This is a genomic window from uncultured Dokdonia sp., assembly GCF_947492535.1.
Taxonomy (GTDB): domain Bacteria; phylum Bacteroidota; class Bacteroidia; order Flavobacteriales; family Flavobacteriaceae; genus Dokdonia.
In genome coordinates this window covers 1-52,561 of record NZ_CANLNH010000022.1, presented here as the reverse complement: position 1 = coordinate 52,561, position 52,561 = coordinate 1, and the positions used below count along the sequence as shown (strand labels likewise).

General features: G+C 34.0%; 50 protein-coding genes. 15 read left to right on the top strand and 35 right to left on the bottom strand.

Annotation, left to right across the window (positions count from 1 at the left end; genetic code table 11):
- Nucleotides 1–91 precede the first annotated feature (91 nt).
- Entirely contained in the window at nt 92–1,174 is a 1,083-nt protein-coding gene (locus Q1A60_RS20215; RefSeq protein WP_299769155.1) for a PD-(D/E)XK nuclease family protein, read from the bottom strand.
- A 130-nt stretch (nt 1,175–1,304) separates the two neighbouring features.
- Between Q1A60_RS20215 and Q1A60_RS20210 the strand changes: the two genes are divergently transcribed.
- Entirely contained in the window at nt 1,305–2,111 is an 807-nt protein-coding gene (locus Q1A60_RS20210) for a tyrosine-type recombinase/integrase (protein WP_363322606.1), read from the top strand.
- 190 nt (nt 2,112–2,301) lie between these two features.
- Here the strand turns inward: Q1A60_RS20210 and Q1A60_RS20205 are convergent, their stop codons facing one another.
- From Q1A60_RS20205 to Q1A60_RS20150, 12 genes are all read right to left on the bottom strand, one after another.
- A complete protein-coding gene (locus Q1A60_RS20205) occupies nt 2,302–4,116 on the bottom strand; it encodes an acyl-CoA dehydrogenase family protein (RefSeq protein ID WP_299769153.1) in 1,815 nt (604 codons plus the stop codon).
- Between the two features lie 299 nt (nt 4,117–4,415).
- Entirely contained in the window at nt 4,416–5,609 is a 1,194-nt protein-coding gene (locus Q1A60_RS20200) for an acetyl-CoA C-acyltransferase (protein WP_299769150.1), read from the bottom strand.
- A 67-nt stretch (nt 5,610–5,676) separates the two neighbouring features.
- Entirely contained in the window at nt 5,677–6,033 is a 357-nt protein-coding gene (locus Q1A60_RS20195; protein WP_299769148.1) for a four helix bundle protein, read from the bottom strand.
- Between the two features lie 91 nt (nt 6,034–6,124).
- Nucleotides 6,125–8,533, bottom strand: coding sequence for a 3-hydroxyacyl-CoA dehydrogenase/enoyl-CoA hydratase family protein (locus Q1A60_RS20190; RefSeq protein ID WP_299769145.1), 2,409 nt, complete (start codon nt 8,531–8,533; stop codon nt 6,125–6,127).
- Nucleotides 8,533–8,988 carry a MarR family transcriptional regulator gene (locus tag Q1A60_RS20185; protein ID WP_299769143.1) on the bottom strand — a complete coding sequence of 152 codons (456 nt, stop codon included), beginning with the start codon at nt 8,986–8,988 and terminating at the stop codon, nt 8,533–8,535. Before Q1A60_RS20185 ends, Q1A60_RS20190 begins: the two co-directional genes overlap by 1 nt.
- A gap of 268 nt (nt 8,989–9,256) precedes the next feature.
- Nucleotides 9,257–10,027 carry a LytTR family transcriptional regulator DNA-binding domain-containing protein gene (locus Q1A60_RS20180; protein ID WP_299769140.1) on the bottom strand — a complete coding sequence of 257 codons (771 nt, stop codon included), beginning with the start codon at nt 10,025–10,027 and terminating at the stop codon, nt 9,257–9,259.
- A gap of 31 nt (nt 10,028–10,058) precedes the next feature.
- Nucleotides 10,059–11,843, bottom strand: a complete 1,785-nt coding sequence (locus Q1A60_RS20175) for a histidine kinase dimerization/phosphoacceptor domain -containing protein (RefSeq protein WP_299769138.1) — start codon at nt 11,841–11,843, stop codon at nt 10,059–10,061.
- Between the two features lie 42 nt (nt 11,844–11,885).
- Nucleotides 11,886–12,440 carry a hypothetical protein gene (locus Q1A60_RS20170; RefSeq protein WP_299769135.1) on the bottom strand — a complete coding sequence of 185 codons (555 nt, stop codon included), beginning with the start codon at nt 12,438–12,440 and terminating at the stop codon, nt 11,886–11,888.
- A 146-nt stretch (nt 12,441–12,586) separates the two neighbouring features.
- Nucleotides 12,587–13,576, bottom strand: a complete 990-nt coding sequence (locus Q1A60_RS20165) for a hypothetical protein (protein ID WP_299769132.1) — start codon at nt 13,574–13,576, stop codon at nt 12,587–12,589.
- Between the two features lie 616 nt (nt 13,577–14,192).
- On the bottom strand, nt 14,193–14,375 hold the full coding sequence (locus tag Q1A60_RS20160; protein ID WP_299769129.1) for a hypothetical protein: 183 nt from the start codon (nt 14,373–14,375) through the stop codon (nt 14,193–14,195).
- 265 nt (nt 14,376–14,640) lie between these two features.
- Nucleotides 14,641–14,820 carry a hypothetical protein gene (locus tag Q1A60_RS20155; RefSeq protein WP_299769126.1) on the bottom strand — a complete coding sequence of 60 codons (180 nt, stop codon included), beginning with the start codon at nt 14,818–14,820 and terminating at the stop codon, nt 14,641–14,643.
- A gap of 219 nt (nt 14,821–15,039) precedes the next feature.
- A complete protein-coding gene (locus Q1A60_RS20150; protein ID WP_299769123.1) occupies nt 15,040–15,711 on the bottom strand; it encodes a DNA alkylation repair protein in 672 nt (223 codons plus the stop codon).
- Nucleotides 15,712–15,809: 98 nt separating this feature from the next.
- On the opposite strand from Q1A60_RS20150, the gene Q1A60_RS20145 reads away from it, so the two are divergent.
- Nucleotides 15,810–16,178: a hypothetical protein gene (locus Q1A60_RS20145; protein WP_300008357.1), complete on the top strand. Its 369-nt coding sequence runs from the start codon at nt 15,810–15,812 to the stop codon at nt 16,176–16,178.
- Nucleotides 16,179–16,180: 2 nt separating this feature from the next.
- Here the strand turns inward: Q1A60_RS20145 and ggt are convergent, their stop codons facing one another.
- The 6 genes from ggt to Q1A60_RS20115 form a co-directional block, all read right to left on the bottom strand.
- Nucleotides 16,181–17,887, bottom strand: coding sequence for a gamma-glutamyltransferase (gene ggt / locus Q1A60_RS20140; protein ID WP_299769117.1), 1,707 nt, complete (start codon nt 17,885–17,887; stop codon nt 16,181–16,183).
- A 201-nt stretch (nt 17,888–18,088) separates the two neighbouring features.
- Complete coding sequence (locus Q1A60_RS20135; protein WP_299769114.1) at nt 18,089–18,928, bottom strand: hypothetical protein; 840 nt, start codon at nt 18,926–18,928, stop codon at nt 18,089–18,091.
- 21 nt (nt 18,929–18,949) lie between these two features.
- Entirely contained in the window at nt 18,950–19,762 is an 813-nt protein-coding gene (locus Q1A60_RS20130) for a hypothetical protein (RefSeq protein ID WP_299769112.1), read from the bottom strand.
- 78 nt (nt 19,763–19,840) lie between these two features.
- Nucleotides 19,841–20,698, bottom strand: a complete 858-nt coding sequence (locus tag Q1A60_RS20125) for a hypothetical protein (RefSeq protein ID WP_299769110.1) — start codon at nt 20,696–20,698, stop codon at nt 19,841–19,843.
- 437 nt (nt 20,699–21,135) lie between these two features.
- Entirely contained in the window at nt 21,136–21,672 is a 537-nt protein-coding gene (locus tag Q1A60_RS20120; protein ID WP_299769107.1) for a metal-dependent hydrolase, read from the bottom strand.
- 1 nt (nt 21,673) lies between these two features.
- On the bottom strand, nt 21,674–22,258 hold the full coding sequence (locus Q1A60_RS20115; RefSeq protein WP_299769104.1) for an acyl carrier protein phosphodiesterase: 585 nt from the start codon (nt 22,256–22,258) through the stop codon (nt 21,674–21,676).
- Between the two features lie 219 nt (nt 22,259–22,477).
- Between Q1A60_RS20115 and Q1A60_RS20110 the strand changes: the two genes are divergently transcribed.
- The 3 genes from Q1A60_RS20110 (at nt 22,478) to Q1A60_RS20100 (ending at nt 25,021) form a co-directional block, all read left to right on the top strand.
- Complete coding sequence (locus tag Q1A60_RS20110) at nt 22,478–22,963, top strand: hypothetical protein (RefSeq protein ID WP_299769102.1); 486 nt, start codon at nt 22,478–22,480, stop codon at nt 22,961–22,963.
- A 162-nt stretch (nt 22,964–23,125) separates the two neighbouring features.
- On the top strand, nt 23,126–24,514 hold the full coding sequence (glmM, locus tag Q1A60_RS20105) for a phosphoglucosamine mutase (RefSeq protein ID WP_299769099.1): 1,389 nt from the start codon (nt 23,126–23,128) through the stop codon (nt 24,512–24,514).
- Between the two features lie 144 nt (nt 24,515–24,658).
- The gene (locus tag Q1A60_RS20100; RefSeq protein ID WP_299769096.1) at nt 24,659–25,021 is read left to right on the top strand and encodes a GldM family protein; all 363 of its coding nucleotides are present in this window, start codon (nt 24,659–24,661) and stop codon (nt 25,019–25,021) included.
- On the opposite strand, the gene Q1A60_RS20095 is transcribed toward Q1A60_RS20100, so the two are convergent.
- Nucleotides 25,018–25,923, bottom strand: a complete 906-nt coding sequence (locus tag Q1A60_RS20095; RefSeq protein WP_299769093.1) for a lysophospholipid acyltransferase family protein — start codon at nt 25,921–25,923, stop codon at nt 25,018–25,020. The genes Q1A60_RS20100 and Q1A60_RS20095 overlap by 4 nt on opposite strands.
- 66 nt (nt 25,924–25,989) lie before the next feature.
- Between Q1A60_RS20095 and Q1A60_RS20090 the strand changes: the two genes are divergently transcribed.
- Genes Q1A60_RS20090 through Q1A60_RS20080 form a run of 3 tightly spaced genes read left to right on the top strand, consistent with a single transcriptional unit; the run spans nt 25,990 to nt 28,508 of the window.
- Nucleotides 25,990–26,637 (top strand): rhomboid family intramembrane serine protease, encoded by a 648-nt coding sequence (locus Q1A60_RS20090; RefSeq protein ID WP_299769090.1) that lies wholly within the window; start codon nt 25,990–25,992, stop codon nt 26,635–26,637.
- 52 nt (nt 26,638–26,689) lie between these two features.
- On the top strand, nt 26,690–27,337 hold the full coding sequence (locus Q1A60_RS20085; protein WP_299769088.1) for an SIMPL domain-containing protein: 648 nt from the start codon (nt 26,690–26,692) through the stop codon (nt 27,335–27,337).
- Between the two features lie 40 nt (nt 27,338–27,377).
- On the top strand, nt 27,378–28,508 hold the full coding sequence (locus tag Q1A60_RS20080; RefSeq protein WP_299769085.1) for a serine hydrolase domain-containing protein: 1,131 nt from the start codon (nt 27,378–27,380) through the stop codon (nt 28,506–28,508).
- Nucleotides 28,509–28,653: 145 nt separating this feature from the next.
- Here Q1A60_RS20080 and Q1A60_RS20075 read toward each other — a convergent pair whose 3' ends face one another.
- Genes Q1A60_RS20075 through rluF form a run of 3 tightly spaced genes read right to left on the bottom strand, consistent with a single transcriptional unit; the run spans nt 28,654 to nt 30,816 of the window.
- The gene (locus Q1A60_RS20075) at nt 28,654–29,268 is read right to left on the bottom strand and encodes a hypothetical protein (RefSeq protein WP_299769082.1); all 615 of its coding nucleotides are present in this window, start codon (nt 29,266–29,268) and stop codon (nt 28,654–28,656) included.
- A 41-nt stretch (nt 29,269–29,309) separates the two neighbouring features.
- The gene (locus Q1A60_RS20070; protein ID WP_299769079.1) at nt 29,310–30,080 is read right to left on the bottom strand and encodes a hypothetical protein; all 771 of its coding nucleotides are present in this window, start codon (nt 30,078–30,080) and stop codon (nt 29,310–29,312) included.
- 1 nt (nt 30,081) lies between these two features.
- Nucleotides 30,082–30,816, bottom strand: a complete 735-nt coding sequence (gene rluF / locus Q1A60_RS20065; RefSeq protein ID WP_299769076.1) for a 23S rRNA pseudouridine(2604) synthase RluF — start codon at nt 30,814–30,816, stop codon at nt 30,082–30,084.
- 283 nt (nt 30,817–31,099) lie between these two features.
- On the opposite strand from rluF, the gene Q1A60_RS20060 reads away from it, so the two are divergent.
- Together Q1A60_RS20060 and Q1A60_RS20055 are read left to right on the top strand one after the other, a co-directional pair.
- Entirely contained in the window at nt 31,100–31,354 is a 255-nt protein-coding gene (locus Q1A60_RS20060; protein WP_299769074.1) for a DUF1456 family protein, read from the top strand.
- Between the two features lie 5 nt (nt 31,355–31,359).
- Entirely contained in the window at nt 31,360–31,692 is a 333-nt protein-coding gene (locus tag Q1A60_RS20055; RefSeq protein WP_299769071.1) for a hypothetical protein, read from the top strand.
- A gap of 64 nt (nt 31,693–31,756) precedes the next feature.
- Here Q1A60_RS20055 and Q1A60_RS20050 read toward each other — a convergent pair whose 3' ends face one another.
- From Q1A60_RS20050 to Q1A60_RS20035, 4 genes are read right to left on the bottom strand one after another with little or no spacing between them, the layout of a single operon-like run.
- On the bottom strand, nt 31,757–33,067 hold the full coding sequence (locus tag Q1A60_RS20050; protein ID WP_299769069.1) for a DEAD/DEAH box helicase: 1,311 nt from the start codon (nt 33,065–33,067) through the stop codon (nt 31,757–31,759).
- A 52-nt stretch (nt 33,068–33,119) separates the two neighbouring features.
- Nucleotides 33,120–33,758, bottom strand: a complete 639-nt coding sequence (locus tag Q1A60_RS20045) for a hemolysin III family protein (protein WP_299769067.1) — start codon at nt 33,756–33,758, stop codon at nt 33,120–33,122.
- The gene (locus tag Q1A60_RS20040; protein WP_299769065.1) at nt 33,758–34,492 is read right to left on the bottom strand and encodes a TlpA disulfide reductase family protein; all 735 of its coding nucleotides are present in this window, start codon (nt 34,490–34,492) and stop codon (nt 33,758–33,760) included. The genes Q1A60_RS20045 and Q1A60_RS20040 overlap by 1 nt, the downstream gene beginning before the upstream one ends.
- A gap of 22 nt (nt 34,493–34,514) precedes the next feature.
- Nucleotides 34,515–35,309: an alpha/beta hydrolase gene (locus Q1A60_RS20035; protein WP_299769063.1), complete on the bottom strand. Its 795-nt coding sequence runs from the start codon at nt 35,307–35,309 to the stop codon at nt 34,515–34,517.
- A gap of 112 nt (nt 35,310–35,421) precedes the next feature.
- Here Q1A60_RS20035 and Q1A60_RS20030 point away from each other — a divergent pair, with 112 nt between their 5' ends.
- Entirely contained in the window at nt 35,422–36,213 is a 792-nt protein-coding gene (locus Q1A60_RS20030) for an OmpA family protein (RefSeq protein ID WP_299769061.1), read from the top strand.
- 1 nt (nt 36,214) lies between these two features.
- On the opposite strand, the gene Q1A60_RS20025 is transcribed toward Q1A60_RS20030, so the two are convergent.
- Both Q1A60_RS20025 and Q1A60_RS20020 read right to left on the bottom strand, forming a co-directional pair.
- On the bottom strand, nt 36,215–37,339 hold the full coding sequence (locus Q1A60_RS20025; protein WP_299769059.1) for a GTP cyclohydrolase: 1,125 nt from the start codon (nt 37,337–37,339) through the stop codon (nt 36,215–36,217).
- An 18-nt stretch (nt 37,340–37,357) separates the two neighbouring features.
- Entirely contained in the window at nt 37,358–38,380 is a 1,023-nt protein-coding gene (locus tag Q1A60_RS20020) for a transporter (RefSeq protein WP_299769058.1), read from the bottom strand.
- A gap of 204 nt (nt 38,381–38,584) precedes the next feature.
- Here Q1A60_RS20020 and Q1A60_RS20015 point away from each other — a divergent pair, with 204 nt between their 5' ends.
- The 4 genes from Q1A60_RS20015 to Q1A60_RS20000 all read left to right on the top strand — a co-directional run bounded on the left by Q1A60_RS20015 (nt 38,585) and on the right by Q1A60_RS20000 (nt 44,222).
- Nucleotides 38,585–38,845: a DUF4834 domain-containing protein gene (locus tag Q1A60_RS20015; RefSeq protein WP_299769056.1), complete on the top strand. Its 261-nt coding sequence runs from the start codon at nt 38,585–38,587 to the stop codon at nt 38,843–38,845.
- A gap of 141 nt (nt 38,846–38,986) precedes the next feature.
- Entirely contained in the window at nt 38,987–41,422 is a 2,436-nt protein-coding gene (locus Q1A60_RS20010; RefSeq protein ID WP_299769055.1) for a YfhO family protein, read from the top strand.
- 6 nt (nt 41,423–41,428) lie between these two features.
- Nucleotides 41,429–42,736 (top strand): glycosyltransferase family 4 protein, encoded by a 1,308-nt coding sequence (locus tag Q1A60_RS20005; protein WP_299769053.1) that lies wholly within the window; start codon nt 41,429–41,431, stop codon nt 42,734–42,736.
- 1 nt (nt 42,737) lies between these two features.
- Nucleotides 42,738–44,222, top strand: coding sequence for an oligosaccharide flippase family protein (locus Q1A60_RS20000; protein WP_299769051.1), 1,485 nt, complete (start codon nt 42,738–42,740; stop codon nt 44,220–44,222).
- 166 nt (nt 44,223–44,388) lie between these two features.
- On the opposite strand, the gene Q1A60_RS19995 is transcribed toward Q1A60_RS20000, so the two are convergent.
- From Q1A60_RS19995 to Q1A60_RS19970, 6 genes are all read right to left on the bottom strand, one after another.
- A complete protein-coding gene (locus Q1A60_RS19995; RefSeq protein ID WP_299769049.1) occupies nt 44,389–44,973 on the bottom strand; it encodes a DUF1629 domain-containing protein in 585 nt (194 codons plus the stop codon).
- 134 nt (nt 44,974–45,107) lie between these two features.
- The gene (locus tag Q1A60_RS19990) at nt 45,108–45,644 is read right to left on the bottom strand and encodes a DUF1629 domain-containing protein (protein WP_299769048.1); all 537 of its coding nucleotides are present in this window, start codon (nt 45,642–45,644) and stop codon (nt 45,108–45,110) included.
- Between the two features lie 424 nt (nt 45,645–46,068).
- Nucleotides 46,069–46,779: a hypothetical protein gene (locus Q1A60_RS19985; RefSeq protein ID WP_299769047.1), complete on the bottom strand. Its 711-nt coding sequence runs from the start codon at nt 46,777–46,779 to the stop codon at nt 46,069–46,071.
- 11 nt (nt 46,780–46,790) lie between these two features.
- The gene (locus tag Q1A60_RS19980) at nt 46,791–47,537 is read right to left on the bottom strand and encodes an AHH domain-containing protein (protein WP_299769046.1); all 747 of its coding nucleotides are present in this window, start codon (nt 47,535–47,537) and stop codon (nt 46,791–46,793) included.
- Nucleotides 47,538–47,571: 34 nt separating this feature from the next.
- Nucleotides 47,572–48,117, bottom strand: coding sequence for a DUF1629 domain-containing protein (locus Q1A60_RS19975; RefSeq protein WP_299769045.1), 546 nt, complete (start codon nt 48,115–48,117; stop codon nt 47,572–47,574).
- Between the two features lie 5 nt (nt 48,118–48,122).
- Nucleotides 48,123–52,208 (bottom strand): hypothetical protein, encoded by a 4,086-nt coding sequence (locus Q1A60_RS19970; RefSeq protein WP_299769044.1) that lies wholly within the window; start codon nt 52,206–52,208, stop codon nt 48,123–48,125.
- Between the last annotated feature and the right edge of the window lie 353 nt (nt 52,209–52,561).

Below are 52,561 nucleotides of genomic sequence, written 5' to 3'. Positions count from 1 at the left end.
ACTATAAAAAAAGCCTCAGGAAAGAGGCTTAGAATGAGTTGTTTTTATCAGAATTATGGACTTGTGCAACGATTACCGTTGTTGCCCACAGTTAATTTCGCGGTAAATCTGTATTCTTATTCAATATATTTTCAAGTTCATCAAGACCATCTAAGAAAAATGTTTTGATTTTCTCAATCTGACTTCCATCTGCTAAAAACGTTTGAAGGCTTTTACTATATGTAACTCCGCACCAAGCTTTTGGATTTGATAAATTGTAACCTGTCCAATTCGGATTATTTGCTATTATATTTTTAAATGCAAGATTAATTTTGTCTCTCGCAGTTGATTGTGGTGCAACTTCTATAACAATACCAACGTCAGGATATTCTTTATCATTTGATGAATTCATCCAGTAACCAAGACCAATCCAAAGTTTTTCTTTATGATTTTTATAATAGATATATCTGTCGTGTTCTCTTAATTGTGTCATTGCAGTTGACTTTTTTGAAACACCTTTGTTAATCAGTTTGAATTTTTTAGATACTGCACCATAGAGAGATTCATCCATCATTCTTCTAACGTTTGTAAAATTAGTAAGAGTAATTATGTCCGCTGGATTGAATTGATTATTCATAGATAATTTATTTTGGTTCATAAAAACGAGTAACTCGAAAATAATTGGGTCTGATTTATATTTGTTGAAAAACCTATAAATTTTGAACCACCTAATTTGTATAAAGTCAATTTTACTCGTACAATCTTTAAATATTTGTTTTGAGTCTTTAAGGTCAAAGTGTTTTGTAATATAAACTAAGGTTTTCTTTTCATTAGTTATATTCTCTAAATGCTCGGCATATCTTTTTAACTGTTTGTACCCTTCTTTTGAGTTGACTTTGTTCTCGAAAAAAATTATTTTCTTTTCTAAAAAAATCGCCATATCTGGTCGACTATCAGTATTATGGTCTTTCAGTTTTTTAAGAGTTAATTGAGCTGTTATATCAAAATTTTCGACTCGTGAATTGTGTATTTTGAAATGATTTAAAAAGTCATTCATTAAGTCTAAATCACGACTTAAAACGAAATTGATTATTTCAGTCAAGAAATCTTCAAATGGTCGATTGTGAGCTTTTAATCTTAAATCAAATAATGTTTTGAATATTCCCAAGCGTTTTTTTTTAATTGTGGGCAACATTAGTATAAAGCTAATATACAATATTTCATATTTTAACCTACCTATTTAATGAAGTTATCAAAAGTTTTTATATATTGATTGCATAACTATAAAAAGGTGGGTTATCGAAAGGTTTAAAGGATATCAGCGATTGTTACGCATAAAGAGGTATTCAGAAAATACGGTAAATACTTATGTAAGTCTACTTCAGAATTTTCAAAAACATATAGGATTTGAAAGTAACGTTGAATCTCTTTCAGATAGAGAAATCTATAATGAAATAGTAAAACTCGTAGAGAAGACAGGATACTCTTATGGTTCTCAGAAACAATTACTAAGCACTATCAAATTATATCTGGTAGAAATTCATAATCGTGATATTAATTTAAAACCTGTTTATCCTGTTAGGAAACCACAGAAACTACCCATCATATTGTCTACTTTAGATGTAAAAAAAATACTCTTTGCAGTCAAAAATAGTAAACACAAGGCAATGCTTGCTACTGTATATGCATTGGGTTTACGTAGTGGAGAACTTATTAATCTACGATTAGAAGATATTCATAAAGACCAACAACTTATACATATCAAAGCATCTAAAGGAAATAAAGATAGAGTACTACCGTTGCCAGAAAAACTCAGAACAATATGGACGCCTTATTATAAAAAGTATCAACCTAAAGAATTTCTTTTTGAGGGGCAAAAAGGAGGAAAATATACATCTACCAGCCTTTTATTAGTTTTTAAGAATGCATGTAAAAAAGCAAACATACCTAATAATCATACGATACATAGCTTACGTCATGCCTATGCAACACATCTTTTTGATCGTGGTACAGATATTCGAATGATTCAAAAGTTATTAGGCCATAATAACATAAAGACAACGCTTATCTATACACAGGTTTCAAAACGATCGATGCTAGATGTAAAAAGCCCCTTAGAAGATATTATATGATTTTAATTTTAACCTTGTATACGCTTTCGCGAAAGCGGAAAAGGAAAAAATCACGACTCAAGGGAATCTCGAATCATGGCATATTCAAAATGAATATAAATATGTATAGCAATTATAACCAATAAAAAAGCCACTCCTTAAGAAGTGGCTTTTAACTATCTCATAGTTTGTTTAGAAATTAAGTTGGGTATTATCCATCAAAACGATACTGTCCGTTTTCTTCTAGATCGGCAGCAATTTGATTACGTAATGCAATTACATTCGGTTGGTTTTGGTATTTGGTAAAACGCTTTAATCCCATTAACATCATACGTTGCTCATCACCTTCAGCGAAAGAAACAATCGCTTCTTTGGCTTTGGTTTGGATGATATCTACCGCATTAAATAAGTATAACTGAGACATTGCGATTTGTATTGCTTGTGTATCTGCACCAAAACGTTTTGCGTTTTTCTCTGTACGTAAGATGGCACTTTCAGCCATATAGATCTCGATTAAGATATCGGCAGCACTTAGTAATAACTGTTGGTGTTCTTCTAGTTGTGGTCCGTATTTCTGTACGGCAGCTCCAGATACCATTAAGAATACTTTTTTAAGCTTAGCCACTAAGGCTTTTTCTTCCGAAAGTGTTTCAGAGTAATCTGGTGTTTCAAACGAAGGAATTCCTACTAATTCTTCTCCTACAGCGGTTGCAGGACCTAAGAAATCTACATGCCCTTTCATGGCTTTCTTAACCAGCATTCCTACAGAAAGCATACGGTTAATCTCATTGGTCCCTTCATAAATACGAGAGATACGTGCATCACGCCAAGCAGATTCCATTGGGGTATCGGCAGAGAAGCCCATTCCTCCAAAAATCTGGATCCCTTCATCTGTCGTTTGTTGTACATCTTCAGAAACGGCTACTTTTAAGATGGAACACTCAATAGCGTATTCTTCAACACCTTTCAGCTCTGCTTCTTGATGTGTATTTCCTGCCGCTTCACGCATAGCAATACGGTCTTCGATATTTTTTGCCGCACGGTAACAAGCCGACTCATCTACATACACATTGGTTGCCATGAGTGCTAGTTTTGCTTTAATCGCGCCAAAATCAATAATAGGCGTCTTAAACTGAATACGTTCTTTGGCATATTTGATAGACTCATCAATTACACGACGTTGTGCATCTAGACATGCAGCAGCCAACTTGATACGTCCTACGTTTAAGGCGTTCATAGCAATTTTAAATCCGTTACCACGATCAGAAAGCATATTTTCTACCGGTACTACGGTATCACTAAAGAATACCTGACGAGTAGAGGAGGAGTGAATTCCTAATTTCTTTTCTTCATCACCTAACGTAATTCCGTTACTAGGATCATTTTCTACAATAAATCCGGTGATATTTTTATCGTCTTCTATACGAGCGAACACAATAAATACATTACAGAATCCTGCATTGGAAATCCACATTTTCTGTCCAGAAATCTTATAGGTTTTTCCGTCTTCAGATAATACTGCTTTTGTTTTTCCTGAATTGGCATCAGATCCAGCACCAGGTTCTGTTAAACAGTAGGCACCAAACCATTCTCCAGTAGCTAATTTTGGTACATATTTTTGCTTTTGCTCTTCGTTACCGTATAAAGTGATTGGCATGGTACCAATCCCAGTATGTGCTCCAAAAGCGGTACTAAAAGACCCTGTAGCTCCAGAGATATAATCACATACTACCATCGTAGAGACAAAGCCCATTCCAAGACCTCCATATGCTTCTGGTACCGCAACACCTAGTAATCCTAGATCACCTGCTTTACGCATACAGGCTTCTGTAAAGGCATAATCTTTTTGCTCAAAACGTTCCCAGTGTGCCCAAATCTCACGATCTAAAAACTCCTTGGTACTATCACGCATCATTTTTTGTTCTTCACTTAAATCCTCTAGGGTAAATACATCTTCACATGCTGTTTCTTTTACGAGGAATTGTCCCCCGCGTAGAATCTCTTTTTCTGTTGCTTCTGTGCTCATCTTCTCTATTGACTTAGGACGTTAAGACTTAAGACGTAGGACATGTGTCGCTAGCTTAGGTCTTTTGTCTGATTATTAATTTAGTATTGCTTTATATGTTGTCCGCTTTCGCGAAAATTTACTTTGTTTATAGAGTATTACTCTATTTATGTTGTGTATTAGAGTGTTATTCTAATTTTAGAATGTGAATGCACTAGTATTCACACGTTGATTCAATTTCGCGAAAGCGAAAAGTCCTATGTCTTACATCAAGAGTACGCCAGTACTCTTCGTCTTAGGTCAATTTCGCGAAAGCGAAATTATTTCAAGAACTCATATATTCCAGCGGCTCCTTGTCCGGTACCGACACACATGGTCACCATTCCGTACTTTCCAGTCATATCACGCTTACGCATCTCATCAAAGAGTTGTACAGATAGTTTTCCGCCGGTACATCCTAATGGGTGTCCGAGGGCAATGGCTCCTCCATTTACATTGACGATATCAGGGTTCAGATCCAATTCGCGTATAACGGCGAGTGATTGTGAAGCAAAAGCTTCATTTAGTTCAATCAATTCAATATCTTTTTGCTGTAATCCTGCTTGCTTTAATGCTTTTGGAATCGCAGCGACAGGACCAATTCCCATAATACGTGGTGGTACACCTGCTGCAGCATAATTGACCATACGTGCGATAGGCTCAAGGTTTAATTCCTTCACCATTTCTTCACTCATTACGAGTACAAAAGCAGCACCATCACTCATTTGTGAAGAGTTACCTGCGGTTACACTTCCTCCAGCAGCAAATACGGGGCGTAGTTTGTTTAATACTGCCGTATTGGTTCCTGCACGAGGTCCTTCGTCTTTGGTTACGGTATATTTTTTGGTCGCTTTCTTTCCGTTCTCATCTACATATACTTGCTCTACATCTATTGGTACGATCTGGTCTTGAAAACGGTCTTCTGCTTGTGCTTTTAAGGCTTTCATATGTGAGTTGTATGCAAACTCATCTTGATCTTCACGAGATACATTAAACTCATTGGCTACAGCTTCGGCTGTATTTCCCATACCCCAATAGTAATCTTCATGTCCAGATTTTACGATGTCGTAATTTAATTCTGGTTTGAAGCCTGTCATTGGTACAGAACTCATAGATTCGGCACCCCCAGCGATGATACATTCTGCCATTCCTGCTTGGATTTTGGCAACGGCCATTCCGATGGTTTCAATTCCTGAGGAACAAAAACGGTTGACAGTTACGCCTGGTACATCAATAATGTCTAATCCCATTAATGAGATGAGACGTGCCATATTAAGTCCTTGTGATCCTTCTGGCATGGCATTTCCAACGATGACGTCATCAATGCGTTTTTTATCAAAGTTAGGGAGCTCATTCATCATATATTGAATGGTCTCTGCTGCCAACTCATCTGCTCGCTTAAAGCGAAATACTCCTTTTGGTGCCTTTCCTACTGCGGTACGGTAGGCTTTTACGATATATGCGGTCTTTGTCATAATCTAATGTTTATTGAACTGCGTTCAATGATTCAGGAATCAAAGGATTCAAGAGTCAGGACGCTTGTTATTCAAACCTGTTCATAAAATTTGAAATTTTGCTTTGTAAGCGTGTTACTTGCTTTTCCAAATCTGTGAACATTTCTTTTTCAATATAGTTTTGTCTTTTACAGACTATTAATTGTGTTTCCCATTCGAAAGCAGATCCTAAACTATTTTCTAGATATTTTAAAAAATGCTTGTCGGTACTTTTACTAGTTCCTTCAGCAATATTACTTGCAATCGAAACAGCACATCTATTCATTTGACTTACTAATCCAAATTTTTCATAATCAGGAAACGTTTTTGTCATTTTGTATGTAGCATCTATAAGTTCCATACTATCTGACCAAATTTGTAGTTTCTTAAAATTATGTCTCTTCATTTATTTTAGTCTAGCTTCATATTTCGCGAAAGCGAAATCTCAACAATTTAGTCTTGATTCTTGACTCTTTTGAATCCTGATTCCTTCATCCTTAATTACGAAGCGGTTTCCCTCTCTTCAACATATGCTCAATACGTTCTAACGTTTTGCGCTCTGTTGTGAGTGATAAGAAAGCTTCACGTTCCAGATCTAATAAGTATTGTTCTGATACTTTGGTAGGTTCTGAAAGGTCTCCTCCAGCCATGACATAGGCTAGTTTGTTTGCTATTTTCTTATCGTGTTCTGAGATATAGTGACTTGCTTCCATACTGTCTGTTCCTACTAAGAACATTCCTAAGGCTTGCTTTCCTAATACTAAGACGTCGTTACGTTTTACAGGTTGTGTGTATCCTGCATCTGCCATTAATTTTGCATGTGCTTTTGCGGTTGCAATCTGACGGTCTTTATTAACAACAACAATATCTTTTCCTTTTTGAAGGATACCTGTATCAAAGGCTTCATAGGCAGACGTTGATACTTTTGCCATACCAATAGTCAGGAAGTATTCTTGTAATACATTGAGCTCTACATCTCCTTTTTTGAAGGTGTCTGATGCACGTAATGCCATCTCTTTAGAACCTCCACCGCCTGGAATCACACCGACACCAAACTCTACGAGTCCGATATAGGATTCGGCAGCAGCAACTACTTTATCTGCGTGAAGTGATAATTCACATCCACCTCCCAAGGTCATACCGTGTGGGGCAGCAATAGTAGGAATGCCTGAGTAACGCATACGCATCATGGTATCTTGGAAATACTTGATTGCCATATTCAACTCATCATACTCTTGCTCTACGGCCATCATAAAGATCATACCGATGTTTGCTCCTACAGAGAAATTAGCGCCTTGGTTTCCGACAACGAGTCCTGCGAAGTCTTTCTCGGCAATATCAATGGCTTTATTTAATCCAGCAAGTACATCGCCACCAATGGTGTTCATCTTACTACGGAATTCTACATTTAAGATCCCATCGCCTAGATCTTGTACAGAAACACCTGAGTTTTTATAAACCTCGGTTTGTTTTCTGATATTATCTAGGATAATAAAGGCATCTTGTCCCGGTATTTTTGTTTGCTTTTTAGATGGAATGTCATAAAAATGAGTCGCTCCATTGTCTACTGTATAGAAAGAGGTGCTTCCAGAAGCGATCATATCGGTTACCCAAGCGGCAACGTCAAGACCTTCTGCTTTCATGAGCTCGATTCCTTTTTCTACACCAATAGCATCCCAAATTTGGAAAGGTCCGTGTTCCCATCCAAAACCAGCTTTCATGGCATCATCTATCTTATAAAGCTCGTCAGTAATTTCTGGGATACGGTTTTGTACGTATGCAAATAGGTGTGCAAACGACTTGCGGTAAAATTCACCCGCTTTGTCTTTTCCACCAGCCAATACTTTAAAACGATCAACAACATTATCGATGGTTTTTGTGAGTTCCAGCGTTGCAAATTTTGCACGTTTTTTCTCGCGATATTCTAATGTATCTAAATCTAACGAAAGGATTTCTGTTTTCCCTTCGGCATTTTTTGTCTTTTTATAGAAGCCTTGTCCTGTTTTTGATCCTAGCCATTTGTTTTCCATCATGGTATTGATGAAATCTGGTAAGGCAAAAAGCTCTTTACGCTCATCGTCTTTACAGTTTTGAGCGATTCCGTTGGCTACATGAACTAAAGTATCTAAACCTACCACATCTACGGTACGGAAAGTAGCCGACTTCGGGCGTCCAATGACAGGCCCTGTGAGTTTATCTACTTCTTCTATGGTGAGTCCCATTTCTTTTACAGTATGGAATAGACTCATGATAGAGAAAATCCCGATACGGTTTCCGATAAAGGCGGGTGTATCTTTAGCAATCACAGAAGTTTTTCCTAAGTATTGCTCTCCGTAATTATTTAAGAAATCTAATACGTTCTGATCGGTCTTGGGACCTGGAATAATTTCAAATAACTTTAAGTACCGTGCAGGATTAAAGAAATGTGTTCCGCAGAAGTGCTTTTGGAAATCTTCACTACGCCCTTCACTCATAAACTGAATAGGAATACCTGACGTATTTGATGTAATAAGGGTTCCTGGAGTTCTATGTTTTTCTAGGTTTTCAAATACTTGTTGTTTGATATCTAGACGTTCTACAACAACCTCAATAATCCAATCTACATCTTTTACTTTTGCAATATCATCTTCTAGGTTTCCAGTAGTGATACGGCTAGCAAAGGCTTGACTATAAATAGGAGAGGGCTTACTTTTTAGCGCAGCTTTAAGGGCATCGTTTACCATACGGTTACGCACCACTTTATGCTCTAATGTAAGGCCTTTTGCTTTTTCTTTGTCGTTTAATTCGCGTGGTACGATGTCTAGTAGGAGTACATCTACACCGATATTAGCAAAATGACAAGCGATCCCGCTTCCCATAATACCACTACCAATCACAGCGACTTTTCTTATTATACGTTTTGCCATTATTTATGAATCGTTTCTTCTTGATTAAATATTTTCTTATTCTGTACTAAGTCATTTATGGTTTCTATTACTTTATAAAAACCAAGGATTTCTTCTTCTGAAACATTTTCACGTATCGTATCATTAAATTGAAGTACGTGGTCTTTAGAGTATTGACGTTTGCGTTTACCATCGTCTGTAAGATGTATTAAAACACTTCTACCATCGGCAGGATTTGGTTTACGTACAATAAGGTTCTTGTCTTCCATGGTTTTAAGTGTACGCGATAAGGAAGTGGCTTCCATACCCATACGAGGACCTAAGGCTGTAGAAGGAGTTCCTTCTTCAGGGTCTATACTTAATAAAGCAAATGCATGCGCCATGGTAGCATCGTATTTTGATGCCTGCTCATTATACATTTTAATAACGGCTTGCCAAGTATATCGCAAACAAAAATCTATAGTTTTATCTCTCATTAGGGATGATTAGGTTCGAAATCGTTGTAAATATACATAAAAATACTATGCATGCATAGTAAAAATGATATAAATTTTATAAAAAGCTCACTTTGAGTGGAGTGTAAAGTTGCAGTTTTGAAGATAGAATCGTTATATTTCTTGTATAGAAAGTTTTCTAAAGATAAGAAATAGGTAAGGGTAGTACAAAATATATAGAATAGAGGTGTTGTTTTATACGCTTTCGCGAAAGCGGACTTAGAAAGAAAGAAATTGTACCATATACGGTTTATATGGTTTTAAAAAGTTTGAAAACGAGCTCTTTTTGGGATTTACTTACAGGGATTTTATGTTCATCCATAAACAGAAGGTTTCCTTCAAAGCCTGTTACTAAATTAATATTTACCACATAGCTTCTATGTGTCCGGATAAAATTAGCGGGTGGTAGTTGGGATTCGATTTTTTTTAGAACGACTGCATATAAAAACTTTTTTGATTTTGTATAGATCGTACAGTAGTTGTTATCTGCTTGTATAAATAAAATTTCTTTTAAAGGAACACGTTCAAAATGATGATTCTTTTTTAAGAAGAGACTGTCTTTGATTTGAAGGACTTCTGCTTTTTTTTGAGATTCTTTTTCAGAGGTAAATACATCTTTTCCTGGTGTTTTATTTGAAAAATTCATCAATGCTAACTCAATGGCTATATTTACCTGCCTATCATTGAATGGTTTCAATATGTATGCATATGGATTTACTTCTTTGGCTCGTTCTACAAGTGAACTGTCTGCATGTGATGTGAGAAATATAAATGGAATTTGAAAACGCTCATTGATAATTCGGGCGAGTGCAATCCCGTCTCTGTCTCCTTTTAAAATGATATCGATCATAATTATATCTATAGTAGGATGAGTCTCTATAACCGCCACTGCTTTATCTACAGAGGGAGCCGTTGCGATTACTTCATAATTCATATCAGTAAGTCGATCTCTTATATCTTGTGCTACTATAATTTCGTCTTCTACGATAAGTACTTGTACTTTGTTATTGTTAGTATGCATAGGTCATTCTGTTATTGAAAGGAAATGGGTATTATAATTTTATATTCATTTCCCAGTGTGTGCCAGTGGTGTCTAGTTTTTTGATAGTACCTTCTAATTGTTCAATGAGAGAGGTTATTAATTTGATTCCAAAAGAATTGTCTTTTGTGTTTTTATCTGTTTTAAAACCTACCCCATTATCGATAATTTGTAGATGCATACTCTCTTTATCTTCTTGTAGCATAATAATATTGAGTAATGGGTTTTCTATGCCTTCATATGCGTATTTTAAAGCATTAATCACAAGCTCGTTGATAATCAAAGCCAGTGGTATAGCAATGTCTATACTGATACTGATATCTGTTATTGAAAAAGTAGGTTTAAAGGTAGCATTATAGCCTTGGAATAGACCTAATACTAATTCTTCAATGTAGTCTTTTAATACAATCTTTGTATCAACTCCTTCTTGGTATAATTTTCTATGTACTAGTGATAGGGCTTCTACTCTGTGCTTGCCAGAAAGTATAGCTTCTTTTGCAGGATGTCCTGTAAGTTCTCTACTTTGTAGATTAAGTAGACTGGCGATCATTTGTAGGTTATTTTTTACTCGATGATTTAGCTCTTGTAGTAGTAATACTTTTTCTTTTTCTCTTTTACTGATAAGCTCTTTTTGAGTGCGTAGTATTTGGTTTGTATTTTTTATTTTCTTATTTCCTTTATATAATAGGTAGGAAAATAAAAGAAGTAGTAAAACACCAATGATTAGAAAAATCACCCAATATTTCTGATTGGTATTAACCGTATTTAGAAGCGTTATTTCAGATTCTCGTTTTTCTATTTCATAGCCAGCTTTAATTTGTTCTACTTTTTGAATATTTGCCTTATTTACTAGGCTATCTTGGTAGTGTTGATATAATTTTTGAAATTCGAGCGCTTTTTCAAAGCGTTTTTGTGTTTGGTATAGATCTGTAATAGAAGCGCTAAAATCTCTGACTTGTTCTTTCAATCCGGCTTCTTTTGCGATTGAAATCGCTTTAAGTAACAACGCTTCTGCATTTACGAATTGTCCTTCTTTTATGTATATTTTTCCTAAGGCTTCTGTATATACAGACAAAGAATAAGGGTCTCCTAATACAGTTAACATTGTAATTGCATTGTATAAATATTCTTTTGCTATTTCAGGTTTATTTTGTCTAGCATATAACATTCCTAGATTTCCTAACGAATACCCTTCTATAGATTCATCTTTGAGATGCTTATTTAGTTCTAATGCCTTGTGTAACGATTTTTCTGATTCTTCAAAATTACCAGAAAGTCGATAAGTTTCTCCTAAGTTAACATGTGTAAAGGTGATATAGAGTTCATTGTTTACCTCATCATAAATATCCTGTGCTTTTTTTAAATAGGTAATCCCCGTTGGATACTCACCTTCTGTAATGTAATGATCTGCAATTTGCATATAAGATGCCGCTTGGTTTTCTTTTAAGTCTAGCGAATCATATAGTTGTAATGCATTAAATATAGCTTTAAGCGCAGTGCCTTTATTTCCTAATCGTTGCTCAATGGCCCCTATTTCTTCCCAAGCTTGTGCTTGCAATATGGCTGCATTGATTCTCGCAGCCATCTGTAATGATAACTTAGCGTAATAGGAGGCTTTAGATGGTTGGGGATGATTAGAAGCAATTTTTATTAATAAACGAACATGCTCTTTTTCTGATAGATCACTGTTTTCTAGAACATGAAGAAGACTGTCTGTCTTTTGAATATTTTGAGCATATCCAGTTACATCAAAGAACTGAAGAAAAAAGAATAACAATACAATTTTAAGTATTTGCATAGTCGTTAATTTTAAAATTGTATTGTTATGAAATAGCTGTATTTATCCTCTACCACCAGAAGTAACTTTAATTAAAGGATCGATGAGAAAGTAAAATACTTTTACAGTATCTGTAGAGAGCAATACCTTCGATTTTAATAAAATACTGTAGGATACAAATGTTGTTTTTGAAGATTCATTTGGATCTTCAGAGACGGTAATCGAACAAGCATTATTTTCTGGGGTAATGCTCAATGATCCATCTGAGGCTATGACTATATTGTTCGTATTTAAATTAAAAACGCCACTCCAAGGATTTGCCAATGTATTTTCCGAATTATTAAATTCTTGACCTATATTCAAGAGTCTACATGAGACTACTTCTAAGTCTAATCTTGGTGCTTCTGGATTTATAATAGTATCGATGAGTGTTATGGAAATGGTTTCGCCTGGACAAAAATTATATAAGTCAGGATCGTTTATGGTTACAAAATTATTTATGACAATTGGATAGGAAGATGTTCCTAAGCCAATATCTGCTTTTGTAATAGCTTCATGTAATCGTGCAACTTGCACGTTAAATGAAATATTATTTTTATTGGATGTTATAATTTGCATTTTAATTGATTTTTAGTGAGAGTTGGTTGTTAGTTGAATAGTACTATACGAGTATTAGATGTGTTAAATTACTGAAAAATTGAGGGATAGAATAATTATGAGTGTATAAGAACGTCTGTTGTGTAAGTTCTGTGTATAAAATTATGTTATCGAGAACTTGATTTATATCCTTGTAATTCCCATAAAGCAGATCTCCAATTAGGTTGAATAGGGCCTAATTCTAAGGTAGCATTTTCAATATGTAAATACTGATTTGATGTAGCACGATTTTTTATTCTATATGTAGTACCAGAAACTTTTTCAAGTAACCATTGTGAAGATGAAGAATGCTGTCTTGATTTTAAAGGACCCGCTTTTAGAATTCCATTAGCTGTTTGAAGATAAAAATTATTTCTTCCATCTTTTTTCCAGTGGTTTCTAATTCGTATATATTTTGTTCCTGGAACTTCCTCAATATGCCATCTAGACGATAACCAGTTAGGTTGTACGCCTCCTGCATCTACCTTGCTATTTTCAATATGGATTTTATAATCAGTTTTTCCATCTTTTTTCCACAGGTTTTTAATTTGGATATTACTTTGAACATTGTTGATTATTGAACTGAACTGAGGTGTTCTTTTTATAGTTACTGTCCATTGTGCATAGGCTGCATTTGGATTGTTTTCATGTATAGCAACAATGTCTGGGACAGATGACCCTGGAGAACAATTACGACAACGTGCAAGGTATTTTCCATTATCAGATTTGAAAACATATTTTCCGTTGGCTAAAAGGATAGGTTCAAATTGTGCATAGCTAGGATTTGGACTACCTACATGTGCCGTTAAAATATCTGAAGGTGCACCTGTAACACAATTGCGACAACGACCAAGGTACTTCCCATTGTCAGTTTTTAATGCGATTTTTCCATTTGGCATTTTCTTTACGGTAAACTTAGCATACGTTGGAAGTGTTTTGGCATCATTAGAAATATGAGCTGTAATTGTATTTGATGTTGTTGCTTTTTGACAATTATAACAACGAGCCATCCATTTTCCTGTATCAGCACGTAATGAAATGATATCATTATTATTCAATTGAGCAAATAGTGGACTTTGAATAACCATGATGGTTAAAAAAAAGAATACTTTTTTCATGACTTTTAGTTTTAGATTAAAATTTATCTTACTCTATTTAAGGCTTTTCAGATACCGCCATCATTATGATTATATAGTATACTTGTGATAATCAATTCAAATATGATGGATAACTACTTTGAAAGAAAAAGAAATGAGTGAATGGAAGAATTTCTATGGTTAATGATATTTATTTATGAGGGAAGGAGTATGTGTATAAAAAGGGGGTATATGTTTAGAGATAATTGTATAAGATTATAAGAACAGTAGTTATCTATATAATCAATATGTATGGACCTGTTTTTATCCTAATTATTGTTTTATGGCAGATTATACATTTAGTGTGGAATGGATATGAAACGTATGTTATATATATGAGGATGTTTCATCGTATAGTCCTTAACGCTTTACTCTTTCGATGGTCGTGAACCTGCCTACAAACAGACAGATGCGAAAGCGTATACAACATATTTTAGATGTTAAGAAATAACATTGTTTCGTTTGGTAGTGATACTGTTTGATGACAAAAAAGGCACACATTTTTAAACGTGTACCTATTAATCTACTTATTGGTGTAACCAAAAGATTAAATACTCCGAGACTTGTCCCGAGGTAGTTGACTTGATAGTTTAATTAGTTATCTGCAATTGCGACCTCCAGGACCTGCTAATACACAAAAATATGGATTTGAACCACAACAGTACCCAGGAGGACAGTTTTGATTTTGACATAAAGGAGGTCTTTTAGCTAACCCTCCACTAATTAATTTTTGCTCACTAGTCTTTAATGTAACCCCTAAATTTGAAATGTTTTTTAACATACTTGAAAAATTTAATATTATACAATTATTATATTGATATCAGACGTTTATAATTTGTATCTGATATGCTAAAAATGCATACATATATTCATAATTACAATAGGTATTGTAAATGTGTAATTATATATTTCAAATTTGATATTGTTTGTGTTTTAATCGTAGTAAACAGCTAGAGGTGCTGATTTTGAGTTTGATAATGAGGAGTTTTAAAATAAATAGTATCAAAGATAATTATGAATAATCATCTTTGATACTATATTATAAATTAGTAAGCACAGCAAACACAATGTCCATATACAGGATGTGGATAGTATCCTTGATCACAAGGTCCACCCTCATTAATATATGGATTATTGCAAGTAGCTTCTCTTAACATACCTCCATTTACTTCTCTTTGTAGATCTTTAGATAATGATTTTCCGAGGTTTCCAATTTTTTTTAGCATAATATAAAATTTAATGATTAATAATTTAATTTTAAATAATTGACATGTAGTTAATTACCCAATTAAGATACTAAGATTGAATTATAAATAAAATGATTTGATGTTAATATAACGTTTTGATTGTTAATTGCTTATGGTTTATTTGCGAAATGACAAGAAAAACTTATACCTCGTAAGGTAAATTGTTGTAATAAGCTGAATTGTATAATGTTATATGTTTTACTGAAGCTTTCTAATAGCCTCTTGTTCACTTAAAGGTGCAAGACAGTTTTTAGAGACAAATGCAATCACTGCTTGAGGGTTTGTCTTTCCGTATTCTCGTAATGCCCAACCAATGGCTTTATTGATGAAAAATTCACCAGTATCTTTATGCTTAATACATAATTGAAAGAGGAGTTTAGCGTTTGTTTCTTCTTTATACTCTAATTGAAAGAGAATAGCACTTCTATTTAACCATAGGTGATCAGCATTACTAAAGTTTTGAATAATGTTTGTCGTTTCTTCTGGATATAATTTTAAATAACTTCCTAAGTGATGTTTGGAAATCATGTCTACAGTATCCCACCAAGAATGTGTGATGATAAGGTGTTTGATAAAAGCGATGTCTTCTTTGTAGAATTTCTTTTTGAGAAATCGAGTCGTGAGTTCGACAGCACAGTAATGGAGTTCGCGCTCTGGTTGCTTATATAATTCTTTTACAATTTGAATAACTATTAGTCGATCTAATTGAGGTTTGTACGTGTTAATGATTTCTTTTAGAATAGCTTTACGTTCAGGAGCTTTGACACCAAAAAAAGAATACCGATTTCTCATATAAATCTTCATCTCTAGAGCACCTGTTGCATTTGCTATTACTTTGAGTTGTCCTATGAGATCAGGAACGAAATTCATACTGTATTTAATTAAGATGTATATTTATTAAAAATATATAAAAGAAAATAATGTTTATAAAAATTAAAATATTAGTACCAATTTTAGCAATTATATTTGTGTCGTTTGGCCTACCTGATAAGGATAAGTCTCAGACTGTAAAAATTACTAAATGCTCTGTTCCAATAGACACTTCAGAATTTTTGTTGAAAGATGGTGTTACCATGCTTACATCTACTGATGACTATTTATTTTATGTAACTGTAAAGTCAAAAAACATAAAAGGGAAAAAAGAACTTTCTAATCACAAAAAAATAAAACGTAAAGGACAAAAATATAACGTTACTTATACCTATGAATATCGTTCTTCTAAACTAAAAAAAACATATAATCTTTATTATATCGTATGGGAAGATGGAGAGGTTTTTGAAGTAAAACCTACCATTGATATATATGTAGAAAATATACGTTTACTAACCGAGGTCTAAACTTAAAACCCAACAGCAGTATCATCCCCTCGGCGATCGGCGCCTCCTTCTAATGTGCCGTCGGGTAGGACAAGAATACCATCTACCTTTCCAATTACTGGAGAAACTTCTTCATTTGGGAAATACCCTTTGGTTTTTAGATTCTCCAGAAGTGTTTTATCAAAGCTATTAGGTTCAAACATGATCACATCTGGTAACCATTGGTGGTGAAAGCGTGGAGCATTTACCGCTTCTTGCATTCCCATTTCAAATTCGTGAACGTTTAAAATGGTTTGTAATACCGATGTGATGATGGTAGATCCTCCAGGAGTCCCTACAGTCATCCAGAACTCACCATCTTTTTCTACGAGCGTTGGTGTCATACTAGACAACATCCGTTTTCCAGGGGCAATCTCATTGGCTTTGGCTCCCAAAAGGCCAAACATATTGGGTACACCAGGTTTTGAAGAGAAGTCATCCATTTCATTATTTAAAAAGAAACCGAGTTCATCTACATATAATTTAGAGCCAAATGCGCCATTAAGTGTTGTAGTGACTGCAATTGCATTCCCAAATTGATCTACGATAGAGTAGTGGGTGGTTTCCATACTTTCATAACCAGGTAATTCACTATGATTTACTTCACTTGAAGGCGTAGCTTTATCCCAAGAGAAGGTATCCATTCTGTTTTTACTGTATGCATCAGAAATTAAGGTTTCAATGGGAATATCTACAAAATCAGGATCACCTAAATAAAAACTTCGATCGGCATAGGCACGACGTTCTGCTTCAGTAATCACTTGGATGGCTTTTTCTGAATTATGTCCGTATTGGGATACATCATAGGGTTCTATCATTTCCATAATTTGTGCAAGACAAACGCCTCCACTAGACGGCGGACTCATAGAAATAATCTTAAGGTTGTCATATGCAAAGGTGACGGGTGTACGCCATTGTGCTTCGTATGCTTTTAGGTCATCTACGGTCATAATACCTCCTTTGCTTTGTAGGTATTCGACCATTTTCTGTCCCGTTTCACCGCCATAAAACTCAGCTTTACCGTTGGCGATAATGCGTTCTAAAGTTGCTGCTAATGCAGGGTTTTTTACTGTTTCCGCTTTCGCGAAAGCGGTGCTATACAGCATCGTACTATCTTCATTCACACGGTTAAATACTTCGCTATATTTTTCAAAACGTCCTGCTTGTTTTTCTGTAACAACATATCCGTTTCTTGCAAGATCTACGACAGGTTGTAGTAGTGTTGAGATAGGCATGGTACCAAACTTTTCATGGGCTGCAAAAATGCCTGAAATAGTTCCTGGTACGCCTACAGCCATAGCACCTTCAGTGCTAAGGTTTGGTATGACATTTCCTTCTTCATCCAGATACATATCCTTATCGGCTGCACCAGGTGCTTTTTCACGATAGTCGAGGGCTCCTACGGTACCATCATGGGTGCGATATACCATAAAACCACCTCCACCAAGATTTCCAGCATATGGATACGTAACCGCAAGTGCCATTTCGGTAGCAACCATAGCATCAAAAGCGTTACCGCCTTGTTCCATAATCATAGATCCAATCTTAGACGCTTCTTCACGAGCCGAAACCACCATGGCTTTTTGAGTAATGAGTCCGCGTTTGATCTCTCTTTTTTCTTGAGAGGTTTCTGTTTTACAGCTTGTAATAAGGAATAGAAGGGTGTAAAGGGATGCGATGGTGTATTTCATAATTAAAGTGAGCGATTTAGTTTCTTCACTTTTTAAAAATAGGGATTCTTACCAAGATAGAAAAGAGGATTAAAAAAAGAACCCTCTAAAAATGGTTTTTAGAGGGTATACTATTTCATTCATAAACAATTAATGTATATAAAGAATGTTTTAAAAATTATTAAGCACCATTAATAAAATCTTCTATGACAATAGTTTCTCTTAATATTGTCTCACTAAATTAATTGTCATTTTTGTTCTAGAAGCTTCGTCTGTAAGTCCAGGATTTCTTTCATATAATGAGGTATCTAACCCAAAATAGGCAAAAGCGCCTATAGCAGGAGTTACATTTGTCCAATCCCATAAACGACTAATGACATTGAAATTATAACTTTGACCAGCGATTAATTCGATATCTTTTGTGATAACTACTTGTCTAGATAAGGCAAAGAAATTAATAGAGCCATCACCACCGGTAGCAGTATCATCTACAAATTTTGAAAATGCAGGGATTAATTTTTCGTCTATCGTACCTCCATCTACCTCAAGACGTACAGACGCTAATGCAACATTGTCATCAGAGATATTTGGATTTGCTACTGGAGCTAGACCAAAATAAGAAGTAACAATCACTCTGTAAATACCCGAAAATGGAACTTCTATCGTTTGGTTTAATCCGTTGATAGGTACATCACTTGTAGTGTTGATTAAATTTTGCGACTCTTGAATAAATTGTCGACTATATCCTCTTGATAATAAACGACTCCATTGTACACCATTCCAATAATAGAGTCCGGGTGTTATAGAATTTGTCGAATTATTTACTGTCGCTATATTATATATGGTGAGGCCTTCGGCTGGGTTTTCAATAGTAGTAACATCTGTATTAGAGGTCAAACTAATTCTAGGGATTAAAACACCTTTATCATTGCTGTCTACTTGAAATATAGCTCCTGCGTCTAGTTGTGTTGTTCCGATAGCTACTTGTGCTTGTATGGTTGCAGTCTGGAATGCTAAAAAGGATAGTAAAATATAGAGTATTGATTGTTGTAAGTATGTCATCTTATATGGGGTTTAGGATGCTTATTTTTGTTCTACTAAAGTGATTGTCATTTCGCCATATTGTCCTTCTATGATACCATTTGATCCCGTAAATTCATCGGTTTCTTTACCAAAATAACTTATGTTGGTATTATGACAAATCCACTGACTTCCTGCTACCAAAAATCTATAATTTGTATTTGCGTCTAAATCTATATTGTGAATTAGTGTGTATTGATTTCCTAGATTATTAAATTCTCCTACAGCATTTTCCAGGTATTTTGACTCTGAGGTGACATATGCCATTTCTAAAAAGGTGTTTGTGTTATCATTTTCCACACGGTAGAGTCTAAAGTCTCCTTGACATGCTGCATCTGTTTCATTAATGGGATCACCGGCTGTATAATAACTTGTTACTTTTATTTGATAGGTACCTTTAAAAGGGACACTAAAGTCACCGGTATCTAGTCCTGGTATAGGAAGTCCTTCAGAGGTAACTACACCCATCAATTCTGCAGTTTGCTTAAATTCTAATGCAAATCCGTTATTAAAAATACGTTGCCATATGGTTCCGTCAAAGTAGTAAAAACCTGGTGATACAGCTGTTGCAATCGCAGCTTCAGGCACAGAAGTTGCGGTGTTAAAAATAAATAAGCCTGGTGCTGGATTTGTAATAGGGCTGTCTATATTGTCTATAGCTTCTAGGGCTACTCTAGGGGTGAGAATTCCTTTGTCTGTTGCTTTTACTTCAAAAATAGCACTTGGGTCAACTTGGTCTGTATTAATTCCTACTTGGCTATATGTTATTTGAAAAAAAGAGCATAGGAGTAGTACGGATAGTAACAATTTATTCATGATTTGGGGATTTAGAATGATCTTGTTAAAAAATAAGATGTTGTATTATAATATATTAATAGGGATGTTATGCTTGATTTAAAATTGTCTTGTTAATGAGATGATTAGAGAACCTCTATAGGCATCATTTTGTCCATTTGAGCGGGTGAATCCGTCGGTGTCTTTACCAAAGATGCCTTCTTCTTCGGTATTGACTGCATTCCACTCACGGCCTTTTACAATAAATCGATACTCTTCATCGGGGCTAGCTTCAAATGAAAATGAATATGATACTTGTTGACCCACACTATCAAATCGATTATTATTTCCTAGGTCCAATGATAGGGCAGATACAAAACGTTCTTTTACAATAGAAGAAGAACCGTTTACTTCCATTTCTAAGGCTAATGAGGCAATACCTACACCATCTCCATTACTATTTCCGTTTCCATTTCCATTACCATTATTATCTGCTGTATGTGCACCTGGAGAATAAAAACCTGTTCCCGAAACTTTATAAATACCAGCATAGGGTAGTCTTAGTACGCCTGTGTCTAGGCCAGGAATGGCTATGTATGTAGTTGCATTACTAGAAGCTTGAATTTCTTCAGTTTGATCATACTGTAAACTAAAACCTTCATCATGAAGTCGTACCCATGTATCGTTATTGTAATAATAAAACCCAGTAGCAATTCTATCATCTCCTGTTCCTGCGTCCGACAGATTGTATACTAATAATCCTGTAGCAGGTCTTGTTTCATCGGGTTGTAAACGTATGGTAGTGACATCATTTTTTCCTTGTAAAGAGACTCTAGGAATTAAAATTCCTTTATGATCATCAACGATGTCTAAAATAGAACTTGGATCAGGTGTTGTTGTATTTATACCAACTTGGGCTTGTATTGTATAGGTTAGAAGTATATATACTCCTACGAACAATGTCTTTACTTTTCTCATGACTTGGGGTGTCTTTCGAGGGTTAAAAGGAAAACTTTTTTTGGAAGTTATCTTTATCTAAAATCAATAAATAATCAATAGCAATTTTAATTGTAAAAATGGTCGATGCGTAAATGAGTTACTTACAATTTTTTCAAAATGAGAGTTTAAGGTATTGATTGTTAATATTTTATAAATGTGTTGTGAATGCGCTTTTGTAAACGGCATTCGTTCAGAAATGTAATGTAGCTGACAAAAAAATAAATGGAAGGAATATAATGGAAGTATAATTATAAAAGCAGTCTGTATAAGCACCACACTATTCAGACTGCTTTCAATAATATAAGTAGCTATATTAATAAGACTCAAAAGTTATAAAATGGTTGTGTCTTAATATGTTAATTTATTGTTGTAAATTTTATAAAATCTGTATACGCTTTCGCGAAAGCGTATAAAAGCTATTTCTTTTGCCTACGAATGATATATAATATAAGTATATATATCGTCCCAGGAATGAAAATGTAGATGAGTTCGCTGAGAATGACTCGTAAACCCCAAGCACTAAAAAAGTTTTCAATACCGATAGGCGAAACTTGGATAGGTCTCCAATCGAAAAAATGACGAGTATCTTCCCAAGGAGAGAAGAAGGCGACTCCTAAACCTCCTGTAGTCATGGCATCTAATACTGCATGCGAGGCGGTTGCGAGTGTGAAAAAGAGAATAAGTAGTATTCCTTTTCTAGAAAATAAGGTAGTGCTATAAAAAATGAGTGTGATTAGTACACCAATAATAAGTGCCGCAAGTAGCGAATGACTAAAACCGCGATGTCCCCAAAAAGATTCATAGGGAATTCCCAATGAAAATCCTATAACATCTGCATCAGGAAGAATAGAACATATTGTTGCTAGTATCCAGAATTTTACACTTCTGTATGTTTTAGGGACACTTGTCCCTAATGCAATGGCAGCAAATGCGTGACCAAATGCAGATGCCATACTATAATTCTTTCATTTTGATAGCTATAAATGCTTGCAATTCTTCAAAGAAAGCAGTGAACTCTTTTTCAAAAGCTTCATAATGTTCTTTTAAATCCTGAATAGCTTCATCCATAGGGACTCTTTTTTTAATACGAATATTCATATTGTAGAGTACCGTTTCAATTCCTTCTAATGTAGCATAACTTAGGAGCCAGTTTTGCTCCATCATAGGAATCATCATTTTTTGAATCCTTGTAGTAAGGAGATCGTGATTGTCTTTGAGAAGTGTATAGAAGTCATTTACATATTCCTCTAGCGGTTGATTGTGATACTGATGCCAGTTTTTTGCTAGAAAGTGATCATATAAAATATCTACAATCACACCACTGTAGTGACCATATTTAGCATGTAATCGTTTTGTACTTTGTTTTGTGATATGATGGCTATCTGTATAACTATCTATCCATCTATGAATAAGAATTCCTTTCTGAATACCTTCTGGATATTTTAAGTATTTTTTCCCTTTAATACCATCGGCCATAAAGTTGCCAATAGTAACTAAATCATCCTCTCCAGAAAGGTAAATATGTGCTAAAAAATTCATTGTTGTGAAGTTACTGGTTAAATATGAAATGAAAAAGTTTATTAAAGACTATAGCTAGATAATGGAATTATAAATAAGTGGCGCTTTTGAAATCTATATTCACGTTTTTGAAATCGTTCTTTACATGTTTGTATTTACTATTCTGTATGCTAAAAAGTAACGATAGTTTTACTGTATAAATACAAGAAATTTCTTGTGTAAAACTTAAATTAATTACTTATGAAAAAACTATTATTAGCTGTTATAGCTATAACCTTTTTATTCACATCATGTGAAACTGAGAATGAAACTTTTGAAACTTCAACAAGTGATTTAGTATTCAAATTTGAGAATGATTTTACGAATAGTATTATTGGTGAGGGAAATGGAGATTCTTTTCAATTATTAGTATCTGATGCTTCTATTATGAAAGCTGCAAAGACATTTGTAGAAAAGCAAGAGCTTGATCTTGTGCCAGAATCGTACAAAATAGAGATTATTGACGGAAAAGAATATTTACGTATTTATAGTAATGATAGTTTTGTATCTACTATAGCGCTTATCATAGATTCTGAAAGAGGATTTAGAACAACAGGTTCTACTGTTTGTACGTCTAGCTCTTGTGCTTCTGGAGGAGGGTGTGTCCCTAGAGGAGAATATTGTACAAAATGTACAGAGCTAGCCAAAGAGTGTCACAGAACAACTACTGGAGAAATTCCTAGGTAGATAGCTTATATTTAAATAGTATTTATAAAAAGATCGTGTATACCACGATCTTTTTATTTTTTACAAAATGATATCATAATACTAGGCAGTCTAAAAAGTCGGTTGTCTTTTCTTATTTTTGCAGTCCCCAATAAATAATACAACTTAACAAATAACATATCTATGACATTAATAAAATCCATTTCTGGTATACGAGGGACTATAGGCGGAACTACAGGTGATAACTTGACACCTATAGACGCTGTGAAGTTTGCAGCTGCTTATGGCGCTTGGCTTAAAAATGATCGCAATAAAGAAACCTATCGTGTTGTGGTAGGTCGTGATGCTCGTATTTCTGGAGCTATGATTCAGGAATTGGTAATGAATACTTTGATAGGCATGGGTATTCATGTTATAGACTTAGGTCTTTCTACAACACCTACTGTAGAAGTAGCGGTACCTATGGAACATGCCGATGGAGGAATTATTCTAACAGCGTCTCATAATCCAAAACAATGGAATGCACTAAAACTCCTAAATAGCAAAGGAGAATTTTTGAATGGAATAGAAGGAGAGAAAATTTTAAGGTATGCCGAGAATGAAGATTTTACTTTCGCAGAAGTTGATGACCTTGGAAAAATTACTATAAACGATGCCTATATCGATTTACATATCGATGAGATTCTTGATTTAGAATTGGTAGATGTAGATGCGATTAAAGCAGCTAAATTTAAAGTAGTCGTAGATGGTGTGAATTCAACGGGAGGGATTGCAATTCCTCGACTTTTGGATCGATTAGGAGTTATTCCTGTAGAGTTATACTGTGAACCTAATGGACATTTCCCTCATAATCCAGAACCGCTTAAAGAACACTTAGGTGATATCTGTACCCTTGTTGTAAAGGAAAAAGCTGACTTCGGAATTGTAGTAGATCCTGATGTAGATCGTCTTGCATTTATAGATGAAACAGGAGAGATGTTTGGAGAAGAATATACACTGGTCGCTTGTGCAGATTATGTATTGAGTGAGACCAAAGGAAATACGGTATCTAATTTATCGTCTTCTCGTGCACTTAGAGACATTACTCATAAGCATGGAGGTACGTATCATGCTAGTGCGGTAGGAGAGGTGAATGTTGTACAACTTATGAAAGATACTAATGCGGTGATAGGAGGAGAAGGAAACGGTGGTATTATCTATCCTGCTTCTCATTATGGACGTGATAGTCTGGTAGGAACTGCATTATTTTTAACGCATCTTGCTAAAGGAAATATGACAGTAAGCGAACTTAAAGCGAGTTATCCTCCATATTTTATGAGTAAGCAAAAAATTCAACTGACGCCAGAATTAGATGTTGATGGATTATTAGCAACGATGGCTACCAAATATGCTCATGAAGATATTAGTACGATAGATGGTGTAAAAATTGATTTTGAACATCATTGGGTACACCTTCGTAAATCAAATACAGAACCTATCATACGTATCTATACAGAAGCAGGTACTCAAGAAGAGGCTACTCGCGTAGCAGATGCGATGATTGAAGAAATTAAAGAAGTAGCGGGTTTATAAGCTAGCTTGATTTTTTACAAAAACCCTTCTTATTGAGATAAGAAGGGTTTTCTTTTGTGTATTGGTTATAGGATAGACAATATTTTATTGATTTATAGGTTTTTATTGTATAAATCAATGTAATTTCACTAAAACCATCTTATTATGAATCTTAAGAAAATAGTAGTACTTCTCTTAGTTATATGCTTTACAGTTACAAGTTCATATGCACAATCGACAAAAAAGAAATCTAGTGATCCTAGTATTACAGTTTCTAAAGAAGCACTTGCTAACTTTGTTATTAATGAAGATGGAGATAAAGCCACAACAAATTTTAAAATAAAATTTCCAGGATATCCAACGATTTTAGTAAAAGGAAATACACTTAATGATGAAGCCTTAGCGCGATTGAAGTCTTCTAAAAAAGGAACACAAATTCAAGTATTTGATATTAAAGATGCTTCCTCTAAGGAGAAAGGAGCAAAAAGGAATCCACCACTTCTTTTTAGATTAACAACTACACCTTAATCAGTTTTATCTTTACCAGCAGATTGTTGTTTTCTACCAAGAAGTTTAAAACGTTTATGTGTCCATAAGTAATACTGAGGGGCTTCTCGTATTTGAGAATCTAGTGTTTTTGCAAAAGCGTCTGTAATCTCATAATCAGGAATCTCTTTAGGATTTTTGGCTAGTTCTATAAAAGTGCCTTCATAATGGCCACGCTTTGTTTTTCTAACTTTAAGGTAAACGATAGGTAAATCTAGTTCTTTTGAAATACGTTCAACACCTGTAAAAAAAGGAAGATCATGTCCTAAAAAATGTGTCCAATAATGTGATTTTGCTAATCTTGGAGATTGATCTGCCACAAAGCCATACATGCTTACAATGCCATCTTTTTGATTTTTTGTCATACGTTTTGCCGCAAACTTATTGGCTATAAGTTCTGTATTCCATCTCCCTCGTATACGTCTAGCTAAACCATCAAAATATGGGTTTTTAATCTTTTTATAGATTCCATGTCCGGTATTTTTTACGTGCAGCTGTATTGCAAATGACCATTCATAACTAGCAAAATGGCCTAATATAACAATAGCGCTTTGATCTCTTGCTTCATAGTTTTGTACCAATTCTATGTTTGTATACGTCATTCTGGCTCTAAGTTGTTGTTCAGAAATACTAAGGGTTTTAATCATTTCGATAAACAAATCACATAAATGACGATAGAACTTTTTTTCTATTTGTTTTAATTCTTGAGATGATTTTTCTGGAAATGCCGTTATAAGGTTATAACGAACCGTTTTTTTACGATACCCAATAATGCGGTATATAAGAATATACACCATATCAGAAATAACGTATAATACGTTGAATGGTAATTTTGATAACATCCAAAGTAAAGGGTATATTAGCCAGTAGGCGATCGCTTGCATTTAGAAAAAATGTTATAATATGATACCGCAAATATAGGTATCTTTACTACGTAATAAGAATTAATTATGGCGGATTTACATCCTGTAACTATAGCTATTATTGCTATGAATGTACTCTTCTCTATGAAGGGTTTTAATGATTATAGTTTTAAAAATAAATATTTATTTCAAATAGGTGCGATACGTAGAGGTGAGCAAGTACGTATGATAAGTTCTGCTTTCTTACATGCAAATCCTCCACATCTTTTTGTAAATATGCTTACGTTGTATTTCTTTGCAAATCCTGTTATATATAGGTTAGGTGTTTTTCAATTTGTGGTTGTTTACCTAGGAAGTTTACTTATAGGAAACTTGCTGTCTTATTATTTTCATAAAGATGAGTATCATTATTCGGCTTTAGGTGCGAGTGGTGCTGTTTCTGGTGTGTTATATGCTGCTATTTTGCTCAATCCAGATATGATGTTAGGACTCTTTTTTGTGATTCCTATGCCTGCCTATGTTTTTGGTATTGGATACCTTTTATATTCTATTTATGGAATGAGAGCTCAGAATGATAATATTGGTCATGATGCTCATTTTGGAGGAGCAGTAGGCGGATATCTTATTACATTATTAATGGTACCTAGTTTATTACAAACCAATACACTCATGGTGATTTTACTAGCCATTCCTATTGTTATCTTATTTGTAATGATTAAATTAGGTAAAATTTAATTCTAATCGATTCCTTATGAAATTGATATACTTCTTTATACTATTATGCACTATGAGTCTTACAGCACAAACACAAACCATAGAACCCCTTGTTCATGTAACTGGAAAAGGAATCGTTAAGGTAACACCAGATCAGGTTGATATAAAAGTACGTGTTGAAAGTGAAGGGAAAGATGCTGTCGCTGTAAAAAATGAGAATGATGCATCTATCAACACTGTTATCAAATTTTTACGATCTCAAGGATTAAAAGATACAGATGTACAAACAGAGTATATTAATCTGAATAAGAATTACGATTACAATAGCAAGACCTATTCGTATAAAGCAAATCAATCGCTTACAGTACGTCTAAAAGATATTAATCAATACGAGGCTATTATCTCTGGATTATTAAATTCAGGAATTAACCGAATAGATGGTGTACAATTTAAATCTTCTAAAGCAGCGACGTTACGATCTGAAGCTCGCGTAAAAGCGATACTTGATGCTAAACAACGAGCAGAAACATATGCTAAGGCAATAGGACAATCTATAGGGAAGGCGGTACAAATAAGCGAAGCTTCTGCAAATGTGCCAAGGCCACAATTAAGGAATGCTAGCTTTGCCATGGAAGCCTCTTCTGATGGAGGAGGTGAAACTATTGCTCCAGGAGAACTATCTATTGTTGTAAGTATCTCGGCTAGTTTTGAGCTGAAGTAATATTGTTTTCTTATAGTAAGAAATTAAAGAAGAATTTAATATGAAACAAATTTTAGTACTGATTATATGTTTAGTTACAGTTTCTTCTTCTAAGCAATCTACTTCCATTATAGAAACGGAATTAGATAAAATATTTACAGAAGAATTTCCCTCTACAGAAGAACCAGGAGGATCTATCCTTGTGAAAAAAGGAGATGATATTATTTTTTTAAAAAGCTACGGTGTTGCCGATTTAGGTACTAAAGAAAAAATCACAGAAAATACTATTTTTAATACAGGGTCTATTTCAAAAACATTTGTGTCTAATGGAATATTAATCCTTAAGGAAAAAGGATTGCTATCACTGGAAGATAGCTTGTCTATGTATTTTGATGATTTTGAACATCCAGCAATTGTAAACAAAGTTAAAATTAAGCATATGTTATCTCATACTTCAGGACTTCCTGATTTAAGAGATGTTAGGGGAAATTATGATTTCTACTTAACCGCTAAAGACAAAGAAAATTTTGAACCTCTCAAAAAAGCTGATAATTTAAATTTTCAACCAGGTGAAAGATTTGATTATTCAAACCCATCCTATAATGGGTTAGCATTAATTATTGAAAAACTAGCTAATCAACCTTGGCAAGATTTTATTAAAGAAAATATATTCGAACCTTCAGGTATGAAAGATAGTATAATAACCAATGGTTCTTATCCAGAATCTGGAGTAGCGCATGCCTATTATCAAGATAAGGATGGAAAATACGAAGAGTATGATTATGGCGAAACTCCCACATTTGCAGCAGCTGGAAACGGTGGGATTTGGTGCTCTGTATTAGATCTTGCAAAATATAAAAACGCTATTCAAAAAAATATTTTTCTAAGTCAAGGTTTAACTAAAGAATCTCGAACTGTATACACTCCAGAAAACTGGACAGATACTACAAAACCAGTTGTAGGTTATAGCTGGTTTACGGGTGAGCAAGATTTATTTAGAAGTAAAGGTAATTTCAATGATCTTAAATTTGTATATCATACAGGTTCACAAGGTGGTTTTAGAGCATTTTATGTAGAGATTCCTGAAAAAGATATTCTTTTTGTTGGACTTTTTAATAAAGCACCTAAAGACATGAAAAATATTACATTAAGAGCAGTGAAGGTATTTGAAGAAAATAATTGGCTGGAATAAATTTGTGTAAAGTTTCTTCAGACTAAACTTTCCTGCATGCAGGAAGTAAAAGACATTTTCTAATGTGTTTTTTCACTTCAAAGCTAAAAATCGAAAGATGTTTTCTAATTTTTTTCTAAGGTTTCAAAAAATCAATTGATTTAGATTACTCATCCTCTCGTTCTATAGAATAGATTTCCTTATCTACATACATACGTTCTATTTCATCTCTTGAAATGCCATATATATAATCACTAGCATAGTTTTCAGGCTTATCTATTTTATAAATCCCATATGCACGTTCTACTTCATATTCATTTGGAATAACATATAAACTATCACTCGTTATTTCGGCTATTTTAAGTGTAGAATAATACCCGTTTTCGGTTTCGTAAGAATATACATCACCAGTTCTTGGACTTGCGATATACGCATCTTTTTGATCACTTGTTTTTCCACTAGCATAGATTGAATATGCAATGAGTAGTGCAATTAATGCCAAACCAGAAAATTGCCAAATAGGAAGTTTTACCTCTTTTTTTGTTTCCTTATATGCCCTTTTTACATGCTCAGGCATTTGTTTTGGTTTGAGTTCTTCTCCACAATTTGTACAGCTAGAACCTCCTTTACGTCTGTAGGGAAACATAGGAATCCAAAAAACATGAAAGTGACTACTGGAATAATAGAAAGCCATATGGCCTTGTGTGTCACAATTTCCACATTTAACAATGCGGTTTTCAACAGTCTTTAGATGTACTGGTTTTGTTCCGTAAATGATCATATGTTGATGGTTATAGTTGGTCTAAATATATACGAAATATATTAATCTATAATTTTTACGACATTATCTAAGGCATCTACAACTAGTTTTATAATGACTGTTTTTTCTGTGATATAGTTATTCATTTTATCTCTAAGGGATTTGAACTCATCAAGGGTCTCTGGATCATTTGCATATAGTTCTGAAATACCTATATATAAGATATATGAATTACTTTCTTTTTCGGCATATACATATTTTGCTGTATCCAGATCGAAGAATGCGTGTTCAATAAAGCCATCAGCAATACGGTTTATTTCAGTTTCTGTAAAATCTGATGAATTATATTCTATTTCATGCTTTACAGTTAATCCATATTGCTTTGTAGTTAGTTGGCTTTCTTCTATTTCTATCATCGTAAAAATACCAATAGCCATAACAGCTACTGTAATTAATAAACTTAGAATAGATACCCCTATAACTCTTCCCCAACTGTGATATTCTGCTCCGGACTCAATCTTTTCTTGAATTTTTTTTTCTTGAAAGTTTTTGAATAATGCATAGGCTACACCCGTATATATAATGGGAATTAATTGATTAGGGAATTTAGAGTCTAATGGAATCATAAACGCTATTGAAAAAATAGCAATAGTAGCAAGGATTGTAATGACCCATGTTTTAGTTACTTTTTCAGGTTCATTGATCGCTTTAAAATTTTCAGCAAAAAAATATCCAGCAACTAATGGCCCTCCGATAAAAGTTCCAACTCCCAAGGCTTTGTCTTTAAATACCTTGTTTTTCGATTTGCTTTCAGTGACTAAAATGCTATCCATATTACGAGTTATGTGTTTTCTCAGAATTTTCTACAAGTCTATTAATTTCTGCAAGTTCTTCAGCGGTAAGATCTCTCCATTGACCTACCGGAAGATCTAGGGTTACATTCATAATACGATTTCGCTTTAAGCGTACCACATCATAATTTAAGTATTCACACATACGTCTAATCTGACGATTGAGTCCTTGGGTCAAAATAATTTTAAACTTAAATCGGCTCACACGTTCTACTTTACATTTACGCGTTACGGTATCAAGAATAGGCACGCCATTACTCATTTGTTGAATAAAAGAAGGCGTAATTGGTTTATCTACGGTTACTTCGTATTCTTTCTCATGATTATTACGAGCCCGTAATATTTTGTTGACAATATCCCCATCATTTGTCATAAATATGAGCCCTTCACTGGGTTTGTCTAATCGACCGATTGGGAAAATACGCTTAGGGTAATTGATGTATTCTATGATATTATCTTTTTCTACACGAGTATCTGTCGTACACACAATACCAACAGGTTTATGGAATGCGAGATAGACAAAATCTTCTTTAGGTGTAGACACAAGTTCACCGTCTACACGTACCTCATCACCCGATATAATTTTAGTCCCCATCTCTGGAATCTTCCCATTGATAGTGACACGACCTTGGTCTATGAGTTTATCGGCAGCTCTTCTTGAGCAGTATCCCACTTCACTTAGATACTTGTTAATACGTGTAGTCTTCTGTTCTTCCATAGATGGCAAAATTAAGAGAATTAACCCGCATTATACAATAGAAAGTCTATTATACTTAGAAGAAGCTTCAAAATATACTATTGCACTAGTTACCCAGTCAAGCTGAGTACAGGTTTTGAGTTTACCGATAACGATGCTATGCTAAAACTCAGAAAAAACTATATTTTATTGCTTCTTCAAATCTCATCATGAAGTTCTATAGCATAATGTGGGTTTAAATAAGTAGGAGTTCGCTTTCGCGAAAAAATTAAAATCCCGTACTTTGCCATTCTAATTTTATACTATGGGACTTACCAACAATGATATCTTTAAAAAACTACGTGTAGCACATAAACTACGCGATGATGATATCGTAAAGATTTGTGAACTTGTTGATTTTAAAGTTTCAAAAAGTGAGCTAGGTGCTATTTTTCGTAAAGAAGATCATCCAAAATATATGGAATGTGGCGATCAGTTTTTACGTAATTTCTTAAATGGATTGATTATTCATTTACGTGGCCCTATGCCTCCGCCTAAGAAGAAGCCTACTGCTTCATAAATATAATGAGTACCTATACTGTCTTATGGAAAAATGAAGTAATTGGTCAGTTAACGAGTGCAACTCTGGATATGTGGTATTTGGAAGGTACATGGGTGCCAAATACGACACAACTTTCTAAAAACTTTACAACACTAGTATCCTCTTTTGATGCAATGTCTGTTATTACTGATCCTACCATGGGAATTAGAGCATTATTAGAAGATCAAAATTCAAATCAAACTCCTATAGTTGTCATATCACTTGAAGAAAAATGGAAACTATCAGTCAGGCTTGTAATCAATGAGCCTGCTATTGAATGGCTCATTCAAAATGTTCCAGAAGATAAAGAATACTGATAGTAACTTAACTAATGTTTGCTTTTATACGCTTTCGCGAAAGCGTACCAAGCCATTTTAATATTTAAGTTCTCTTAATTCGAATCTTAGCCTTCTTAAGTCGGACATTATTTAATTTTTCAATCAGTTGATCACTTACGGTTTTATGTACAGCGATAAATGCGTCGTGTTGTTTAAGTTCTATAACCCCTAATTGATCTTTGGTAATCTCTCCTTGTTTAAAGAATAACCCTGCAATATCTCCTTTCGAAATTTTGTCTTTGCGTCCTCCCGTAATTTGTAACGTATCCCAGATAGAAGATAGCGGTGTATCTTGATCTAAAAGATATTCTTCTTCCATCGTAGGCATAAAGTCTGGTAAACGCTCATTACGCCAGTGTAAGACATACGCGACACCATCGTTATGCATTCTAGCGGTACGACCATTACGATGCGTAAACTCTTCTTCTCGGATAGGTAAGTGATAATGAATAATAAATTTAATATCTGGAATGTCAATACCACGCGCTGCTAGATCTGTTGCTAGTAATAATTGATGTGTACCGTTTCTAAATTTTAATAAAGATAATTCCCGATCACGTTGTTCCATACCGCCATAAAATGTACCATGTGCAATACCATATTCTGTTAGGTATTCACTGATACGTGCAATCGTATCTTTAAAATTACAGAAAATAATTCCAGGCTGATTTCCTAAATGACGTAAGGCTTTCTCTAGCGTAGCGAGTTTATCTTTTTCAGGAGAAACCATGGCTTTGATTTCTAATTTAGAACTCCCTTGATGTAGGTAGTCTACCGTAACAGGTTTTTCTAATGCTACAAAGGAAGGGATAGAAATCCCTTGTGTAGCAGACGTTAACACCTTTTTTGAAAGTTGAGGTAAATAACTAATAATCTCTGTCATCTCACCCTCAAAACCAACTTCTAACGACTTATCAAATTCATCTAATACAATGGTTGTAAGATGGGCTGTAGAAAAAGTATCTCTGCGTAAGTGATCTGCAAGTCTACCAGGTGTTCCAATAAGGATTGCAGGCCTATGTTTGATAGCTTGTCTATCAGTATTAAATGATTGCCCTCCATACGCAGCATGTATTTTATAACCAGTTCCCATATTACGAGCGACTTGTTCTATTTGTATTGCGAGTTCGCGAGAAGGCACTACAATCAATAATTGTACTTCTTGGATACTAGGATCTAGCTCTGCAATAACAGGTAATAAGAAAGCAAGTGTTTTTCCAGTTCCAGTAGGAGAGAGGAGTACCACTTCTTTTGATGCGTGTATAGCTAATTGAGCAGCTTCCTGCATTTCATTAAGGGAATCTATACCAAGTTTGGCTAATATTTGCTGCTGATTTTTCTGATGGCTTATCATAGCGCAAAGGTAGTGCGAATAACAGAGTTACCATAATAGATTCTAGCGTACTTTAGTGCCCAACATAAAAGTATACAGACATAAAATGACAAAAGCTTCCTATCAATACAAAGACATGAAAAATAGCATGGTTAAATGGTATTCTTTTAATGCTATATAGTATAGCGCCTACTGTATAAGCAATACCCCCTCCAAAGAGCCATTGTACTCCTAAAGGATGTAACTTTTCAACTAATGGGGTATAGGCAAATACAATAAGCCATCCCATAGCTACATATAAAATGGTTGATAAAATATCAAAACGTCCTGTAAAAAATAGCTTTAAAATAACGCCAAAGATGGCAATTCCCCAAGTGATACAAAAAATAATGAGTCCTGTGTTCCCTTCTAAAGTTACGAGTGTAAATGGTGTATAAGTACCCGCAATTAAAATATAAATAGCCGCATGATCAAAGATTTGTAATCTAGCTCTTCGTATTGGGTTTGTAGCATTGTGATAGATCGTAGAGGCAAAGTATAGAATACAAAGGCTTAGACCAAATACAATAGCGCTAATGGTATAGGTTCTTGTTACGCTTTCGCGAAAGCATAAAAAGCCTAACCCAATTAGGCTTGCAACAAAGCCTAGACCGTGGGTATAGATATTCCACTTTTCTTCCAATGGGCTATATGTTGCGACGTCTTTTGGCATTATGATTCTTTCAATAAGAAATCTAATTGTTCTTTCAGACCAGTCACTGCAGCCTCAGGTTGTGACGCAGTATTTCCACTTAAGATCACGCCATTTTCTACAAAACGAACATTTCCTTTTTTATCTATGAGAATAAGTTTAGGAAATGCATTGTTGTTGAGGTCTTTATGGAGATAAGTTGTCGCATCTACTAAATGCTCAAAATGAAAAGGTTTACGTGTTAAAAATCGATCGACTTTATCTTTTGTGTCAAATGTAATGGCGACAAAATTCACTTGCTCTTGATATGTATCTTTAAGATAATTAAGGTATGGAATCTCGGTGATGCAAGGCGGACAGGAGGTAAACCAAAGATTAATCAATGTTACTTTTCCAGTATAGTCTGTATTTGTTTTGAGATGACTCTCAAGGTTTTGTAATTTAAAATCGGGAAGTGGGTTATTAATAAAACGTTGTACCCCAGTATTAATGTCTAAGGGTGCGGTATTAGATTGTGAAAGTACTACTTCTACGTTTTGGATGATAGAGTCTTGACGTACTTGCGTAGAACGCACCTTGTAATTTGCTGTTGTATACTTATAGTTGCCTTGTTCCCCGTAAAGGGTTTCTATGGTTTTTAGCTTTTCGCGAAAGCGTACTTCACTATAGATCTCATCTTGAAACTTATAATAGGTTTCTTGTCCTACTGTCACTTGACAGAGGAAAATTAAAAAGAAAAATATACAGTGCTTCACGGTTTGTTGTATTTATGATAGGTTAGTCCTTTAAAAAATCCATTACAGCGGTTGCGAAAGGTTTTTTTCTATAGGTCGTATTATGATCTCCAGAAACAATTGAGAGTGTTGCATTGGGTAATACTTCAGCTAACCCTTTTGGATGTCCATTATCGGTATCTTGATCTCCAGCAATGACAAGTGTTGTTGTTTTCATTTCTGAAAGCGCTTTTTTAGAAGTAACAGGTTGATAACGTTGTGACCATCCTAATATCTTAAGGCTTGCTTTTCTTGATTTTGCATAGTTTACGGCACCTTCTGTCATGTCGGTGAGTGGATCGAGTCCTAAGAAAGCTCTCTCAAAAATGATACGTCGATCCCAATCTGGATTTGAAAAATCTAATCCCATACCGCCTATGACAGCTTTATGTATTCGCGTATCTTCAGTGAGCCATTTCGCAAGAACAATAGCGCCTCTAGAATACCCTATAGCGATAATAGAGTCTATGTTTAGATGATCTAATAAAGCTTTAAGATCTTTGACCTCTGCATCGTTTTTAAATGCTTTTTCTTCTGTAGGTTTTTCTGAAAACCCATTCCCACGTAAATCGGGTGTTAGTACTCGATATCCTTGATCTAGAAGTTGTTTTTTAATAATAGTACCATTCCAAGAACTTGCGTCATTTATAAAACCGTGTATGAGTATGACAGGCGTTCCTTCTCCTTCATCAAGGTAGGCAATAGTCGTTCCATCAAACGATGAAAACTTTTCTTGTGCTATCGTAGTGGTGAGTATGAATAGACCTATGATAAGGCTATACACAGTGTAATTTCTCATATACATGGGTTATCTAGCTAAGATATAAAAGAGTTTTGGTTTTACTTATTTTTTAAAGGCTTATTACATATACTATGTCTGTCATTATCTCGTTTGTTAAAAAATCATTTTTATGAGATTTCTTCATTTTATATTCTTGTGGTTTCCCTTTGTCGTGTTAGCGCAAACAGAGCATAAAATACGTTTATATTATGAAAATGATATACATACGCTTCATGAAGCTCAGTATAAAAAAATAGATAGTATAAAGCAGCTAGTTATCGCATCTGATTCTTTAGTTATACAGATAGATGGATATGCAAACGCATATGGTACTGATACGTATAATTTGTACTTGTCAAAAAAACGAGCAATGACTGTTGCTACATTATTTGATCAAAATTATGTGATTTATACACAGGGTTTTGGTGAGTTAGAAAGTACTTCTGCAGAGAATAGAAGAGTAGATATTTTGATTTCTAGTTATGTGTTTGAAAAAGAAGATATTTCTAATACTGAAGAGGTAGAGAAAAAAACCACTATTAACGACCTGTCTAATTTAGAAGTAGGTGATAAAGTAGTGCTAAAAGGGATTCTTTTTGTAGGCGGTACAGATCGTATTTTACCAGAAAGCACGATAGCTTTACAAGAATTATTTACGTATTTAAATACACATAAAGAGATACGTATTCATCTGATAGGACATATTTGTTGTCATGGTACTATGGATCCAAAAATAGATGGGATTAATTTAAAAACTGGGAATAAATCTCTTTCTGTAGATAGAGCTAAAGCAATATTCACCTTTTTACTTCGTAGAGGGATAGATGTCTCTAGATTAAGTTATGAAGGTAAAGCCTACTTAGAACCTTTAGGTAAAGGAGATAAATACGATCGTAGGGTTGAGATAGAAATTATAGAATAGTTTATAGATCCTTTCTATACGTTCTCCTACGTTTATGGAGCTCATGTTCGTAGTTTTTCCAAAGCTGTTGTATCGCTTTATTCTCTTCTAGTTCAGGATTGGTTTCTACATCTGTGATCCCTCTATTATTAAATAGATCTTGCATCATTTGAAAGATCACAGCAGTCACCCCTTTATTTTGATACTCAGGATCTATACCAATAAGATAAAATGCCGCCGTACTTGTCTTATTCTTAGCTTTTAATAAATGATAAAAACCAAACGGAAATAACTTCCCATTCGCTTTTTTAAGTGCTTTAGAAAACGAAGGCATTGTGATGGCAAAAGCAACTAAGTTTCCATCTTTATCCTGTACACACTTTATAAAATCAGGATGTACATATTTTAAATACTTTTCTTTGTAATGATCTATTTGATATTGCTGTATGGGTACAAATGTAGAAAGCTTATCATAGGTTTTATTTAATAAACCAAACATCTCATCTACATACGGTTTAATTTCATTTGACGTTTTAAACTGTAAAGGGGTTAGTTCATAACGTTTTGCAATAATGTCAGCAAACTTTTTAACCTTTGGATTTTGCTTGTCTGGCGGATCAATTTTTATTTTGAATTCCACCCATTCAGCTGCTTTTTCAAATCCTAATTGCTCAAAATGATCTTTATAATATGAGAAGTTATACCAAGTAATCATGGTATTTAAGTATTCATATCCTTCAACAAGGAGCCCCGCTTTTTCCATATTTGAAAACCCAACAGGGCCTTCCATATATTCAAGATTGTGTGCTTTTCCTATTTCGTTGACTTTATTAAGAAGCACTTTAGTGACTTCTATATCGTCTATGGCATCAAACCATCCAAAACGCATTTTAGGTTTTCCTTGTTCTTTTACCTCGATGTGATTTATAATAGCACAGATGCGTCCAACGGGTTTACCGTCTTTATATGCTAGAAAGTATTGTGCTTCTGCATTTTTAAATACAGGATTTTTAGTTGGATCCATGCTGTCTAGTTCATCAGCAATGATAGGAGGGACCCAATTTGGTTCATTCTTATATAACAAAAACGGGTACTTAACAAACTGTTTAAGTTCCGCAGAGGTTTTCATTTCTTTAAGGGTAATCATGTAGTCAAATACGTCTGTTTATAAATTATCGCCATCGTCTCCACCATCAGGGTCAACGCTATCTCTTCTCTTCTTTTTATTCTTCTTGTTGATCTTATCTGCTTGTCGCTTAGAAGCCGATTTTTTCTTTTTCTTTCCATCTTCGTCTTCATCTCCACTAGTATCTTCTATTTTTTCATCTTTCTTATGAAGGTCTAAACGCCAAGAAAGCCCCGTAGCGATATTCCATCGTGAAGGCGTGTCTTTAAAATTAATTAAACCACTTACATCTACTTGTAGGTTTTTAGTAATTAGGTAAGCTCCACCACCACGTATTATATTATCTGCATAGAGATCGCCAGTAATTAATTGATATTCTAAGAAAGCAGCAATTTTTGGATTGAATGAATGTGTCATAGTCGTAATCCATGAATATCCAGGAAACTCACTCGTAACTCGATCTGCAATAATATTATTCACCCATACCCAACGGCCCCAATTATTTTGTGTAATAATAGCGATGTTAGGACTGATACCATCTTCTCGTCTCGTATCTAAATCATTTGTAAAATCAAAAACACCTCCTGCATACACTGAAATGGCAGGGATTAATGTTTTCCATTTAAATTTAAAATTATCGTGATAGGAATACAAGTTAGGTTCATCTTCTCCTTTTTTATATGGATCATAAATAAGATACTTTGCGCCTAACTGTAAATTTTCAATACCACTGATTCTTCGTGTATCAGAACTCCCTGAGCTAAAAGCAATATTATTAGATTGGTATCTGAAAAATGCACTGATTTCTAATGCCTCTTTCCAAAAGCCATACCTCAAATCAAGATTAAAACCAGTGATATCAATATCGGTATTTAAAAGACTATGCGTATCATTTCCTAAATCAACACCAGTTTCTGCTTGTATGACTTGCGTTCCTACAGAAAATGCTCCTTGAGATTCTCCAGGACGATTGGAGTTAATGGTCTCAGTATATTGACTATACACAGAAATACTAGCCGTAAGGCATAAAAATGTGAAGAGTCTATGAATCGGTTTGTACATGTTGATTGGAGTTAGCGTTCAAATATATAAGAATTTATCATTTTTTTATGCTTTATTAGGCAGTTGTTATTAATCATAATGCCTAATTTTACTCGATAATCGAGATTTAATGCTCTGAGGTTTGCTCTAAAATTAAAAAATCAGTTTCTTAACAGATGTCTTAATAGGCTTTCCTTAAGCAGTTTTTAACTAAAATTTCAAACAATGCTTTTACTTTCAGCACTAGATGGTTTTTTTAAAACGGTTTTAATCATCGTCTTGGTATATGTAGCACTACGTTTTTTAGCAAAATTGCTATTACCGTATCTTATGCGTTATATAGCAATGAAAGCTGGACAAAAAATGGAGACTGCTTTCAAAGGATTTGGAGGATTTCAAGACCAAAACACACCAGAGCCACAGCCAGTTGAAAAAAAATCTAAAAACGTAGTTGGAGAATATATTGATTTTGAAGAAATTGATTAATTCTTTATACGCTTTCGCGAAAGCGTACCCCATAGTACTCACCATTATTTATTAACACTAATCTTTAAGATGTAGTAGCATACTGTAGTGTATCTTCGTCTTTTTTCTGTTATTTTTGTTTGTATACTTTAAGCCATTTATATGAATTTTCAATTCAAACGTTTCTTACCACATCTTTTTGTTGTTTTTGGATTTATAGTCATTTCATTACTGTATTTCAATCCTGTGTTATCAGGTAAAATGATTTATCAGAATGATATCAAGCTATACGAGGGTATGGCAAAACAGCATAACGAACATAGAGCAGAAACAGGAGAAGAAACTTATTGGACCAATGGTGCGTATGGGGGTATGCCTACCTATCAAATGGGGGCTAAGTTTCCGCATGATTATATGGATAAATTGGATAAGCTGATTCGGTTTTTACCGCGTCCAGCCGATTATCTGTTTTTATATTTACTGAGTTTTTATGTATTGATGCTCGTAATGCGTGTACCTTGGAAGTATGCTGTTATTGGCGCATTGGCTTTTGGACTTTCTACCTATCTCATTATTATTATTGGCGTGGGGCATAATTCCAAAGCGCACGCGATTGCTTATTTTCCTTTAGTATTGTCGGGTATTATACTCACCTTTCAAAAGCGATATCTCTGGGGTTTTATACTCACTGCTGTGGCGATGGGGCTCGAAGTGCAAGCAAATCACTATCAAATGACGTATTACCTAGGACTTGCTGTGGTGATTTTAGGTATTGCGTATCTGGTAGATGCGTATAAGAAAAAAGAAGTACCTCATTTTTTTAAATCAGTAGGGGTATTAATCGCAGCGGTGTTATTAGGACTGGCTACCAATGCGACGACCTTACTTTCTACAGCCGAGTATGCAAAAACCAGTATACGAGGGGAGAAGTTATTACAACCTAAAAATACTCTTGGTGGTGAAAAAAGCGACGGATTATCTTATGACTATATCACAGAGTATAGTTATGGGAAAATGGAATCGTTAAACTTGCTTATTCCTAAATTATTTGGAGCAGGGAGAGCATCCGATTTAGGAAATGAATCCGAGCTTTATAATAAATACTTGCAATTAGGAGCTTCTCCTTCAGAGGCAAAATATTATTCAGGAGTTCCGTTGTATTGGGGAGAACAACCTTTTGTAGAGGCACCTCCGTATCTAGGGATTACAGTCGTTTTTATGGCGTTGCTTGGTTTATTGTTAGTTAAAGGCCGTTTACGATGGTGGTTGGTAGGAGGAATGGTCCTTTCTCTCATGCTAAGTTGGGGAAAAAACTTTGAAGGACTTACACGCTTTTTTATCGATTTTGTTCCGTTTTATAATAAGTTTAGAGCGGTATCGAGTATTCAGGCAATTTTAGAATTACTTGTCCCGATTGCAGCTGTTTTTGGACTCTACCGATTCCTGAATGATAAAGAAGATCAAAAAGAACGTCTTAAAAAATTATACATTGCTTCTGGAATTTTAGGAGGCTTGTGTTTATTGTTTTACTTGTTTGGCGGGAGTTTATTTGACTTACGATCTTCTAGAGAAGCAGGCATGGCCGTAGGAGAGCAGGCACCTATTTTAGAAGCAATTAAGGAAGATAGACTCAATGTATTAAAGAGCGATAGTCTACGCTCTTTTCTATTTATTATTGGTGTTGCGGGAATATTATGGCTCACTTTTAAAAAGAAAGTATCAGAAAATATAGCGATTGTTCTTATTGGACTTTTTGTGGTAGTAGATTTAGTCGCTGTAGATAGACGTAGTGTTAATGAAGAAAACTTTATTTCTGAAAGAGAATACAGAGAATACTTTGTGCCAACACAAGTCGATGAATCTATCTTAAATGACAACGGACATTTTAGAGTATTAGATCAATTTAGAGGCTTTAATAATTCACATACTTCGTATTTCTTTAATTCGTTGAATGGCTATTCTGCGGTGCGACCACAACGTATGGAAGATATGTACGATAAAGTATTGAGAGGTAAAATAGGTGTACTAAATATGCTGAATGTGAAGTATGTCATTCAAGATAATGAAGGCAATATGTATGCACAACGTAATCCATATGCTAATGGTCCTGCATGGTTTGTAGATGAGATTCAGACAGTACCCGATTATAATGCAGTATACGATGCATTAGATAGTATAGATACTAAGAAAACAGCTGTTGTTAGAGAAGCATATCAATCTGAATTAGCTAATTATACACTTAAAAAAGATAGCCTTTCTCGTATCGAATTACTAAAAGCAGCACCTAATGAAATGACCTATAAAGCAACCAATTCGCAAGATGGATTTGCTGTTTTTTCTGAAGCCTATTATAAAAATGGTTGGATCGCTACGATAGATGGGCAAGAAGCCCCTATTATTGAAACCAACTATATGTTACGTGGTCTTAAAGTGCCTAAAGGATCGCATGATATTCAGTTTACATTTGATCCTCCTGTCGTTAAAAAAGGAAGTATGATTACCCTTTCTAGTTCTATCATATTGTTACTGATTGTTTTTGGAGGACTCTATATGAGTTTCAGAAAGAAAAACCAACATGTGACTGAAGAAGAAGCATAAACATTCATGTCAAAAAAAGTACTTATCATTTGTTATTACTGGCCTCCTGCTGGAGGACCAGGTGTACAACGATGGCTTAAGTTTGTAAAGTACTTATCTCATTTTGATATTGAACCTATTGTTTATACACCAGAAAACCCAAATTATCCTATTGTAGACGCTTCGATGCTTGATGAGGTGCCTGATTCGGTAACGATTATTAAACGTCCTATCAAAGAACCGTATCGCTTTGCGAGTATACTTTCGCGTAAGCAAACCAAAACCATTAGTGCTGGCATTGTTCCTAAGAAAGCCAAGCAATCTTTTATACAACGCTTATTATTGTATATACGCGGTAATTTTTTTGTGCCCGATGCGCGTGTAGGTTGGGTACAGCCCTCTGTTGCGTTTCTAACGGAGTATATGTCTAAGCATGCTATAGATACTGTGATTACAACAGGACCGCCACACAGTATGCATTTAATTGGTTTACTGCTTAAAGCGAAAATCACCGCTGGAGGCTCTAAAACAATACAGTGGATTACCGATTTCAGAGATCCTTGGACGACGATAGGGTATCATGATAAGCTGAAGATGACTGCTAAAACGAAGCAGAAGCATAAGAATCTAGAACGAACGGTATTAGAAACCGCCGATCATGTGATTGTGACGAGTCAGACGACAAAGAAAGAGTTTAGTGCGATTACTCATAAACCAATTACAGTAATTACCAATGGTTTTGATACAACACCTACTGAAGAGGTTATCGTAGATACAAATTTTACGATATCTCATATAGGCTCTTTATTATCAGATAGAAATCCTATAGTGCTCTGGAAAGTATTAGCAAAATTGGTAGAAGAGTATGATCAGTTTGAGAAACACTTTGAATTAAAACTTGTTGGAAAAGTAAGCCAAGAAGTGATAGATGCTATTACAAATCACGGACTAGAAAAATACCTTACACTTGTTGGATATGTTTCGCATCAAGAAGCGATCACATTACAGCGACAAGCGGCTGTATTGTTACTTATTGAAATTGATGCCGAAATCACCAAAGGAATTATTCCTGGGAAAATATTTGAATATTTAGCAGCCAAACGTCCTATTTTAGGAATGGGGCCTAAAGATGCAGATGTAGGTGAGATTATTACTTCAACTAAAAGTGGGTATTACCTCAATTACAATCAAGAAGAAACATTAGAGAAGGTTTTAATAGCGTTATTTGAAAACTATAGCGTTTCTAATAATACTCAGAATAATAGAGACATTATTTCAAAATACCATCGTAAAGAATTAACCAAAACGTTAGCAACACTTATACATAGTTTATAATATGGGCATTGTTATTAAGCAATCTTTTAATAATCTACTTACAACCTATCTAGGGTTTGCAATTGGTGCGCTTAATACCTTATACCTGTATATCAATTTTATGTCTGAGACCTATTATGGTTTGGTAAGCTTTATCGTATCTACGGCTATGATTTTAATGCCTTTTATGGCATTTGGGGTTCAAAATACCTTGGTGAAGTTTTATTCGTCTTATAGTGATAGCGAACAAAGTGTATTTTTAAATTGGATGCTTTTATTGCCGCTGGTAGTAGCAATTCCAGGAACATTTATTTGCTTCTTTTTTTATGAGCAGATAGCGTCATTTTTAGCTACAAAAAATGCTATTGTTTATGAATACGTTTGGTATATATTAATTATATCGATTTCTTCTGCCTATTTTGAAGCCTTTTTTGCATGGTCAAAAGTACAGTTTAAGACCATTTTTGGGAACTTTATGAAAGAAGTATTCCATCGGTTAGCAATTACGGTTCTCCTAGTACTATTGGCTTTTAATAGTATAACGATAGACACATTTTTAATATTTCTTGTGTTCGTATATGTATCTCGTATGCTGATTATGTGTTTATATTCCTTTTCTTTAAAAAGACCAAAATACATTCGGCATACGCTACGAAGTATTAGTAATCCTAACAAACGTCCTCAAGGCTTTACTTCTATTGTGAAGTATACCATGCTTATTATTATTGCAGGTTCTGTAGCAAGTCTATTATTGGATTTAGATAAGTTTATGTTAGGCCTGTTTGAAAATATAGAGAATGTTGCTTTCTATTCAGTGGCTATTTATATTGCTACCGTGATTGCTGTTCCCGCGAGAGCGATGCACCAAATTACCTATCCTATGGTAGCTCAAATGCTTAATGAAAAACGCTACGACGATATGCGTAAACTCTATCATAAGAGTTCGCTTACCTTGTTTGTTATAGCTTCCTTATTGTTTCTATTGATTACGTGTAATTTGGCTAGCTTATATGATATGGTGACGGCTAGTTATAGAAGCGGACTTTATGTGGTCTTGTTTATAGGTGCTGCAAAGCTATTAGATAATTGTCTGGGCATTAATAATGCGATATTATACAATAGTGATTATTACAGAATTATTCTTGTATTAGGGGTGGTGTTAGTGGTGATCGCCATTGTATTGAATACCATTTTTATACCCATATACGGTATTAATGGTGCTGCGATTGCTACGTTTGTAGCTTCGGTGCTCTATACGCTATGTAAGATAGTTATCGTTTATAAGAAGTTTGAGATGCAACCGTTTACGAAAGGCTCTTTTAAGACACTATTATTATTAATTGCTTTCTTTTGTGGTTTTTACTTTTGGGACTTTTCGTTCTATCCTTTTGTAAACATTGTTGTCAAATCTGTACTATTAGGTATTGGGTACCTGTTGGCTATTTACTTTTTGAAAGTTTCTGAGGATGTTACGGGAGCGATAGATGGGGTGTTGAGAAAGAAGTAAGTAATTTAATTATTAGTTAGGTGAAAAAAGATCTATAAAAATAAAACGAGCCTAACTATTAAGTCAAACTCGTTTAGTTTTATAGTATTCTATTTATTAAAACCCAACTGTTAAATCCATATTGTCACTGTACTTTACACCAGTAATTCCAGCTTCTTTTAAATTTTTAAAAGGGGTATTTGTATTTTTCTAGTTCTTTAAATTTTATACCAGTTATATTAGCCTCTTCAATTGCTTGTCTTAATTCATCATTGATCACTAATACATGTTCAACTTCTTTTAGTCTAAATGCAATTTGATTTTCTAACTTAGTATAATCTACAACCATCTTATCAATTTCTATTATTTCACCATTTGATATCTGTAAAAAATCTGATTTATCATAATCCATAGCAGATTGTAAGTTAAGGAAATTCATTAAAAAATATTTTTCATCTATTTTTTTATTTCCTTCAAATTCAACTTCAAAAAACTCAACTTCATTATCAATAAATTTCTCAAAAACATTTTTCATTTTTTGGGAAATAACTTTAAATCCAAATTCAGAAGCAGGATAATCTGTAAGATTATTATATTTTGTTTTAAATATTAAATCAGAAGGATTTTTAATTATTGATTTTAAACTGGTTCCAGTTTTAAATGAATCGCTTTCTGGTTTTTCAGGATCTATTTGTTTCGGAACCTTTTGATCAATTAAGATTAAATCTTTTTGATCGTATTTTCTTTTTATAGTATAAAATTTCTGACTCATTATTAATGATTTAGTTATCAAATATACTATCCAAAGGTGTGCCTTTTTCTAATTTTTATGATACTATTTATTAAACACAAAGCTCTACCATTATTAAATGATAGAGCTGTTATTAAAATAAAAATTGAAATTATTTATTCTATATCTATAAGTTTATAACCAGTTATATCATTTTCATTAAATAATGTTGCTATTTTTTCTGACACATATATATCAACTGGAAAATCTTTTAAATAAAAAATATCTTTATTAATAGCACCTTCTTTAAAAACTAATTTATCAATTCTTTTAATTTTTTCGCTATTATTATAAGTTCTGTATTCAGATTTATCAAAATCTACACAATCTAAGATATCTAAAATATTAAGGACCCAATATTCTGTATTACTATTTAAGTTCTCTACATTAGTAGAAATAAATTCGAATTTATTAGATTCAGGTAATGTTAAAAGTAATTCTTTAACTTTTTTTGATATAATGGGTAAAGCAGTTCCTCCCATAATGAAATCTTGAGGTTTGCCAGATTTATTCTCTATTACTATTTTAGGATTTATAGTAGGACTTAATTTCACTCCGCTATAAAAACGCTGCTTTAATTCTTCAGAACATATAAAATCTTTTATCCCTGCATCACCAGTATTTTTATACTTAACTAGCTTATAATGTTTCATTTCAAATTTTATTTATAACAAATCTACTAAATTGTAATATTGTTTATTTTCTGCTTAATAGAAAATTAAATTATCTATTGAATTAATTATAGTTTTGAGACTTACGCTGCTCCCGCCAGTTTGTAACTGGTGGAGACTTGAGTAAGAAAACTAATTTATATAAAAGATTGATATTATAATATGATCTATTATATAGTTTTACTAGTTTGTCTAAAATACAAAAAGCTATGATGTTCAATCATAGCTTTTTATTTATAGTCACTTTTATTTTAAATACTCTTCTTACTACCAGTTGTAAACTGGCGGGAACGGGGGTACTACATGGTGAGCTTCATATTTAGATACGAAATACAAGAATTAATTACATAAAAAAGACTGTCTTTTTAGACAGCCTCTTCTAATATCTTACTCTTTTAGCATAGTTTTAAAAATCTTCATAAAATTCTGTTTTTAATTTAGCCCTTTCAAAATCGAATCCAGTTAATCCTTCATATTCTATTTTATTTTTTAGGCGTTCAGATATTAAAGTGGTATAATCTAATTCAGATTGAAACAAATCAGTAGATCTATTTAGAATAACTCTTATAGGCTCTAATTTAAATTCTCCATTAGTCTCAAAGTAGGTTTCTCGTGTTTTATCTGCTAAATCTCCTAAAGAATTAAATTTGATATTGTTTTCTTTTATAACTGGGTTATAGGCTGTGTCTTCAATAACTCTAAAAGTAGAATTTTCAATATTTATATTTTTCGATGTAGCTATAATGCTTAAAAACTTATAGCTATATTTCTTTTGTTTATTTGTAATTGTGCAATCTAAAAGTTTACTTTCTTCAATATTGAATTCTTTTAATAACTCGGCGAAACGATTACTTATAAAATATCCATTTTGTCTAAAAAAAGAACTACTCATTAAATCAGTCATTATAGCATTATTGTGAGCTTTGAACACAGTCATATCTATATTACTATTTATATGATCTGAATCACCTCCTCTATATAAATCAAATCTTTCCTTATCATTATTTTTATTATCAATAAATTCTTCTATTTGATAATTTAACTCTGTATTATATATATTGCCAACAATCTTTAAATCAATTGAGTATTTTAATTTGTAAAAATTGATTTTATTCATATTTCTGTACACTATAAATTAATATCATTTAATTTTATTTTCTGATCTAAAGGTAATGATTTGTTTATTTCAATCAGTTTATCAATTTCCTTATTTATATTTTTTGCAAAATTATTCATAAATACTTTTGCTTCAATTTCAGTTACGTCTTCAAATTTGGACTTTCTTAATATCTTTTCTCTATATACCTTAAATTGCTCTTCCATTTTTGTTAATACTTTATCTGTATATTTGGGATGACTAGCATGAATACCATCTTTTAATTCATCTATTTTACCACTAAATAGCTTTACCCATTTACCATTAACTAATCCATTAAAATCAAAACCACCATCAACTGCTTTTTGTAATATTTTTGATCTTTTTAGTAGTTCAACAGGCAATAAGTGATGTGCTTGATGAAATTTACTAGGTGCTTTTCCTATAGATTTTGCTAATTGCCCCCTGTTTTTAGTAGCTTTTGCTGCTTCTTCTCCAATTTCTTTTGCTAATTTTTCATAATCAATAGCTTCTGCTCCTTGAATCATTTTTTTCCTAACAGCATCATCCGTTTCATCAAATAGTTTTGCAAATTCTTCTTGATTTTTTGCTAAACCATCTGTGTTTTTTGAACTTTCAAATAAATCATCTACAAAACCACTTTTCTTGTTTACACCACCTATCAATATCCCCTCAATTTCATCTCCACTTTCAGTAACAAACTTTCCTTTATCACCTACTTGTTTACCTCCTTTATTTTTTGCTTTTTCAGAAAGCAATTTTTTAAACCAAAAATCATCTGCTTGTATAAATTTAATATGGAGTTTTATAATCTTCTAATGGTTGGAATGAAAGACCATTATAATCCTCTAAAACAATTTTTACTTCCTCATTTACAATTATTCTAGAACTAATTTCTTTTTCTCTAAAAATACAATGGTTATTAATTTTTTTAGGATCTAAAACTATTTTCTTTATTTTATCTATAATATCCCATTCTTCGAATACGGTAAAATCAGATAAAGTATGGTCCATGGCATCGACTTTATTTAAGATATTTATAGCGTAATAACCTCCTATTTTTTTTCCGTTACTTATTAAATCAATAGGAAAAGCTTCTAAATTTGAATCTAATTCAAAAAGTTTATTTTTTAATTTTTCAGAAACAGTAAAAACCATAGTATCTATTAGATCAGTTAGAACTCCTTTGGTTTTACTATACGATTTAATATATTGAATTTCACTATTAAGGCTTTTACATTCTGTAAGAACATTGGCTAATTCATCAATATTTGATTTATATGAATCTATATAAATAGTATCAATTTCTAAATCTATATTTAAAATATAATAACTCATTATTATTAGTTAGTTATTTTTATACCATCACTTAGATCTTTCATAAGTTTACTGATATAAATATTTATTTCAGAGTTAAATTTTTTAGCCATTAACTCTTCAGCTTCTATAATACTTCTACCTGTTTTTTCGGAAAGTTGTTTTACACTTAGATTAAATCTTTTCTGCATATCAAATATATCCATTTCTCTTAGTCGAGAATAAAGTTTATGATTATCCGAATGTACAGAATATTTCTTTAAAGATTCTAGTTCTTCAATAGCTTTTTTAATTTCTGATGTAGATGCATCTCCTAAATGGAATTTTTTTCTAATGTCATTTAAATCAAAGTTTTCTACATCTAAGTTTTTAAGTAAATTATTTAAATCTAGACCTGGTAATCCAATACCGTTTCGACCCATATCATGTACGTTAAAACCTAATTTTTTAAAGAAAACATCAAATTTCCCTAGATTTCCTGAACTTGACGGAATTACATGATGTACTCTAATAAACCTTTTTGCTAATTCACTTACTTTAAATCCATCATTTTCTAATAGTTTAAAGAAGGCATTCCTATAATCAGGTCTTGGTGTTCCTCCAAAGATTCTATTTCTTCGTTGCTCAAATGTTTTTTTATCTAATTTTTTAAACTCGTCAATGTTTTTTGTTGCATCATTTGGGTCTAGCTTCTTAACAAAGCTACTTCCTGTTAAATCTGTACCATCAAAACCTTCTGTTTTATTTCCAACAGGAATATCTTTTTTACCTATCAGTATTCCTTCTTCTCCATCTATATTGACTTTCTGTCCTACCTTTTTCTTTTTTACATCTTTTGGATCTACATGTTTTACTGTACCACTTGCCAATAACACCCATGGATTAATATGTCCTTCTAGTTTAAAGCGTTTACCAGAACGTGTAATTCTAAAACGATCAAAGCCTAATCTTTTTAATAAGACTCTTCCAGCAGATTTTAAACTCTTAGCACCTTTTACACTGCCGCGTTTTACGCCTTGTAATACAATCTTACCATTTTTAACAGCACGTCTAGATCCGTTTCTAGTGACAGCCAATAAACGTTTTCCATTTTTAACTTGCCCTTTTACAAATCCTTTAGTTCCTTTTACAATGGCTTTTTGTGTTGTTTTAAGCCCTCCTTTTGCCGTTTTTAATCCTGCTTTTGCAGCCTTAAACACGCCTTTGGCTCCGAACATAAGCGCAAATACCAATTCAATAATTAATATCGCAAGTCCACGTGCCATACTCTTAGCACCACCTTTAATATCATTATCCCATGCTTTGCTTAAATAGTTTTTAAAGTGTTTTCCTAATTGGAATAACGCATCGGCAGCAAAGAATACAGATAGAATATTCAGTAATAGTGGTAAGGCTGCAAGAATGGCTCCACCTGTCAAGATATTTGCTGCTATTAAACCAGCAACACCTAATACTAAAGCAGCAATAATCCCTATTTTATTTTCAGCCCACCATAGTTTAACAGCATCTAGCATCGCACCAGCAGCGCCAGAAGCTCTTGCTTTTACAGATTTATAAGGGCCTACCCATCCGCTTTCTTCTTTATCTTTTGGTGTTAAGGAGTTAATGTACTCTGTAGTAATGAATGGTGTTTGTGTAGCAGTTGCATCATCTATCGTTTCAGAATCAGGTGTATTGCCTGCTTTTACCGCAGCTATACCATTGGTATCTGCTGTGGTAGATCCAATTTCTACAGGTACACCATCTGGCATAGCTGCAATCTCAGCTAATAAAGCATCATTTAACTGTAAATCGTCTTGTACAGGTACATCAAAATCTGATGCTACATAACTTTCTTTATCAAAGATGCTATCATCTATATCATTGGTTGTTGGAATAGTGGTTTCTATACCACCACCTTGTGCAGCAAGAAGATCATTCTTCTTCACATCATCCATTGTTAATCCAAAGACTTTTGGAATTTCATTTTCTAATGGCTCTTCTACATCTTGTCCTAATAATTCACTTGCCATTTGTGGGAAGAAATGATCTGGTGATTCTTTGGCAGCACTTCCTAACCAACCTATTTTCTGAATAAGTTTTAGAGCACCAACCGTAATGGCTTCTAGTACATCTAATACAGCATTCATTACCTTTTGATATACTGCGAGTACAGCGTCTATTACTCTTCCTACCGCATCTAATAATGCATGTACCGTTTTCTCAAGGGCATCTGCTACTTTATTGATGACTTCAATGGTTTGGGCTACTTTTTTATCAATAAAGGCATTGAATTTTTTGGCTGTTTCTGGGAACATAAAGAGAGCTGCACTTACCACAGATTTTGCAATTTCTCCAAACGCTTTTACAGCTTTGATCGCAAAGTCTCTTACGGCATTGATAATACCAGAGGCTTTTTCTTTTGCCCAGTTGACAAGGCTCTTTACAGCAGCTCGTAACTTATCAAAAATGAAGTTGACAGCTTTTTTGATTTTATCAAATTGATCACCTATCCAATCAATTGCGCTATCAAACCATCCTTTTTCTTCTTTTTCTACCCCTTCTTTCTCTTGCTTAGCCACATCTTCATCAGCTTTTTTGGTTTTAGCTGCAATATCTTTATCGGCTTTTGCATACGTGTCTGCTATTTGTCTATTTCCTTCTGCTTGTTTTTTAGTAATACTTGCCTCATTCTTAGTTTGCTCTTTAGCTAGTTGTATCGAAGCATCTTCTTTGATCTTCTGATTTTCGGCTTGCCAGTTTTCTTTTTGGTTGACAACTTCTTTTTGGCCTTTAGTACGTTCTAAACGTTGTGTTGCTTTGGCTTCTTCGGTAGCAGCCATCATATCTTGATGATGCTTATTCTTTTCTGTAGTAATGTTTTGGTCTTTTTCAGTGCCAGCCATTTGCATATCTTGTTCAGCAGCAGCAATCTCACCTTGATAACGTGCTTGTAATTCTTGATTGATATTTGCTGTTTCTGCATCATCAAAACTTGGCATCTCTGTATGCTCTGAAAGTAAGCTTTGACGTTGCTCTGTAAGCGCTGTTTTAATGGTAATCTTCGCTTTCTTACTAGCTTTTTTAGGAAACATACCACTTTCTCCAAAGTCTTGTGTTGTGGCTTTTTGCGCGTTTCCTAATTCATTGCCTACACTTTGTTGTGCTTTAGCATTATTTGCTTGGATTTGTGCTGGGTTTGACGCTTCATCAAAATTTGCAGCAGGTTGTGCACCAAGATCTGATTGTGCAGCTGTCTGAACGTTACCAAGGTTTTCTCGAGACTTTTGAATATCTTTTATAAACGCACCTCTTTTTGTGGTTACTTTTCCAATAGGTACTTTTTTGGTTTCCTTATCAAGGCTTTTTGTTGCTTTATCAGTCGCAACTTTCTTTGCTGTTGTTGGGGTTTTAATGGTTGGTGTTTTTCCTTTGGCAACTACTTTTGGTGTTGGTTGTTTGGCTTCAGATGCGGCATCTATCCCTGTTGGAATGGTGATTTCTTCCATTCCTTCTTGTGCCTTATTTAGCTGATTTTGTTGTGCTTGTGTAGCTGCGGTACTTGCTTCATTCATAGAATCAAATAGCTGTAAAGGAGGAAGCTTTGTTACACTTCCTATGGCTGCTTCTGGAGACGAATTCTCAATCTTTAGTTTTGGTTTGTCTTGAACAACTTCTCTCTCCTTTATAGCTTTGATAGCTGCTTTATCAGACGCATCTTCTTCTACAGTAGTAGCTTCACTCTTGTCTTTAGTTTCTTCGGCTATTTTACGTGTAGGAGTATTGGTTTTATTTACCAATTGGATAAACGGATCATTATCCAGAAGTTGTGTAATAGGATCATTTTCTAAGAGTTGTGTAATAGGATCTTTTGCAATGAGTTGTTGAAACGCATCTCCGCCAGTTTCTGAACTCGTTGTAGTTGTATTGTCTTGAAGCCCTGTTCCTGTATTTGTAGTCTCTGAATTTCCAACATTAGTAATCCCGTCTGTTTTTTCTGGTGTTTGAATATCAGATTGTACGGTACTTTCCTTTTTTTCCTTTTCTACTTCAGGATCTGGTTTTAGTTTAGATGTTGGTTTTACAGCTTTTGCTTGCGGTACTACTTTAGGTCTTGGCTTAAATTCGTACATAGATGATCTTTTTATTACACTTTAAAGGATCATTAGATGAAAATAGACGCTTTTTAGAAAGCGCCTATTTTGCATGTAAACAACCCCAATATTTACATATACTTCGCTACAAATATGGGGTCTTATATGCTAAATTTAAAGTTTTAAGAAGGGTATGATCCGTAGTTTCAGTGGTTTGTGTTTTCTGCTGAAAGGACTGTTTTTATGGTACTTTATACGCTTTACCGTTTCACTCTCCTTGCAGTCGTGAACCTGCCTGCTGGCAGGCAGGTCTCACAAGCTCGATTTATCGCTTTGCTCTCCCTATGGTCGTGAATCTCGCAAGCTCGATTTATCGCTTTGCTCTCCCTATG

Bases quoted from the DNA above. Each gene is read 5' to 3' on its own strand.
- Q1A60_RS20150 (WP_299769123.1), bottom strand. From the start codon at position 15,711: ATGAATTTCGTTCCTGATCTCATAGGACAACTCAAAGTAATAGCAAAT.
- Q1A60_RS20160 (WP_299769129.1), bottom strand. From the start codon at position 14,375: ATGTTAAAAAACATTTCAAATTTAGGGGTTACATTAAAGACTAGTGAG.
- Q1A60_RS20085 (WP_299769088.1), top strand. From the start codon at position 26,690: ATGAGTCTTACAGCACAAACACAAACCATAGAACCCCTTGTTCATGTA.
- Q1A60_RS19975 (WP_299769045.1), bottom strand. From the start codon at position 48,117: ATGAGTTATTATATTTTAAATATAGATTTAGAAATTGATACTATTTAT.
- Q1A60_RS20070 (WP_299769079.1), bottom strand. From the start codon at position 30,080: ATGGATAGCATTTTAGTCACTGAAAGCAAATCGAAAAACAAGGTATTT.
- Q1A60_RS20125 (WP_299769110.1), bottom strand. From the start codon at position 20,698: ATGAGAAAAGTAAAGACATTGTTCGTAGGAGTATATATACTTCTAACC.
- Q1A60_RS20195 (WP_299769148.1), bottom strand. From the start codon at position 6,033: ATGAAGAGACATAATTTTAAGAAACTACAAATTTGGTCAGATAGTATG.
- Q1A60_RS20095 (WP_299769093.1), bottom strand. From the start codon at position 25,923: ATGCAAGCGATCGCCTACTGGCTAATATACCCTTTACTTTGGATGTTA.
- Q1A60_RS20060 (WP_299769074.1), top strand. From the start codon at position 31,100: ATGGGACTTACCAACAATGATATCTTTAAAAAACTACGTGTAGCACAT.
- ggt (WP_299769117.1), bottom strand. From the start codon at position 17,887: ATGAAATACACCATCGCATCCCTTTACACCCTTCTATTCCTTATTACA.
- Q1A60_RS20025 (WP_299769059.1), bottom strand. From the start codon at position 37,339: ATGATTACCCTTAAAGAAATGAAAACCTCTGCGGAACTTAAACAGTTT.
- Q1A60_RS20115 (WP_299769104.1), bottom strand. From the start codon at position 22,258: ATGAATTTTTTAGCACATATTTACCTTTCTGGAGAGGATGATTTAGTT.
- Q1A60_RS20185 (WP_299769143.1), bottom strand. From the start codon at position 8,988: ATGAGAGATAAAACTATAGATTTTTGTTTGCGATATACTTGGCAAGCC.
- Q1A60_RS19985 (WP_299769047.1), bottom strand. From the start codon at position 46,779: ATGAATAAAATCAATTTTTACAAATTAAAATACTCAATTGATTTAAAG.
- Q1A60_RS20045 (WP_299769067.1), bottom strand. From the start codon at position 33,758: ATGCCAAAAGACGTCGCAACATATAGCCCATTGGAAGAAAAGTGGAAT.
- Q1A60_RS20015 (WP_299769056.1), top strand. From the start codon at position 38,585: ATGCTTTTACTTTCAGCACTAGATGGTTTTTTTAAAACGGTTTTAATC.
- Q1A60_RS20000 (WP_299769051.1), top strand. From the start codon at position 42,738: ATGGGCATTGTTATTAAGCAATCTTTTAATAATCTACTTACAACCTAT.
- Q1A60_RS20180 (WP_299769140.1), bottom strand. From the start codon at position 10,027: ATGCATACTAACAATAACAAAGTACAAGTACTTATCGTAGAAGACGAA.
- Q1A60_RS20100 (WP_299769096.1), top strand. From the start codon at position 24,659: ATGAATCTTAAGAAAATAGTAGTACTTCTCTTAGTTATATGCTTTACA.
- Q1A60_RS20030 (WP_299769061.1), top strand. From the start codon at position 35,422: ATGAGATTTCTTCATTTTATATTCTTGTGGTTTCCCTTTGTCGTGTTA.
- Q1A60_RS20050 (WP_299769069.1), bottom strand. From the start codon at position 33,067: ATGATAAGCCATCAGAAAAATCAGCAGCAAATATTAGCCAAACTTGGT.
- Q1A60_RS20215 (WP_299769155.1), bottom strand. From the start codon at position 1,174: ATGTTGCCCACAATTAAAAAAAAACGCTTGGGAATATTCAAAACATTA.
- Q1A60_RS20190 (WP_299769145.1), bottom strand. From the start codon at position 8,533: ATGGCAAAACGTATAATAAGAAAAGTCGCTGTGATTGGTAGTGGTATT.
- Q1A60_RS20170 (WP_299769135.1), bottom strand. From the start codon at position 12,440: ATGCAAATTATAACATCCAATAAAAATAATATTTCATTTAACGTGCAA.
- Q1A60_RS20135 (WP_299769114.1), bottom strand. From the start codon at position 18,928: ATGACATACTTACAACAATCAATACTCTATATTTTACTATCCTTTTTA.
- Q1A60_RS20110 (WP_299769102.1), top strand. From the start codon at position 22,478: ATGAAAAAACTATTATTAGCTGTTATAGCTATAACCTTTTTATTCACA.
- Q1A60_RS19990 (WP_299769048.1), bottom strand. From the start codon at position 45,644: ATGAAACATTATAAGCTAGTTAAGTATAAAAATACTGGTGATGCAGGG.
- Q1A60_RS20200 (WP_299769150.1), bottom strand. From the start codon at position 5,609: ATGACAAAGACCGCATATATCGTAAAAGCCTACCGTACCGCAGTAGGA.
- Q1A60_RS20005 (WP_299769053.1), top strand. From the start codon at position 41,429: ATGTCAAAAAAAGTACTTATCATTTGTTATTACTGGCCTCCTGCTGGA.
- Q1A60_RS20205 (WP_299769153.1), bottom strand. From the start codon at position 4,116: ATGAGCACAGAAGCAACAGAAAAAGAGATTCTACGCGGGGGACAATTC.
- rluF (WP_299769076.1), bottom strand. From the start codon at position 30,816: ATGGAAGAACAGAAGACTACACGTATTAACAAGTATCTAAGTGAAGTG.
- Q1A60_RS20020 (WP_299769058.1), bottom strand. From the start codon at position 38,380: ATGTACAAACCGATTCATAGACTCTTCACATTTTTATGCCTTACGGCT.
- Q1A60_RS20090 (WP_299769090.1), top strand. From the start codon at position 25,990: ATGGCGGATTTACATCCTGTAACTATAGCTATTATTGCTATGAATGTA.
- Q1A60_RS20165 (WP_299769132.1), bottom strand. From the start codon at position 13,576: ATGAAAAAAGTATTCTTTTTTTTAACCATCATGGTTATTCAAAGTCCA.
- Q1A60_RS20055 (WP_299769071.1), top strand. From the start codon at position 31,360: ATGAGTACCTATACTGTCTTATGGAAAAATGAAGTAATTGGTCAGTTA.
- Q1A60_RS20175 (WP_299769138.1), bottom strand. From the start codon at position 11,843: ATGCAAATACTTAAAATTGTATTGTTATTCTTTTTTCTTCAGTTCTTT.
- Q1A60_RS20035 (WP_299769063.1), bottom strand. From the start codon at position 35,309: ATGAGAAATTACACTGTGTATAGCCTTATCATAGGTCTATTCATACTC.
- Q1A60_RS20130 (WP_299769112.1), bottom strand. From the start codon at position 19,762: ATGAATAAATTGTTACTATCCGTACTACTCCTATGCTCTTTTTTTCAA.
- Q1A60_RS20075 (WP_299769082.1), bottom strand. From the start codon at position 29,268: ATGATCATTTACGGAACAAAACCAGTACATCTAAAGACTGTTGAAAAC.
- Q1A60_RS20080 (WP_299769085.1), top strand. From the start codon at position 27,378: ATGAAACAAATTTTAGTACTGATTATATGTTTAGTTACAGTTTCTTCT.
- Q1A60_RS20010 (WP_299769055.1), top strand. From the start codon at position 38,987: ATGAATTTTCAATTCAAACGTTTCTTACCACATCTTTTTGTTGTTTTT.
- Q1A60_RS19995 (WP_299769049.1), bottom strand. From the start codon at position 44,973: ATGAGTCAGAAATTTTATACTATAAAAAGAAAATACGATCAAAAAGAT.
- Q1A60_RS20120 (WP_299769107.1), bottom strand. From the start codon at position 21,672: ATGGCATCTGCATTTGGTCACGCATTTGCTGCCATTGCATTAGGGACA.
- Q1A60_RS19970 (WP_299769044.1), bottom strand. From the start codon at position 52,208: ATGTACGAATTTAAGCCAAGACCTAAAGTAGTACCGCAAGCAAAAGCT.
- Q1A60_RS20155 (WP_299769126.1), bottom strand. From the start codon at position 14,820: ATGCTAAAAAAAATTGGAAACCTCGGAAAATCATTATCTAAAGATCTA.
- glmM (WP_299769099.1), top strand. From the start codon at position 23,126: ATGACATTAATAAAATCCATTTCTGGTATACGAGGGACTATAGGCGGA.